Below are 57,671 nucleotides of genomic sequence, written 5' to 3' on the forward strand. Positions count from 1 at the left end.
AGCAGCGGTCGATCACTTCCTGACAGCGGCGCTCCATTTCTGGGTTTTCACGCTGTACTGACGCAAAGTCTAAATCTTCGCTCGATTGACCTGACGCCATAGAAGATGCCGCGCCGCCGCCCAGACCGATGTTCATCGCAGGGCCACCGAGTACGATCAGCTTAGCACCGACGGTGATTTCGCCTTTTTGTACATGCTCTTCGCGAATATTACCTAAACCACCCGCTAACATAATGGGCTTATGATAACCACGGACTTCTACGCCGTTGTGGCTAGAGACTTCTTGCTCATAGGTACGGAAGTAACCTAATAGGGCTGGACGACCAAACTCGTTGTTAAACGCCGCGCCGCCAAGTGGACCTTCGGTCATGATATCCAGCGCACTGACGATACGCTCAGGCTTACCGTAGTTGCCTTCCCATGGTTGTACAAAACCTGGGATTTTTAAATTCGATACGCTAAAGCCAGTTAAACCCGCTTTAGGTTTAGAGCCACGACCGGTTGCACCTTCGTCGCGGATCTCACCACCTGAACCCGTCGCCGCACCTGGGTATGGGCTGATTGCCGTTGGATGGTTGTGGGTTTCCACTTTCATCAGTACGTGCATTGGTTCAGTGTGATAGCTGTATACACCGTTTGGATCGGGGAAGAAACGTCCCGCAACCGAACCTTCCATCACAGCGGCGTTATCTTTATAGGCAGATAACACGTGGTCTGGTGTGGTTTCAAAGGTGTTTTTAATCATCTTGAACAGAGACTTAGGCTGCGCCTCACCATCAATTGTCCAATCTGCGTTAAAAATCTTGTGACGGCAGTGCTCTGAGTTGGCCTGAGCAAACATCATCAGTTCAATATCGTTTGGATTGCGGTTCAAACGCACAAAGTTTTCGACTAAATAATCGATTTCATCTTCGGCGAGCGCCAGACCCATTTCGACGTTGGCCACTTCAAGGGCACGGCGACCTTCAGCCAATACGTTCACACTCTTGAAAGGTGCAGGTTCAGTGCGCTTAAACAGCACATCGGCCTTAGCAAAATCGTCCAGAACCACTTCAACCATACGGTCGTGCAATAACCCTTTGAGGGTTTGTTGCTGCTCGACAGTCAAAGTGTCTGACTCCACATAATAGGCAACACCACGCTCTAAGCGCTTCACTTTACCTAAACCACAATTGTGGGCGATATCAGTGGCTTTAGAAGACCATGGGGAAATTGTGCCGGGGCGGGGAGTAACAAACAGGAGTGAACCTTGGGGGGTATGGGCTTCGATAGCTGGTCCATAGGTGAGAATTTTTTCAAGTTGCTCACGCTCATTGGTCTCAAGCAACTCGCTCAAATCCGCTAAATGAACATACTCAGCATAGATTTGGCGTACCGGAAGCGCAGCGTTTACGCAGGCCTCCATTAGCTTTTGCACTCTAAACGTCGAGAGTGCTGGGGCTCCGCGGATGATCTCCATCACGTCAATTCACCTTATATTTATAATTGCAGGGGTCAGAGATGGCGCTATTATAAGGAAATGTCTGTCACAAATCACCTGTGACCTTACGTAAAACAGTGTTTCCTATTAAGATAAAAAGCGGCCCTTTTCCCCTTCTTCGTATTCCATGCGGTACGATTTTTTTACGTAATTGGCGACAAACGGATATAATCACAGCAATGTCAGCCAGTTTATCCTTGTTACCTCACTGACCTTCTACTGTTCATCATTTTGATTTTATTTAATAAAGTGTGTTTAATGACTCGATTTCTGTTCGCGATTATCTTAGGTTTCTTACTGACGGCGTGTCAGCAAGTGACCGTGGAAGAAACAGAATATGTCCCCCATAAACTCACCGAATTAAGGGTCGGTACCCTTTATGGCCCGCAAATTTATATGACCTCGGGCCAAGGTAACAGCGGCTTCGATTACGATATGGCGGTGCTGTTTGCCGAGTATCTCGATGTGCCCTTAAAAATGGTGCCCTACACCAACCGCGCCGAACTCTATGAAGCATTGAAAAAAAACGAGATTGATATCATTGCCGCGGGGATGACTGAAACTCCTGCACGGCGTGAACAATTCCGTTTAGGCCCGCCGCTGTATCGCGTCAATCAAGTACTGGTTTACCGTGAAGGCATGCCAACACCCAAAGACATTACAGATTTAAAAGGCAAAATTACTGTAATTGCCGACTCTTCTTTTGTGGAAACCTTGACGCAATTACAGAAGCGCCATCCGACGCTGGTATGGGATCAAGTCACAGATAAAGACAGCGAAGAGCTGCTGGCGATGATCGCCAACAAGGAAATCGACTACACCATCGCCGACTCGAGCAGCGTGCAGATTAACCGCCGTTATTTACCAGATCTGCGTTCAGGGCTCGTGCTAGAAGAAAAGCTTGATGTGGTTTGGTTACTGCCACCCACTCATAGTGACGGTTTGATGAGTCAGTTATTGGCGTTTTGGCACCAAGAAAAACTCGCCGGCACACTCGATCACTTAAACGAAAAGTACTTTGGTCATGTTAAGCGTTTCGACTATATCGATACCCGCGCCTTCCTGCGCGCCATCGAAACCGTATTGCCTCGCTATCGTCAGCTTTTCGAAACCCACGCCGGTGACTTAGATTGGCGTAAATTGGCGGCGACCAGTTATCAAGAATCCCATTGGAATCCTAATGCCCGCTCGCCGACAGGGGTGCGCGGCATGATGATGCTCACGCAGCCGACCGCCAAAGAAATTGGTATTACGAACCGCCTCGATGCGGAAGAGAGTATTCGCGGCGGCGCCGCTTATTTACGGGATATGATCAACCGTCTGCCCGAGTCTATCCCCGAGAGTCAACGCATGTGGTTTGCGCTGGCCTCTTACAATATCGGTTATGCCCATGTGGAAGATGCCCGTAAACTCGCCGAGTCCATGGAGCTTAATCCCAACGCCTGGCGCGATCTTAAAAAGGTATTGCCACTGCTGCAAAAACGTAAATATTACCAGAAGACCCGCTATGGCTATGCCCGTGGTAGCGAAGCCGTGCATTACGTCGACAGCATTCGCCGCTATTACGACACCTTAGTCTGGGTCGATAATCAATCTAAACAACAAAATAGCGATGAGGAAGAACCGAGCGACCTCGCCTCGGAAGATGGCCCTGCGCCAGTGCCCGGTACCCTCAGCCCTGATAAGCCGAAATAGCCCTAACCGCTTCCCCCTCAATCACTTGACTTACGCCGCAGCCTTGCTTTTTTGCGGTCATCAAACCACGATTTTAATCTTTGATTAAGCCAATACAGGCTAAAGTGAGCTTGCTTTCGGCTAAAAACGCTGCTTTATAGAGCAGATGCATCGAGGGGGATTGCCGCCTGAGATCTCTGCTGATACTGTCATAGTTACAGGTCAATATAATAAACATTGCGCGTTAGCCCATAGCCGTTAACCAAAGCAAAATAGCCTTAACCTAAACAATAACAAGATTGAAAACGGGGTCTATATGAGAAGAAAAACCATCAATAACAGCGCATCTCGCCGTCGCACCACACTGAAAATTCGCCATCGCCGGGTGCTGAATCGCCACAAACTGTTTTTTACGTTTCTCCAAGCCCAAGACTAACGCTTAAGCGAGTCTCCAAACTCCTTAGGATAGCGTCCCCTGCTGCGCCTTTTGAGCCTGTTTTAAAGCCTTCTTTTCCTCCCTGCGACGTTTAAAAAAGCGGCTCAATTGGTCAGCACAGTCCTGTGCTAACACCCCAGATGTAACTTCAACTTGATGATTAAAGGCTGGATGCTGCAAGAGATTAAGCACTGTTCCTGCGGCGCCCGTCTTCTCATCCTTTGCCCCAAATACTGCGCGGGCAATCCGGCTATGCACCATGGCACCGGCGCACATAGCACAAGGCTCGAGGGTAACGTAAAGGGTGGTATCGAGGAGTCGATAGTTTTCAATCGTCTGTCCCGCTGCTCGCAAACACTGAATTTCAGCATGGGCGCACGGGTCGTGCTCACTGATAGACAAGTTGTATCCAGTGGAGATTTGCTGACCCTCTTTGACTAAAACTGCCCCCACTGGAACTTCACCCGCAGCCTCGGCCTTTTCCGCCATGGCCATCGCGACACGCATCCAATGTTCATCGACTCGAGCTTGTTCAACATCCACTTGATTGAGACTCGCTTGATTGAGACAAGGTTGCTCGCCAATTAGCACATTACCACTAGCTTCATCACAACCAAGTTCATCAGCGCCAAGTTCATCAGCGCTAAGTTCATCGGAGCTGAGCGTCTTCGCATGCAAGGTTTTTGGGTTCAGTTTTGTCTGCTCCACTTAAGGATTCTCTTTAATCAACAATGTGGGCAATTATACCCATAACCAATAAAAAAGGCGCACTTGGCGCCTTTTCGTTAATGCATCATGTCATCAAGACAAAAAATTATTCTCACTCTAAGGTAAACAGTGACTTTTGACCTTATTTGTCAGCCAGTTAGCGGTTGCAGGCTCTCCAATACCATGGGAAATACCACATTCAGTGTGTAGATATGGTCTCAGTGTTTCTTTTGTTATAGGACACACTGCAGCCGACTTTGTAGGGGCAAGTGCTCGCAAAGAGGGCCCTGTACATGATCAGGTGGAGTATCGTCTTTCCCTGGCAACAATCCATTCATTAATAAGTGGCCTAAAATCGTCCCTACTCGACTGGCTGCTGCATTACAACGGGTCAGCGGCAAGTTCCAACGCTTCCATGAAGTCCAACAACTTGGTGTCGTCAGTTGTCGCTGCCATCTGCTGAACTTGGCCACGAAGTTTGTCCATTGCGGCAGAAAACCTTGGGTTGGCACTTTCCGCAAGGGTTCTCTCCGAGGATTTGCTCAGTAGCTCAACACAAAGATGCCGTCCCTGGGGAGTCAAGCCAACGTAGACGCTGATTGATGCACCATTCGTCTCCAAATGAAAATATCTGACATGAGAGTCATAATCATGGAGGCGAGCATGAAAAAAACCGTTGCAGCTCTTTTCATTGATGTACCGCCTACGATTTTGTGGCCAAGTTGACCAATTGGCTTTGCTCTTGACAAGGTTACAGTCGAAGCATGCTACTGCAAGATTACGGTATGTAAAGGTGTACTGCCCGTAGGTGTTCTTGGGCAGGATATGCTCAATGGGCCGCGCATAAGCAATCCCAACAAGGCGACGTCGACAGTAACAACAGCGTTCAGCTTGCAGAGCAGCAAGGTGGGATCGAAGTGCTGATATGATCTTCATACCGGAACCATCTTTTTGGCCCTCCACCGTAAATGTAGCAGCACGTATGGCAGACCAGAGGTTGGCTCTGTTTGATGCAAGTTTTCGCCATTCACGATAGAAAGCTCTAGCCTCGACCGAGGTCAATACGTTCTTCCCGAAATCTTTCTCTGCGGTCACTAGTTGATTCACGATCTGGCCTCCTCAGACTTATCGGAGCTAGTCAGTTCCTCTATCGCGAGAGTAGCTCTTCGAATGAGATCAAGGTGCCGCGCAGGTACCTCGGAGCCAAGCGCTGGGACAGCTCTAGTAACCTTCTCCTCCATCTGTTGCAATTCATCAAAGATGCTTGGCAACATTTCAGTTTGCTCCGTGTTGGCAAACTCTATAGCCCGCGAAACCAACTCAGCACAGCGTTCGTGAACCTCTCGGTTGTTGCCTGTGTAGGTATCGAACCCCTGAAAAAGCACTCGTTCGACACTACTTGCAGCTTGCTCCCCAATTACTTCTAGCACACCACCATCAGCCATAAATCGGTATGTGTCGTCCCCACGCGAGGTAGAAATTAGAATCGGTGAGTGCGTAGCGATAACCATCTGGCAATTGAAGTCTCGGCTGATAGTCTGAAAAACCGATGGCAGTGCTCGCTGCCAAGCGACGTGCAAGCTAGTCTCGGGCTCATCGATCAGGAAGACAACACCGGGCCGGGCGTATTCAACAAGCCTTGCCGTCAGAAGCAGTAGCTGCTGTTCGCCGGTACTAAGATGATCAAAGGGAACTATCGAATTCTCATGGTTTTTTCGAAAGCCGAGCTTCCACCCATTCATGTTACTTGGAGCCCCATCGACACCAAGTTCACGCACAGACTCCAGGACATCGGAGGTAGCGGACTCCGGCAATAGATAATGTTGACCCGCAAAAGACAGTTGTTCGAGAACTCTGCTTACCGCTGCGATCTTGTCGCGGTCGGCATGGATAGCAACCATCAACTCGGCTAACTTACGTCCAAGCCTTCGCGGCTGTGTGGACATATTACTAGTGCGCGCTCCTAGGTAAACGTAGTCGGCTGTTGCCCCCATTTTGGCCTCGAATCTGTCACTGGTTGCAGAAGCGATAGCACGCACAGGCCGCCCAGACGTCACATATGCCTTAGCAAGCTGACGTAAGAGCATGCTTTTTCCCGCACCGTTGTTTCCGATGACGTAAACGCAGCAGGGTCGCTCTCGTTCCTCCAACAGCTTGTAAACAGGGGAACCATCCAGCAGATCGCTAGCGACCATAAGATCACGCTCGGAAATCCACTGAGATGGATCGAGAACCGCGTTCTGGTTGTCCAGAATTTCTTCTAACTGCACATAGCGAAAAAATCCAGGCACCTCGTGTAACTTCGCCCCGAACATCTTCCGAGCACGATTTAATAGCGCATCACCCAGATCGGCCTCATAAGGCAACCGACGCAATGTATACCCCTTCATTGCGTCTAGGAATGGGGCACAGAGAAATCTAGCCAAGCGATCCAGAGGCTCGTCCCGTAATCCATCTACCGCGCGACCGTTCATCAGCAGGACTGATTCATCGTTACTGGACCGCTCCTTCGCCATTATCAGCATCGAAAGTCGTGTACGCCCAGACACTCGAGCAGGTATCTCTACTACACCTAGAACACACCTACGCTGTAGCAGATAATGCCGAATCTCGGTCCCCCGACCTTTGCCTCGTAAATCAGCTGTGGGAAGGACTACAATCGTGATACGTTGGCCATGTCCATGGTCAAGGAACCATTGAGCGAACTCAAGACCATTGAGCTCAAAGGGACGCACCTCATTTGTCCACTCCGAACGATAGCGACTCGGCCAAGCAAATTTGTAGGCTGCCCCCACGCCGCGCCAAGAACTGTCTGCCCTCTGTTCTGCTAATAACTGGAATTGCACGTTATGAGCATGAAGACGAAGACAGACCTCGAAAAGATGGGGCTGAAGCTCAGCCGGCAATACGTAATCGTCACCGGCCTGAACGTCTTTTAGACGAACCCCTAGCTCACCTGTCGTCATCGTGTTCATGTCAACGACTGCCCGATGCCTAACTGACCAGCCCTGTGCAAAATCGGCGACGAAGCTTTCAACTTTACCAGCCCACTTATTTGAAAAATGCTGGGCACCCAATCGTTTTACAAGAAAATCCAATTGATACAATGATTCCGAAAAATTGCCGCTATTGCTAACAAGATCACGTAGCTTATCCAGCACATCTTGTGACAGACCCTCCCACATACTCGCTGTTACATCAGAGACCTTGAGTCCCAACCATTTATTAGCAACCCGCTTGGCGTCTAACAAACCATGAACCGTCGCAGTATCGGCCCATGACCAAGGATATAATATGCTTTCTGAGTGAAGCTTTGTGAATAGCAGAAATATGGCAAGCTTGTGCGCCTCATTCTCTATATCAAGATTTTTTTCTTTCCAGATCTCTACAAAATGCTTTTCGAAGCGAACGGCATCGATATCGCGTTCGTCTATGTTTTCCATTACCCAGCAAACTCCCTTAACTCTAACTTAATAAAAAAGCACCCTCTTCAAAGCAGCATTCTCATGATTTACATATTCATGCGATTTGCAAGCTTCCAGAAGTTGATATAACTCAATCTGTAGTGATACTGCCAAGGGGATCACGCTCATGGTCTATATTGGTCAACCAATTCCGGATAGTATCTTGTTCTGCGTTGGCATCATCCGTCATACATGCTTTCCCTATGTCTAATTTGATCTGTTCGTTTTGAAGCTTGTATGTAGTTCAGGTCAAACTTGGGAACAAAGGACTCTCCGAATCATAAGTGTCAATTCCCACGGCGTGAACAAGTCCATTGAATGTCGCGACACCAAGATAAACTTACTATCTTGCACTGTGTGGGTGTGCTCCTATTGCTAGGCTTGATCCAATCGGGAGAAGTGTCAGGCACCAAGGACAGCAGACTATATACTACCCAAGTGAAGGATTCCTAGACTTGTCACAGAACCAGCCAAGCAAAAAGCCGCCCTAGGGCGGCTTTTTGCTTGGCTGGTTAGGCCGATGTTTGCTGGTGAGGCCACTGTCTGCTAAGTAAAACTGTGTGCATCTTCTATACGTTGCTCATAGTATTCAGCCCAGACTGGACCGTCAACTGTGGCAAACGAAGCAAACATAATCCTAGGCGATTTAGTCGGTATGACCGCTAACCAATCGCAGTGCGCATCTTCTAGACAGTGCTTAGGATAACGTTCAGCATCAGGCCAATCAAGAGCGGTTGATAACTTTATAAAGTTTATCTCTGGGTTTGAGATTGCGAAGCTTGGTATCGGTGAGCATGTCTCGGCCTCTAAGTAGTTCTTTAATACCATGCTGAAAACCTATCAAAAATATGAATTAACCTTTAAAATACATATACATACAACGTTACAATACCATGTACCAACAAAAACATTCAGCATGATATCGGGCATAATCCATGGTATTACCGATAAATCATACCCATCAAAATACCATGGTCAAACCGTGCCAGATATTGCCAAACACTACTAAGTCAAAAACAAAAAAAGTCCGCTATTACACGGACTTAGATATAGCTTACTGCCAGCTAGTGTCAGACATTTCCTAATGGAAGATTATTCCCACTCGATCGTTGCTGGTGGCTTACCTGAAATATCGTAAACCACACGGGAGATACCGTCGATTTCGTTGATGATACGGTTAGACACACGGCCTAAGAAATCGTATGGCAAGTGCGCCCAGTGAGCGGTCATAAAGTCGATGGTTTCAACGGCGCGCAGTGACACCACCCAATCGTATTTACGGCCATCGCCCATCACACCGACAGAGCGAACCGGTAAGAAGACGGTAAATGCTTGGCTGACTTTGTTATAAAGATCAGCTTTGTGCAGCTCTTCGATGAAAATCGCATCGGCGCGGCGCAGCAAATCACAGTATTCTTTCTTCACTTCGCCCAGTACACGCACGCCTAAACCTGGGCCTGGGAACGGGTGGCGGTAAAGCATGTTGTATGGTAGACCTAGCTCAAGGCCAATCTTACGCACTTCGTCTTTAAAGAGTTCGCGCAGTGGCTCAACCAGACCTAACTCCATATCGTCTGGCAGACCGCCAACGTTATGGTGCGACTTAATCACATGGGCTTTACCTGTGGCGCTGCCAGCGGATTCAATCACGTCTGGGTAGATGGTGCCTTGGGCTAACCATTTAGCGTTAACGCATTTCTTGGCTTCTTCGTCGAAGATTTCAACGAATACACGACCGATGATTTTACGTTTCGCTTCTGGATCGGCTTCGCCTTTCAGCGCGTCAAGGAAGCGGTTTTCCGCATCGACGTGAACAATGTTCAGACCGAAATGATCACCAAACATTTCCATGACTTGCTTCGCTTCGTTTAAACGCAGTAAGCCGTTATCAACGAATACGCAGGTCAGTTTTTTGCCAATTGCGCGGTGCAGCAGCATGGCCACTACCGATGAATCCACACCACCTGACAGACCTAAAATTACTTCGTCGTCGCCTACTTGCTTTTTCAAGCGTTCGATAGCGTCTTCGATGATTGAAGAAGGTTTCCAGTTGGCCGCACAGCCACAGATATCTAAGGCGAAGTGCGACAGCATACGCATTCCTTGGCGGGTATGGGTTACTTCAGGGTGGAACTGCACGCCGTAGAAACGTTTTTCCTCACAAGACATGGCCGCAAATGGGCAAGTGTCCGTTTTAGCAACGGCCACGAAACCTTCTGGGATAGCCGAAACTTTATCGCCATGGCTCATCCACACATCGAGCAGAGATTTACCATCGGCACTCACTGCGTCTTCAATATCTTTAAACAGAGCCGATTGCGCTAACATTTCGATTTGAGCGTAGCCGAACTCGCCTTCGCCCACGCCTTGAATTACTTTACCGCCCAGCTGCTCAGACATAGTTTGCATGCCGTAGCAGATCCCTAGAACGGGGACGCCAGCATTGAACACATATTCAGGTGCGCGGGGAGAGTTGTCGGCAGTCACACTTTCTGGGCCGCCAGCGAGGATAATCCCGTTAGGGGCAAACTCACGGATTTGGGCTTCGGTCACATCCCACGCCCATAACTCACAGTAAACACCAATCTCACGGATACGACGGGCAATTAGCTGGGTGTACTGAGATCCAAAGTCGAGGATCAGTATCTTATGCTCATGAATATCGCTCATGGATAACCTTTATCTCATCTATTGTTTTAACTTAGCTCAAGACTGCGAGGTTCAATCTTGAGGGCATACAAATCTTAATAACGGGGCGGCTTATCGCCGCCCCGTTATCACAAACGTTTACGCACCTGAACGGTAGTTTGGCGCTTCTTTAGTGATGGTCACATCGTGAACGTGGGACTCGCCCATGCCCGCAGACGTCACTTTCACAAACTGCGCTTTTTCGTTCAGTTCTTGGATCGTGGCACAGCCTGTTAAGCCCATGCATGAACGCAGACCGCCCATATGCTGATGGATGATTTCCTTAAGCTTGCCTTTGTAAGGTACACGGCCTTCGATGCCTTCTGGCACCAGCTTGTCGGCAGCATTATCAGATTGGAAATAACGGTCAGAAGAACCTTGAGACATGGCGCCTAAAGAACCCATACCGCGGTATGACTTATAGGCACGGCCTTGGTAGAGTTCGGTTTCGCCCGGCGCTTCGTCGGTACCCGCAAACATTGAACCCGCCATGATGCATGATGCACCTGCGGCTAAGGCTTTGGCTAAGTCACCGGAGAAACGTACACCGCCGTCGGCGATAACTGGGATCCCTAAACCTTTTACAGCTTCGGCAGCGTCAGACACTGCGGTAATTTGTGGCACGCCCACACCCGTCACGATACGTGTAGTACAGATAGAACCTGGGCCAATACCAACTTTAACCGCGTTAACGCCAGCTTCAACTAGGGCTAATGCGCCTTCAGCTGTTGCCACGTTACCACCGATGATTTGTAAATCTGGGTATTTAGCGCGGGTTTCACGGATACGTTGCAACACGCCTTCAGAGTGGCCGTGGGAAGAATCGATCAGCAGCACGTCAACACCGGCTTTCACCAGTGCATCGACACGCTCTTCGTTACCGGCACCGGCACCTACGGCGGCGCCCACACGTAAACGACCTAATTCGTCTTTACAGGCATTAGGCTTACGCTCAGCTTTTTCGAAGTCTTTTACTGTGATTAAGCCTTTCAGCTTGAAGTTATCGTCGACAACTAACACTTTTTCGATACGGTTTGAGTGCATTAATTTTTGCACTTCATCTAACTTAGTGCCTTCCGCAACAGTGACTAAACGCGCCTTTGGCGTCATCACTTCTTCTACGGTTTTGCTCCAGTCAGTCACGAAACGTACGTCACGGCCAGTGATGATACCCACCAATTCATTGGCTTCGTTTACCACAGGGTAACCCGCAAAACCATTCTTCGCGGTCAGTACTTTAAGATCCGCCAGCGTAGTTGAAGGCGTTACCGTTACAGGTTGTTGCACCACACCCGCTTCGTAAATTTTTACTTTACGAACTTCTTCGGCCTGCTTTTCTATGCTCATGTTTTTATGAATAAAACCTAAGCCACCTTCCTGTGCCATGGCGATCGCGAGACGCGCTTCGGTCACAGTGTCCATAGCGGCAGACACAAGCGGAATATTCAGTTCAATGGTATTGGTCAGGCGAGTTTTAAGGATGGCGGTGTTTGGGAGTACAGTCGAATGCGCAGGAACAAGTAACACATCGTCAAAGGTTAGCGCTTCTTTAATTAAACGTAGCATAGGCAACATCTCCCCAGTTGAGTAGGATTTTAGAGGTGAAATATTGCGGCGGGATTATACCTTGCATCTGGGGAGCGGTAAATGGAAAATAGTGAAAAAATCCCATTTGCACGAGAAAACACATGCAAGTCCCTAAAAATAATATTTATACCGTCTCACGCCTCAATGGTGAAGTCAGGCAAATTCTCGAGGGACAACTGGGAAAAGTCTGGCTAAACGGTGAAATATCCAACTTTTCAGCCCCCAGTTCGGGACATTGGTATTTAACCCTTAAGGATCATTATTCCCAAATTCGCTGCGCCATGTTCAAGGGGCGCAACCAAAGCGTGAGCTTTAAACCTGTGAATGGTCAGCAGGTGCTCGTGAAAGGCGCCATCAGCGTGTACGAGCCTAGGGGCGACTATCAATTATTGATTGAATCTATGCTCCCCGCAGGGGATGGCTTACTGGCACAGCAATTTGAAGCGCTCAAAATGAAGCTCGCGGCGCAGGGATTATTTGCCGCCGACACTAAACGCCAGTTACCGAAAAATATTCAACGTATTGGGGTCATCACCTCCCCTACTGGCGCGGCTATCCGTGATGTGTTGCATGTGCTTGCCCGCCGTGACCCTTCCATCGAAGTGATTATTTATCCCACTCAAGTACAGGGTGAGAGCGCGGATCTCAATATCTGCCAAGCCATCAATATCGCCAACCAACGGCTCGAGGTCGATGTATTACTGCTCACCCGCGGCGGCGGCTCACTCGAAGATTTATGGTGTTTCAATAGTGAAGCGCTCGCCCATACCATCTACAACAGCGCCCTGCCCGTTGTCAGCGCCGTAGGCCATGAAGTCGACACCACCATTAGTGACTATGTGGCCGACGTTCGCGCCCCGACGCCCTCTGCGGGCGCAGAGCTACTGTCTCAGGATAGCGACAATAAGAGCCAACGCTTAGCCACAGTACTCTCGCGCCTCAAACAGAGCGCGAGCCACTATCAACTCAAGCAAGAAAGACGCTTAAGTTTGCTCGAACACAGACTGCAACGCTTAGATCCTAAGCGCACCTTGCAACAATTTGAGCAGCGTTTTGATGAAATGCAATTAAGACTCGAAGCCGCATTGTCTAACAAACTGCACGGCTTAAGTCGCCGTCAGCAGCAACTGGCAAGCCGCCTCGAGCAGCAGTCCCCAAAGCACAAACTCGCACTCGAAGCCAATCGTTTGAACTATTTAGCGACGCGTTTACAAGACGCTATGCAGGATACCCTCAACCAAAGCGAGCAGCGGATTAAATATGCCGCCCATCAATTGGAAACGGTCAGTCCATTAGCTACCTTGAGCCGGGGTTACAGCATCACCACAGATGCAAATCACCAAGTCATAGACAATGCCGCCCAGCTGAGTGTGGGCGATAAGATAAACACTCGCCTACGCCATGGACAAGTGCAGTCGACCGTGACGCAAATAACCGATGAAAATTAAGTCTAGACAGCCTTGAGGCTCAACGTCTAAGCCCATAGGCATAAAGTATTTTATCTAAGCAAGACTTAAGATTGCGGCCTAAAACGCGCTAGTAAAAAAGGAACCCTAGGGTTCCTTTTTTTATGTTCCGCTTAAGCCAATAGCGCAGATTTACTTTGTCTTGCGATCTTTAATATGGCTCAGGGCGCGCTTACGGCGACGTTCTTGGCTCATGGTCAGCTTTTCAACCTTGTTTTCAAACGGGTTATCACCCTCTTGGAAACGCAGCTGAATTGGCGTACCGACCACTTTCAATGAACGGCGGAAGTAGTTCATCATGTAGCGCTTGTAAGAATCAGGCAGCTTGCTGACTTGGTTACCGTGAATAACCACGATTGGCGGGTTATAACCACCGGCGTGGGCGTATTTCAGTTTCACACGGCGACCGTTCACCAATGGTGGCTGATGGTCATCCTGCGACATTTGCATAATGCGGGTCAGCATAGAGGTGCTCACGCGGCGAGTCGCACTGTCGTAAGCTTCTTCAATCGACTCAAACAGATGGCCAACGCCCGTACCATGTAGCGCCGAAATAAAGTGAATGCGAGCAAAGTCGATAAAGCCTAAGCGGCGGTCGAGTTCACTCTTAACGCGGTCTTTAATGCCCTGATCGATACCGTCCCACTTGTTGACGGCGATAACTAAGGCGCGGCCTGCGTTCAGGGCAAAACCTAATAGACCTAAATCCTGCTCGGCAATCCCTTCACGGGCATCGATGATCAGCAGTACAACGTTGGCATCTTCAACCGCTTTTAGGGTTTTGATCACCGAGAATTTTTCAATCACTTCATGGACTTTACTGCGGCGACGCACACCGGCAGTATCGATAATCACGTATTCGCGGCCATCGCGTTCCATCGGAATGTAAATACTGTCGCGTGTGGTGCCCGGCTCGTCGTAAACCACCACACGCTCTTCACCTAAGATACGGTTAGTCAGCGTCGATTTACCTACGTTAGGCTTACCGATAATCGCAAGCTTAATCGGTAAATCCTGCAGACGCTTCTGCTCGGCTTCGGCTTCTTCTTCGGTGTACTGACGCTCGTCGACTTCTTCCTCTTCTCCTTGGCGTTCAATCCCCATCGCTTCGGCATAAGGCGTTAAGGCGTACTCAATCATGTTGGTCACACCGCGACCTTGGGCGGCAGCCATTTGATAGACTTCACCTAAACCTAACGACCAAAACTCGGCGCAGGCAGAATCGGCATCGATACCGTCAATCTTGTTTGCCACCACGAAAGTGGTTTTTTGACGGCTACGTAAGTGCTGAGCGATAGACAAATCCGCGGCGGTTAAGCCCGCGCGCGCATCGGTCATAAATAAGACAACATCGGCTTCTTCGATAGCGGCAAGGGACTGCTCGGCCATCTTAGTTTCGATCCCCTCTTCGGTGCCGTCGATACCGCCGGTATCCACCACGATAAACTCATAGCCGGATAGGAATGCTCGACCATATTTACGGTCACGTGTTAGGCCAGGAAAGTCAGCAACCAGCGCATCACGCGTACGCGTAAGGCGGTTAAATAAAGTGGATTTACCGACGTTCGGCCGACCAACAAGGGCCACTACAGGGATCATGATTTTGCCTCTAAAAAACTTTTCAATAAAAAGCCCCCGGAACACACTTCCAGGGGCTCTACAAGGATAACACTTTTAACTAAGGAAGTGTTACAACAGCTAACTTTCCGCTGCGACCTTGCACGTAGATTTTATCATCCACCACTAATGGCTGGCTGAATAATCCAGAGCTGTCCACTTGGATACGGCCCACAATACTGCCTGTGCTGCGGTCGATAAAGTGCAGATAACCTTCAAAATCGCCCACGACCAGATAGTCGCGATATACGGCTGGTGACGTGAGTGTACGGTTCGCCAGCTCAGAGTTGCTCCACAATTCTAGGCCATTACGTCTGTCCACAGAATAGATACGGCTGTGATCATCGACTAGGAATAAGCTTAAACCGGCAGACGCTAGCTCATTGAAGCTGGAGTACTTACGGGTCCAAATCACACGTCCGGTACGCAGTTCCATCGACACCAAGTTACCGTTGTAGCTCACCGCATAAAGGTTGTCACCTAGGATCAGCGGCGTCATATCCACATCGGCCATACGAGTAAACTCATTGCCGCCAGTCGGATTATAAATCGCTTGTTCCCATGCGGCTTGACCGTTGTTTTTCACCACAACGGCGACTTTGCCATCGGCAGTACCGATAAAGAAACCACCCGCCTCATAGGCCGCAGAACCTGTGCCACGTAAGGTTAGATTAGGCAACTGCATCTCATAGGCCCACAGCTTAGCGCCCGTATCGACGTTAAAGGCTTCGAGCGCGCCAGAGCTCGTGCTCACCACCACCACATCGTCAGCAACGGTTGGCTTAGAGAGTAACTCGCCCCCAGTCACGACATGCCACAGCACTTGACCATCTTCGGCATTCAACGCGGCCAATAGACCACTCTCACCACCGACAAAGATTTTATTGCGCGCGGCAGTAACACCTGCGGCTAAGCGTGCGCCCTTGTTTTTGGCTAAGGCGTTATCGCGAAACTCTTCACTAAAATCTTTCTTCCAAACCCGCTCACCCGTGGCTTCATCGAAGGCCACGACTTCGCCGTAGCGGTCGGCTGCAAAAATTTTACCGTAACGAACTGCAGGAGTGAGGCGAGAGTAATAATCACCGACACCATCACCTACAGAGGCGCTCCAACTTACTTCAGGAAACACTGTCGCCTGAATCGCAGTTAACTCACTTACCGGTTCTTCTTCCACATCGCTAGAAGAACAGGCGGATAACATGGCTAGGCTTAACCCAGCGGCTAGCAGGTTCTTGCACCAAGACTTCATCAAGGGATCCCTTATGCTTGATTTAGGTTATCAAGTTTGATTTTAAGTGCAGGGCTGGTCACAACACCGCCATTGTCCATTGCCGCTTGGTAAGCAGCTTTCGCTTTATCCGCTTCGCCTTGGCGTACAAAGAAATCGCCTTTGAGTTCTTCGCGTTGTGCTAAGAAGGCTTTATCAGTCACTTGTTCTAAGGTTGCGAGCGCAGTACCAATTTGGCCTTGTTCTGCCTGAATACGCGCTAAACGCAGTGTTGCCACTGTGTCTAATCCGGCGCCTGGCTTAGCCGCAATCACTTTCTTCAGCGCTTCTTCCGCCTTAGTAAAATCTTTCGCTTCAACCGCCGTTTTCGCAACGATCAGGTCTAGCAGTGATTGATAGCCCTTTTGGTCGTAATTTTTCGAAAACTCAGCAACGCCAGCCAGCATGGCCGCTTCGTCACTTGATTTGGTGGTTAAGGTTTGGAAAGCCTGTGATGCTTCTTCTGCCTTCACGATTTTCATGTCGGAGTAATAGTTCCAACCGTACAGGCCGCCTAAACCAACGACCGCCCCGATAACAATCGAGGTTCCATAGTCTTTCCAGAACTGCTTGATAGCATCAACTTGTTGTTCTTCTGTGCTATAAATTTCCACGCGCACGTCCCCTTATTTGGTAAGTTCAGCTAAAAATGCGCTTAATGCATTTCGAGCGACCCGTTGTTGTTCGTTGTCATTGCGTAAATATTTAACGGTAACCACACCTTCGGCGAGTTCTTCTTCACCGATGAGTAAGGCTACTTGTGCACCGCTTTTGTCGGCACGCTTAATTTGCTTCTTGAAGTTACCACCACCGCAGTGACTCATCACTCTCAGTGTGGGCAACGCTGAGCGTAACTCCTGCGCCACTTTAATGGCTTCAACCAAACAGCTATCCCCCATCGCCGCGACATACACATCAACAGCCGCTGGGATATCTTGGGTCAGCTCTAAGGTTTCAAGCAGCAGAACGATGCGCTCTAATCCCATCGCAAAACCGACGGCAGGCGTATCTTTACCGCCCAACTGAGCGACTAAACCATCGTAGCGACCTCCCGCAAGTACAGTGCCTTGAGAGCCTAAGCTATTGGTAACCCATTCAAAAACCGTGCGATTATAGTAATCCAAACCACGGACTAAGCGCGGGTTAACTCGGTATTGGATGCCAACCGCGTCGAGGAGTTCACGCAATTGTGCAAAATGTTGTGAAGATTCTTCACCTAAGTAATCCATCAGCGCAGGTGCATCAGCTAAAATGCTTTGCACTTGGGGATCTTTTGAGTCCAGTACGCGCAGCGGATTGCTGTACATACGGCGCTGGCTATCTTCGTCTAATTTGTCTTTGTGTTGCTCTAAGAAGGCAATCAAGGCTTCACGGTAAGCGGCGCGCTCAGCAGGGTCACCTAAGGTGTTCAGCTCAAGCGTCACATGCTCGCTAATGCCGAGTTTTTCCCATAGACGGGCCGATAACATCAACACTTCGGCGTCGATATCGGCGCTACCAATGCCGTAGACTTCCACACCAAACTGGTGGAATTGGCGATAACGACCTTTTTGCGGACGTTCGTGGCGGAACATTGGACCCATGTACCACAGGCGTTGTTCTTGGTTATAGAGCAGACCATGCTCATTACCGGCACGCACGGTTGAGGCAGTGCCTTCAGGACGTAGGGTTAAACTGTCACCGTTACGGTCCTCGAAGGTATACATTTCTTTTTCAACAATATCAGTCACTTCGCCGATAGAGCGTTTAAAAAGATCGGTATTTTCCACTATTGGAGTGCGGATCTCACTGTAACCATAAGCAGCCACGCTTGCACGTAGTACCGCTTCCACTTTTTGCCATAGAGGACTTTGAGTTGGCAGAATGTCGTTCATTCCGCGAATCGCTTGGATCTGTTTTGCCACTGTATCGACTCGTCCGATTTTCGCTAAATTAATAAAAAATGTCAGGCATTATAGGCTGTTCAACACTAAACGTAAAATGACCCCGTCGGTTTCGGGGTCTAGCTCAAGGCTTGAGTGTTTTTATAGCGCTTAACCTATGGTTTGATTCGGCTGTGTCTGTTACTCAGTCGTGTCTTTCACTTGGATACGGTTAGCCATTTGGCTCGCCTTAGCGCGAATTTTCGCTTCGAGGGAATCGACCGGTTATCATTGTCGAAACGCTCTTTTTGACGCTCGCCTTCATCGTAGTAACCACTCTTACGATGTCCACCCGTTAAGCCGATGTGTGACACTAAGGCTTCGCCAGGGCCATTGACCACACAGCCGATGATAGACACATCCATCGCGGTCGTCACATCTTCGAGGCGGCGCTCTAATTCATTTACCGTGCTGATCACATCGAACTCTTGGCGCGAGCAAGAAGGACACGCAATAAAGTTAATGCCACGGCTACGGATACGCAGTGACTTTAGGATATCAAAGCCAACTTTAATTTCTTCCACCGGATCGGCCGCTAACGAAATACGCAGCGTATCACCAATGCCTTCGGCAAGCAGCATGCCTAAGCCAACGGCTGATTTCACCGCACCGGCACGGGCGCCACCCGCTTCGGTAATACCTAAATGCAATGGCTGGCGAATTTGCTTAGCCAATAAACGATAGGATTCTACCGCCAAGAACACATCGGAGGCTTTTACGCTGACCTTAAATTGGTCGAAGTTCAAACGGTCAAGAATGTCCACATGGCGCATAGCCGATTCGAGCAAGGCTTCCGGCGTAGGCTCTTTGTATTTGTCCATCAGATCTTTTTCTAATGAACCGCCGTTCACCCCAATACGGATAGGAATGTTTTTATCGCGGGCGCACTCCACCACACTGCGGATACGCTCTTCGTTACCGATATTGCCTGGGTTGATACGCAAACAGTCCACACCATATTCGGCCACTTTCAGGGCGATACGGTAATCGAAGTGGATATCGGCAACCAAGGGCACTGACACCGATTGCTTAATCACTTTAAAAGCTTCGGCGGCATCCATCGTTGGCACAGAGACACGCACAATATCGGCACCCACTTTTTCTAGGGCACGGATTTGGGCAACGGTTGCCTCAACATCTGTGGTCTTAGTATTAGTCATCGACTGTACGGCAATCGGCGCACCATCACCAATCGGTACATTGCCCACATAAATGCGGGTTGAAGGACGTCTCTTTATGGGTGTTTCGTTATACATACTCAATACGCTCTTTTCGGTACTCTGCGTAGGCGCCAGACTTAAACCTGTGGGATAGTCAAACGCGCAACACGACCCTTAGGAAATTCAGCAAGGCTGATGGCTTTACCATCGACCGTAAACGTGGACACGACAGTGGGAGCACCTAAGATCACTTTAAACGGAGGCACACCACTGGCTTGAATATTCGCACCAGCACCACGGACGCCGTCAACTATCGCTTTGCCCTTGGCATCGACTATGTTGATCCAGCAATCGCCCGTGAGCTCAATAGTAATGCTCGACTGTCCAGCTGCCACTGGCATAGCTTGCGCTGTAGAAGCAGCATTGGTTACTGCTGTATTGGTTGCAGGCACATTCGATGCAGTTTGGTTCTGCACTGGCGCGGCATTGGTCGCGGCGTTTTGTGTCGTGCTTGGAACCGCAACTACATTGTTCAGTGCAGTGTTAGAAGCATTGTTCGTCAGTGCAGTGTTAGATTCGTTCGTATTCATAGCCGAATTGGCAGCAGGCGTCGGCTCCGCTTCCATCGCTGCCGAATCGTTCATATTAGGATCGATAGTACTCTCGTCGGTATCTTTTACCGGACCATCAGTCGCCATAGAGCCATTGACCGCAATCTCGCTTAAGCGCTGGCTCGCATCGGTTTCCGTCAGCAGCACATCGCCCGGCAAAGTTTGATTCGCCGCCGCTAACTCTTCCGCCGTTGGTTTAGACACATCAACATGGGTCACCAGCGTAGTTCTTTGCATCCACCATAGGACGAACAAGCCCAGTAACACGATGACAATAAAAAAGCTCAGCCACTTTAATTTAGTGTCACGAGCTTGATAGGTCGTCTTGCGGGAAAAGCTTTGCATGGCAGGCTGCGTCACTAACGGTACCTGCCGCGCGAGGCATGCCTCAATCAGGGCGTTATCCACTCCAAGCATGCGCGCATAGTTTTTGACGTATCCGCGAACATAAGTCGAAGAAGAAATATTGGAAAAATCGTCGGCTTCGAGATTTTCAACTATCCCTGGGCGCAGATGTAATTTCACCGCGGTATCCGCAATGCTTAAGCCCATCTGCTCACGAGCCGTTCTAAGTACAGTGCCGAGCGTTACATCAGGCGTCGATTCAGCTTCACTCGCTGCAACTGGTTCTACTGACGCGTTTATTTCGTTATCTTTCATTGATGCAAATTAACTCTGTATTGCTTGGCTTGAGGCGATGCTGGGAATTTGGCGAGCAATAAAATGCCAAATCGCTTCATAGCAGCATCATCATTCAACGCCTGCTCAATTTTTATTCCGAGCGTTAAACTTTCTGGAGTCTGGGCTGCCACTTGGTGATAACGCGCTAATTGGTTTTGCGCATCGACATAATCACCTTTATCCATCCCAAGCTCAGCCAGCTCCAGTAAAGACACCGAGCGTCTCGGGTCATACTTTAACGCCATCTGAAAATACTGTCGTGCCTTTTCTGTTTGTCCCGCGTCTCGGCTGCAAATGCCTAAGTTCTCATAACTGGACGCGGTACGCGTATATTTGGGCATTTCTATCGCGGCCAAAAACATTTTTTCAGCTTTGTCGTATCGCTTTTGTTGGCACAAAAACACCCCAAAGTTATTCATGGAATCGCCAGAGGCGTCCTTAGTATTGATAGCGTCTTGATACGCCTGTTCGGTACGTACTAAATCGCCAACGGTTTGATAGTAATAGGCCATGGCCACATGCACATCTTCGAGCTCTGGTGCATATTCAACTGCTTTATCAAGATTGTACTTGGCTTGTTCCGAGTTACCTCGATTAAGGTAGGTTAAACCGAGCTGCATACGCTCCCGTGCGGCGGCGACTTTATCGAGTTTTCGCTCCGACACGGGAATATCAGTCCCTGAATAGGTACGCTCAGTTACGCATCCTGTCACTAATAATGACAGGGCAATTGCTAATGAAAACCCTGACAATCCATGCTTCATGGGCAAGCCTATAAATCTGTGCAAACAAAGAGTTAATTCATTGTGACCGAAATCTGATTTTCTTGCATGCGTTTTTTTGCTAAACGCTTGGTTCGATCGCGAATATCACCCGCTAACTGGCCACAGGCCGCGTCAATATCATCACCACGGGTTTTGCGTACAATCACAGTTAAGCCATATTCCATCAAAACCTTAGAAAAACGGTCGATGCGCGAGTTCGATGAACGACCATAGGGCGAACCTGGGTATGGATTGAATGGGATCAGGTTAACCTTGCAGGGCGTATCCTTCATTAATTGTGCTAATTCATGGGCTTGTTCAGTGCTGTCGTTGATGTGATCGAGCATCACATACTCTACAGTCACGCGGCCACGGTTAGCGTTAGATTTAGCGATGTAGCGGCGGATCCCCGCAAGAAACTCTTGCAATGGATACTTTTTATTCACGGGAACCAGAATATCGCGCAGTTCATCATTTGGCGCGTGGATACTCACGGCGAGTGCCACATCGAGGGCATCACCGAGTTTATCTAAGGCTGGCACTACGCCCGAAGTTGACAGGGTCACACGGCGTTTTGACAGGCTAAAACCAAAGTCGTCCAGCATGATATCCATCGCTGGGATCACGTTGGCAAGGTTAAGCAGTGGTTCACCCATGCCCATCATCACCACGTTAGTGATTGGGCGCTCGCCGGTTTCTTTGGCGAAGCCTAAGAAATGGGAAACACGCCAAATTTGGCCGACGATTTCAGAAACAGTTAAGTTGCGGTTAAAGCCTTGCTGGGCAGTAGAGCAGAAAGTACATTCGAGGGCGCAGCCCACTTGAGACGACACACACAGAGTGGCGCGGTCATCTTCAGGAATATATACGGTTTCGACTTCTTGGCCTTCGCCGACATGGATGGCGAACTTAATGGTGCCATCAGCAGATTTTTGATAGCTCGAAATCTCAGGCGCCACAATCTCGCAGCGCGCCGCCAGCTTTTGGCGTAACACTTTGTTGATGTTAGTCATTTCTTCGAAGTCACTGACACCGAAATGATAGATCCATTTCATCAGCTGATCGGCACGGAAAGGCTTCTCACCCAGATCCGCAAATAATGCGCGCATCGCCTTACGATCAAGGTCTAATAAATTGATCTTTTTTTCACTCATAGGACTAACCTCAACACCAAAACCTGCAACAGGGCGGCGAATTATACAGACGCAGAAAAATTTTAGCCAGCAACTCCACACTCCTATGCTAGAATCGGCGTGGGTCAATGTTGGCCTAAATTATGGAGTTGTAATACCACCTATATGTTAACCCTCATCATTATAGTGCTTGTCGCTGTCGGAGTTTCTTTTCTGTGCAGTGTATTCGAAGCAGTGTTGCTTTCGGTTACCCCTAGTTATATCGCCTCGCTCGAACAAACTGACAGTGCCGCAGCCGCCCGGTTGCGTAAACTAAAAGAAAACATCGAAGCGCCTCTCGTGTCTATTTTGACCCTAAACACCATTGCCCACACTGTGGGTGCCGCCGTTGCTGGTGCGCAAGCGGCCAAGGTTTTTGGTGATGACATGCTCGGCGTGTTCTCCGGAGTGTTAACTTTTATCATCCTATTCTTCTCAGAGATTATTCCGAAATCTGTGGGAGCCAATCACTGGCGCCGTTTAGCCCCGAGTGTATCAATTGCCATCACTTGGATGAAGCGTGTCACTAAGCCGCTGATTTGGATGTCGCAACAGGTGACTCGCCTGCTAGGTAAAGGGGAAGAAGGTCAGTACATTCGCCAAGAAATGAGCGCCATGGCCAAGATTGGTCACGAATCCGGTGAGTTAGACGAGCAAGAGTCTAAAATTTTGACCCAAATGCTCAAGGTGCGTGACGTGCCAGTGACGGCGATTATGACGCCGCGTACCGTGATGTTCTCGTTACCCGTTTCACTGACGCAAAATGAGTTTGTGCAAGAATATCGCGACAAACCTTTTACCCGTATTCCGGTATACGATCAGGACCACGACGACATTATCGGTTACATCACCCGTACCGATGTTTTGCTGGCTGAACGTTACAGCCCGAACGCACCGATTGGTGAACTCAAGCGCAGCCTATTTGTGGTGCCCGAAACGGCTAAAATCCTGCCGTTATTCGAGCGGATGATTAAACGCAATACACAAATTGCGATGGTGGTTGACGAATACGGCAGTAGCCAAGGTATTGTGACCCAAGAAGACATTATCGAATCACTACTTGGCTTAGAGATTGTCGATGTGAATGACCCAGCAACCGACATGCAGCAATTGGCCCGTAAACTCTGGACCAAGCGCATGAAGCAAAAAGGCATTCGTCTCTCCGATGATGGCGACTTCGAAGCCGCCGCCGAAGATGACGAGGCACGCTCGGGTTAATGACATTATTTAGTCATTGTTAAAGTAAAGGGAGCTTGGCTCCCTTTCTTGTTTTTGGGGAGAAGGTTATAATCTCCCGCCGTAAAAGAGGTAGGTTATGACACAGGGATACACACTCTCACTCGCGCACATCAACGATACCCATTCGAATTTTGAGCCCAGCCGCGTACAATTTTCCCTCAATCTAGGGCTTAAAGCCTTAGATATCACCAGTCACAGCGGTGGCTATGCACGTCTGGGGTATCAGATTAGTCAGGCACGTGACCGAGCCGCACAAAGCCAAATGCCATTTTTATTTTTGCATGGTGGCGACAGTTTCCAAGGCACGCTGTATTTCAGCCATTTTAAGGGTAAGGCCAACGCCCATCTGCTGAATTTACTCGCACCCGATGCCATGGTGATTGGTAATCACGATATTGATGAAGGTAATGCGCGGCTCGCCGAATTTGCCAAGCAAATCGATTTTCCGCTGCTAGCGGGGAATATGGACTTGAGCCAAGAGGATATACGCAAGCCGGGTAACCTGCGTACTGTGGCGAATATTCTCGCCTATGATGAGACTACTCAGCTTGCCAGCTACCTCGAAAAGCCCTTCTACGACAAAAAGCTCGCCGTCATCGGCATTACTCTGGATCAGATGAAAGACATCGCCAGACCCGATCCCGATACCCACTTTGTCGATGCAATTGCGACCACGACGCGCACCGTCGAGCATCTACATGCCAAAGGCATCAAGCACATTATTGTGCTGAGTCACTTAGGTTTAGATCAGGATAGAAGGCTTGCCGAACAAGTCGATGGCATCAGCCTTATCGTCGGCGGCCATACCCATACCTTGCAGGGCGATTTTAACGCCTTGGGGTTAAGCAATATTCCCTATGGCGAAACCATCAATGGCACTCCTATCGTGCATGCGGGGAAATATGCCGAAACCTTAGGCTTGGCCGAGATTGAATTTGATGCAGCTGGCCGCGCGATAAACCTAAAGGGTGGCAACTACTTTATGCTCGATAAACAGTTTATGTTGAGTTCGAGTGAGCAAGTGGATGACACCGACTATCAAGCCGTGCAGCAACGCTTTAATGAGCATCCCTATGTATTGTGGGATGATGCCGATGAAGACATTCACGGCGTGATCCACGATATCTATCGCCCCGCGATTGCCGAGATGGAAAACAAAGTCTTAGCCCTTGTGCCTAAGAATCTAGTGCATACCAGACTGCCATCTAAGGCATTACCCCATGGCAGCGAAATCGCCCCTTGGGTGAGCCGCAGTATGTTCCAAGAGGCCAAGCTTGAAGATCCTCGCATCAACTTTGCCCTGCATAACGCCGGCGGAGTAAGGCAATCGGTCGCCCAAGGCAGGCTCACCCTCGCCGATGTGTTGGGGCAATTGCTGCCCTTCGAGTTGCCATTAGTCAAATACGAAATCCAAGGCCAGTATTTGTACCAAGCGCTGGAGTCGGCAATTAACGCCGCGACAAACAACAGTGTGCGCGGCACGGGGGCGGGCAGCTTCCCCTATACCTATGGATTACGTTATTACTACGATGGTAGACGCCCATTAGGGGAGCGCTTGTTCAAGCTTGAAATGATGCAGCAAGATGGCTTATCACTCTGGTATCCAGTGCAGCCTGATGCGCTCTATGTGGGGGTTTCTACCTCCTATACCGCCGCGGGGAAAGAAGGTTATCACCCACTGTTACAGGCGCGCTGGCAGGAATCGATTGAGACGCTCACCCTACCACAGGCTTTTATTCGCTTCCTCAATCGGGCGCCCAACCCCAATTTAGCGGATTTGCTCTCCCCCCATGTGCATTACACCAGCCATATAAAGCGCTCAGTGTAAGCGCCTAGTGTCAGGGATTTATATCAGCGCTGCCGCAAAGCCCAGCCCTCTTAATTCATCACAGTACTTAGGGCGTGTTGACGTTTCAGGGTTATTTTTGCAGCAGTTTGGCTGGCGTTTATGCAAGGTAAAGTCCGTGCGGTGTAGTTATTCTAAATAAACGGACGATAACGCAGCAGAAACGCCAGCCAAACGTTGCCCGAAGGGTTCGTCTAGCAAGTTCGTTCTCTTTGTCACTCGTCATTTGAGTAGAATAACTACACATCATTCCTCGTTTCGCGAGCACAAGCTTGCCAGAACGAACAAAATTTAATCTCGAAACGTCAACACGCCCTAGCAATGGTTAAGTACTGTGATTCACTCAATCCTGTACCCAAACGCACTATCGACATCTCACTAAAACAACCAGTCGCAATGGGGTAAACGTTCGGCAAACCACGCCTGCGCTTTGCCTTGATTCCCCTTGCGCCATGCGAGAAACACAGGCTGCGCCGGTCTTGGGATCTCAACCTTGCATGCGACTAATGTGCCTGAAGCAAGTTCTTCACGGATCAAATGCTTGGGAAGATAACCTACACCTAGCCCAAGTTGCTGGGCTTTAATCTTGGTCTGCATGTTCGGCACACGAATAACTTGGCGACTATCAAACAATCCACTTGAGCGCTGCGCGAGCGCCGTTGAGCTGTCGGCCACCACCACGGAGGGAAATTGTAACAGGGCTTCGGTCGGGATGGGATGGTCAAACTGTGCTAAGGGGTGATGAGGCGCTAGAGCGAACACGAATTCAAGCATGCCGATTTCGACTAAGTGATATTGCCCCTTAGGTAACTCTCCCGTAACCCCAATGGCAATATCGGCACGGCCCGAATACAGCGCATCCCAACCGCCACCCAGTGACTCCTCAGTGATATTAATAGTCACCTGTTTACCTAACTCGGTAAATTCAGCAATCAGTTTAAGCAGTGGTAAATCGGGCACTACAGTGTCTATAGCTAAGGTTAATGCCGACTCCCAGCCCGTTTCGAGTTGCCGAACCGCCTCTTCAAGCCTGGCGGTAGCGGCTAAAATCTCCCGCCCTTGGCGTAATACCAGTTGGCCAACTAAGGTCAGTTCGGCGCGCTGGCCCTTACGTTCAAATAATTTTACCCCTAAGTCGCTCTCTAATTTCTGTACTGTGTAGGTCAGCGCCGATGGCACCCGGAATAAGGATTCAGCTGCCGCCGAAAAACTGCCTTTTTTATCAATAGCATCGAGCACTATCAAGCCATCGAGACTCATCACAGGTAACATAGCTACCTCTTGTTCAATTTATTTGAAATAGACTTTGAAAATGTTCCGATTTTCTTTCTTAAAGGTCAAGAATAAACTTTAAATCAATGGAGAGATTAACGCTAAATCTCCACCGATTAACCCATTAACGACATAGTTAAAAAATTTGAATTAAGGAACATCCCATGAAAGCACTTATCACAAAATTACTGACCTCTGCCCCAAGTTTCGCCCCATTGGCCCTGCGTATTCCTATCGGGATTATCCTCATGGCCCACGGCTCACAAAAACTCTTCGGCTGGTTTGGCGGCTACGGCCTAGAAGGCACAGGACAATGGATGGCCTCCATTGGCTTAACCCCTGGCTACTTAATGGCGCTGATGGCGGGTTCGAGCGAATTCTTTGGTGGCTTGCTGCTCATTATCGGTTTACTGACTCGCCCTACGGCACTGGTATTGTCCTTTACTATGGTGGTCGCGATTTTCTCGGTCCACATTGGTAACGGTCTGTTTCTCAGCAATAACGGTTATGAGTTTGGTTTAGCCCTGTTAGCTGCTACTGCGTCTCTAGTCGTGTCAGGTGCGGGTAAACTCAGTGCCGACAACCTGTTAGCCGCACGCTTAAAATAAGGAGGAAATGATGATCCGTATACGTAAAGCGCAGGACCGTGGGCAGGCTGATTTGGGCTGGTTAAAGAGCCAACATACCTTCTCGTTTGCCAGCTACTACGATCCGCAGCATATGGGCGTGTCTTCCCTACGAGTGATTAATGATGACAGAGTCGCGCCGGGCGCTGGGTTTGAAACCCATGGCCATAAAGATATGGAAATCATCAGTTATGTGATTTCAGGCACCATAGCCCATAAGGACAGCTTCGGTAATGTTAAGACATTACCAGCGGGTGAGTTTCAGTTAATGTCCGCCGGTAAAGGGATTTATCACAGCGAGTTTAATGCATCAAACACTGAGTCTCTGCACTTTTTGCAGATCTGGATCCAACCAGACACCTTAGGCATTGATGCCGGTTATCAGCAAAAGGCCTTCGAGCAAACCTCTGCGCTGACCGCCGTGGTCACCCCAACGGGTGAAAATGGCACCTTGAAAGTACAGCAGGATGCAACCTTGTATCGCCTAATGCTGGCACCGCAAGAGCAAGTGCATATGCCGCAGCTTAAGCCACCGCGTCAGCTCTATGTGCAACTGGTGGAAGGCACGCTTAAGGTCAATGACCAAGCGCTCACCCCAGGTGATGGCGCACATATCACCGCCGAAGAAGCGGTTCGATTTAGCGCCACAGGCAGCAATGTTACCGCCCTAGTGTTTGACTTAGCCTGATGAATATTGTGACCAATAAAAAACCGCCAAGGAAACGAGGCGGTTTTTTTATTACTGAGCGTACGGTCAGAGGAGAGCAATCTCTCCAAGCACGAACCTATGACAAAGACATAATCAAACTAAAGTTCACTAACACCTGCGCCCTGTCGTTTTGTTTATCTTCGGCGGTGAGATAGCGACGTAGTTCATTACGGCGAATGCAATTAAAACCCTGTTTCTCAAAGAAAGGACGCGCCTGATAGGAGGCCTCAACAGTAAGCCGTTTAAGATTACGGCTTTTGGCCTCTTCGAGCAGGGTTAAATACAAATGCGTCGCCACTCCGGCACGGCTGTATTCTGGGTGGACAAACAGACAATCGACTTCGCCAACCATACAATTGAGCTCTTCATCGGGACAGAGCCTTAAGTTGGTAAAGCCAACCAACTTGCTACCTTCCTGCGCCACCCAAGTGGTGGTGTCTTCTAACTTAGCCAGCCAGTAGGCATCGCTGCGTGCTTCACCTTGATTTTGCGCCCAAGCTAAACGTTCGGTAAGCGAGTAATATTCCTGCGCGCCCTCCATCACACTGGCGTTAAATACCGCCGCCACCTGTGCCACATCCGGAGGTGAAAATAAGCGTATCTGCATTGGAGTCCACTCCTATGGGTTAATCATGACCAATGGGCACATAAGCAGTGTATTCCCATTCAGTTACAGTTTTTTAGTCATATAAAAACTCGGCAATACCTGGCCCAGTTTTTGTTGATAGCTGCGCTGCGGTTGGACGAATCCGAGTTTAATAAACAGCCCGCGGGAAAGATAAGACGCATCGGCACTTAATTGACTATACCCCTGCTCCCTCGCCCACAGTTCTAGCTGTCGATAAGCTCGCTCCCCCAGCCCCTGCCGTTGCCAATCGGGATGAATATAGAGGCTATCTATATATCCTCTATGGTGAAAATCCGTTTCGACATTGATAAAACCTGCACAAATCTTAGATAAGCCCGCGGCATCTGTCACCAAAATAATCCATGCTTGGGAACGACTTAAGCGTAAATGCCAATGTTGACTCGAACGGGGTGCCTGCGACCAAGCCTTAAGCTGCGCGGCGTTATAACGCTCATGTTGTATTTGATGCACGCACTGATGAAAGAGTTCACTCACCGTACGCGCATAACGGCGCTGATAGGGGACGACTTCGACTGGCTTTTCGATTGAATTGGCGGCGGACACGAGTAATCAACCAAGAGTGTAAATAATCGCTATATTCTGCCGCGATTTAGATTCGAGCGATAGCATCAACGCGATAAGAAAAGGTTTGCCGCTGTAAACAAAACCGCCTCGAACAAGGCGAGGCGGTTTAGGAACTCATCGCAACATGAATGTTGCTAAGACATCGATTATTTCTTCTCGATTTGACCAACAAACAACAGCTTGTCGAAGGTGCGGTTTAAGGTTTTGCTGGTGAATTGATTCATCCACATTTGCTCAACCACGGCTACTTTGTCGCCTTTCTTGACTTCAGCTTCTGGGCCAGCGGCCCAAAACGTGTTGTCAGCTTCTTTAATTTGTACATAGGTGTAACCGCCACCATTCATGGTATCAACCACAGTACCTTCATGAACGACGCCCTGTGCCCAAGCACTTGACATACCTAACGCTAAAGTTGCTACAGCCGCTAATTTTACCAATTTTGCCATCATGCCTTTTGTTCCTTGTGTTTTACTAATATGCGGCATTAAAACATGCCATAGGTAATAAATCGCCAATCTCTATCACGAAATACAACACTTATCGCAAAAGTAGGATTTTTATCGCTCAGTAGGGAACTCATTTCAATAGCGGTTTTAACATGCCCTCAAGGCCGTTGAGTTTGACCTCATAAATCAGCGCTAACTGCTCCCCTAATTTTCCCTTCGGAAAACCCTGTTGATGAAACCACACTAGATAGGGTTCGGGCAATTCGAGTAAGCGGCGACCGGCATATTTGCCAAAGGGCATCACCTGATTGACGGCATCGATAAGCTGTTGTTGATCCATTGCATTACCACTTCAAACAAAAAAACACACTCATAGCTGGATGCTACGCTATTGACGGGCAAATGCCTAAAGTTAACGAGTGATTTAATCATGAAGTCATACTGCAAGCTAAGTGATTTGTGATGCAAAACGATATGACTATTATCCTGCAAGTACCCGGCAAGCGTACTCAGGATAAGCCATCCACTTACCCTGAGTCAGGAAATAAAGATTAAGAATAAATTTTACGCATGTTCGGCCCAAGGTTGGCGCAGGGAGAATAGACAAAACCATAATCGCCGCAGAGTCGCTCCTCTTCGCCATGCACATTGATGCTGACACAGGTGCCAGGGGCGGCATGTTCATCAATATAAGTCATCACCCGCTCTAACATGATGCTGGCCAATCCTAAATGACGATACTCAGGTAAAACAATAAAGTCCTCAATCGCCAAATGGTTAGCCTTATCGCCATACACGCAGCTGGTCGCGATGATTGACGGCGAGTTTTTCTCTTGCTCCCCCGTCACCCGAATCGACACCCAATATAAAGGCTGTAACGGATGACCCTCCCCCATTTCCACACCGATAGAGGGATGCCCCGCAGCATCGCGTAGATTCAGCAGCTCATGAAATAAAGGTGCAGATTCAACCAACTCAAATTCAATAGGCATAAGCATTTTAATATCCATTTTGGCATCCCTTCACGAATGGTAGAAAAATCAAGGTGATTAGACGGCATAATAGGAAAATCCTAACTGAATTAGGTGGCAATTTGATGACATACAGAACTGCGACAAGACAACTTTCGACTGAAAATCATAAAGCAAAGAACAGTGTTTCAATAATATTTAAGAATAAATACCTAAAATTATATTCACAAAAGAAATATAAGAATTAAGACTGAGACAATCGTTGCACTCAGCTCAAGCCGTGACGCTGACTTAAATACGCCCAAAAGAATCACAAAAGCATTTTAAATCATACAATTAACCACAGATTAACCTCATTTACCTTTGCTCGATATAAGAGTCAAATAAACGGCACACGCCACTGTAACGTCAAATAATAATCGCGCGACATTTTATAAAAAAACGTCAAAAATCAGCTAATTGACCTCAATTAACATAGGGTTTACATTCATTTATGACAACAAGGTGCGGTAAAAGCTCTACACTGATAACAGCCGCCCAAGTGATACCCTAAGCATTGAGGAATTCGTCATGATAGTGTTAGTCGGCGGCGAAAAAGGCGGCAGCGGTAAGAGTTGCCTCGCACAAAATATCGCAGTATTTCTCACCACTGAATGTGGTGCCTCTGTCATCATGGTGGATTGCGATCCACAACGCACCACATCCGATTGGATCCAAGCCAGAAACAACAATCCAAAACTTGCTAGCATCAACTGTGTGCAACTTTACGGCAAAATCCGTAATGACTTGCTGAGTTTAGAGCAGCACTATGACTTCGTTCTCGTAGATTGTGGTGGACAGGATAACCTCGCATTAAGGGCGACCATGTCGGTGGCTTCGCATATTTTGATGCCACTGCGACCAAAACGCCGCGACTTAAAAACCGTGAGCCATATGGATGATATCGTCGCCACTTGTAAGATGATTAACCCCAAATTACATGCCTCTTTTGTTATCACTCAATGCCCTAACCTGCCGAATCAAGCGAACCGTATTTTAGAGGCAAAAGAGGTCTGTAAAACATACGATATCAATGTATTAGATGCGATCACCTACAGCCGTAACATCTATGATGATAGCGAAGAATCGGGATTATCCGTGATGGAGATTGAGCCCAACGGCAAGGCAGCCAACGAAATCCGCGCCATTGCCTGCGAAATGTTCCAGGTTGACTGCGCCGCCTCATTAACGGCATTACTCAGGCCAAGCACGCCAATGGCCGCATCACGCAGTGCTATCAATCAACCTCAGCCAAATCACCTGAGAGGACAATATGGGACTCAGCGACCTCAAGAAAAACGCTATGCCATCTAGGGGGGGCGCTCAGCCCCTCTCCCTCGATGAGTTTATTGATGCCGCAACCCTTTATGCTATGGGAGAGACCCGCCTTCCGAGCACGGGCTCTGCCGTTGCGGTCGATTTAGTCAAAGAAGCCCAAGTCGAAGTCACGCTGGATTCTTCCAATGTGGTGACGTTACATCGACCACAAACGGCAACCAGACTGCTCGATGCGAGTATTGAAGAGGAGCGCCCACATTACCGAAAAGCGACGTTCTCCCTCAGTGAAGCGGCGATCAGCCATTTAGCCAAGCTCTCTGAAGAAAGTGATATTTCCAAATCGAAATTGATCCGTTTTTTGATTGAACAACATTATGCCTTGCCCACCGCCTTGCGGCAGATGCGCGAGCAGCAAATTAAAAAATCTTAGTATCGCGCCATCTCCCAACCTTTTTCGGTGATCCAAGTTAATTCGATCACCGTTTTTTTCGCCTCAAAACCCTACAAAAATTAAGACATAGTTTTTTATCAAGCCTATCCTTATTGTACAGTCGAGATGATTAATGCTACTTATTAGCATGTTAACACTTGTATCCGAGGGGTTATTCTTGTTAAAACCTTTGTCACTCCTACTTGTCGGACTGGGTTTCACGCTAGCAGCACCTGCCTTAGCGGAATTTTCCTTGGCACAAATTCCCCCCCTCACGAACAAAACGCCCATCACCTTAGTCGCCGAAAAAGGCTTTTGGACTGACTACCTAAGGCAGGAAATGTTACCCAAGTTCACCGAAAAAACCGGCGTTAAAGTCAATGTGGTCAGTACCGAGCTGGAAGGTATGTTCGAACTACAGACCCATGCATTGCTGCAAGGCGAAGGAAAATATGATCTGCTAACCATGGAGGCCGGCTGGGCAAAAGAGTGGGCCGCCAATGGTTATACCGTCCCCCTATTAGAACTCGCAAAACTCTACGATCCCGACGGCGAGAAAGCGATGGAAAGCTATCTCGAACCATATTACCCATCCTTGCTGAATATTTTGTCCTATCACGGCGAGTTACACGCTATTCCCTATAACAACTACGTGATGGGAAGTCATTACCGCGCTGATTTATTTGAGAATAAAACCGAACAAACGCAGTTTCAGCAGCGCTTTGGTTATCCGCTCAAACCCGCGACTAACTTCGACCAATTGCAGGACCAAGCCGCGTTTTTTACCCGAAAAGCGGGTGAGCGACTGGCTGATAATACTTTAAGCCATGACTTTTATGGTCTCGCCTTAATGTCTGGCAATAAGCCCCATATTAACGATGAATTTTCGAGCATCATTTGGAGCTTAGGGGGCGCTTGGATGTGGCCCGTCTATAATCCGCAAAAGCAGATCATCCACTTCGAAGTGCCCGCAGTCAACCAAGAGGCGATAAAGGCAAGCGCTATCTATCGAAAACTGATGCCTTACGCCATTCCGGCGGATGATAAATTTGCCTTCAACGAAGCAGCCAATGCAATGGCAACGGGGCAAGTGGCGATTTGGCCCTTTGCTTACAACAACCTATGGTCCGCCTCCTTTAAAGTCGAAGCGAACATACCAAGCGCTCGACTTGGCGTGGCCCAAGTGCCTGGCGGCATGCCCTATAACGGCGCCTACGCTTTTGCGGTGAGCTACGACAGTAAAAATCCACAAGCCGCCTATTGGTTACTCAAATACATGGGCACCTATGAAGCCCAATATGCCTATGCTCTAGGAGGCGGTAATCCCTGTCGCATGGATGTCGTCACAGCCCCCGAATTTAAACAAGCCTCAAAAAGAGCCATTGCCGGCGCCTTTGAGGCAAGCCACGTAGCAAACTTGTTTTGGTCAACTAAAGTATTGGAAGTAGGACACTTTACCACTACCGCTATGGGGCAGATTTATCCCGAGCTAAGCCATGCTTGCTATGCCGCAAGCCGACACGAAGCAAACAGTACCGATATTTTTATTGAGTTAAGTAACAAAATTAAATACCTGCAGAATACCTATGGGGAAGTGCCTGCAATTGATAAGAAAAACAAATGAACTCGAAGCGGCTCACCAGTCTTAAACATAAAATCACGCTAGCCTTATATTTCATCCTAGGCATGGCGCTGCTTAATGGCATTATCGCCATCCTATTGTCACAACAGTTAAGGACCAAAATAGAGCAATTGGTGAGCAGTGATGTGGTCAAAGTCACCACAGCGCTGCAATTGGCAAAAAACAGCGAAAGACTGCAAATTATCACTACCGAGCTGAATCACTACGATACTGAGCAGCAGCGGCTCAGCTTACTGCAAGAGTTGACCCATCAATGGGAACAATTGCTGCAAGATACTAAAGTGCTGTTAAGTCTTGAAAATACGACCAATATCCATGAGGCATTAAATAGGACTATTGATACTCAGCTGTATTTCCAGCAACAACTGCCCTTGCTAGACACCCTGACCGACAGCGCCTTACAGGCCAAATTACAGGCGCAAAATATTCAGGCGAACCTCGCGGGAATGTCATCGGCCTTTTCCATTGAGATGCAGGCGCAGCTCGACTCAAGCCACGAGCTCAACAGCCAGCTTATCGCCCAAAAAAATCTCACGGGAATAACCCATAACCTCAATGAGCATCAAAAAATCTCTGATTATTTGCATCAGGGTGAACACCTGTTTGTACTGCTGGATGAAGTTAAAAACACCCAAACCACCATAGGACTCAACCGCCTGCAACGGGATGCCATGCGTCTTTTCCTCAAAATGGAGGCCGTTGCCGCCTCGATACCGCAGGATAATACGCTGTATCTCAACTGGTTATCTCAAATAAAGCAAAATATGGTGGGTAATGACAACCTGTTTGAACTATCACGCAACGCCTTAAAAAGCACCCACATCGCTAATGCGCATTTTGGCTATCAAGCCAATGCCGCGCGGGAAATTGCCAGCTTCACCCAAGTGTTAGTCAACCATGTAGAAGATGAAATCCAAGTGGCAAGCACTAACCTCAAGAGCGACAGCACCGCCTTCGTGATCCTAATTTTTTGTGGTGGGATAGTGTATTGCTTCTTTATCTGGCTGATCAGCTGGCACTTTATCGCCAAGGGAATTATCAAACCCGTAATCGCCACACGGGATGCGATGAATGCCATCGCCAATGAAAAACTCGATACCGAAATGCCGATTACCGATAACTTAGAGCTGCAACAAATGGTCAGCTCGCTGGAGACCCTAAAAACCTATGCCGCGCAAGTCAAAGCAATGGCCGAAACCGATGGCTTAACGGGCTGTTATAACCGCCGTTATCTCGACAGCCAAATTAACAAGGAGTTGAATTACGCCAACGATCACAATATGCCACTCAGCATAGTGATGTTTGATATTGATAACTTTAAAGAATTTAATGACAAATATGGCCACGTCGTTGGCGATCAGTGTTTAAAGCAGGTCGTCAATGCTGCCAAATCGATTCTGCAACGCCCAACAGATATCCTTGCCCGCTACGGTGGAGAAGAATTTACCTTGTTACTGCCCTCGAGCCACTGTGAAGACGCTTATAGAATTGCCGAGCGACTGCGCGAAACCATCATGGAATTGGCCATTCCCCACCAAAGCTCATCCCACTCAGGCGTGGTGACCATCAGCTTAGGGGTCGCCTGCTGGCAACCGCCACAATCACTCGATGCCAATAAAATCATCTCCGATGCGGACGAAGCCCTGTATCAGGCAAAACAAGCCGGACGCAATCGCACCGAAGCACTACGACATCCAGAGTTTGGTAATCAATAACTCGCTGTATCGATTTATTTTTAGCCATAGTATTGAGTTCGCCTCACTGAATCCCCATTAGCTAATATACCTAAGGAAAATTTTGCACTGAGGAAGTCATGCTCGCCGTTTTCATTACCCTAATGCTTGGTCTCGGTGCAATCGCTTGGTTAGCGTCGAGCCGCTGGCGCAAGACACTCCACCGTAAGCGTGTGATGGCCAGTGCCTTTCCTAAGGCTTGGCGAACGATTTTGAAAAAGAGATTGCCCTACTTCCACGCCTTACCCGCGGATCTTCAACTACAACTCAAGCGTCACATCCAAGTTTTTTTGGATGAGAAACGATTCGTTGGCTGCGACGGTTTGCAAATAACCGATGAAATTCGCGTCACTATCGCCGCCCAAGCTTGCCTGCTTTTGCTAAATCGCAACACCGATTTTTACCCCAATCTTAGGCAGATATTGGTGTATCCCGATGCCTTTATTGTCGACAGCCAGCGCCAAGACCCCGCGGGTTTGATTTGGGAGCAACGAAATGTGCTCGCGGGGGAATCTTGGGAGCAGGGCCAAGTGATACTGTCGTGGAAGAACACCCTCGAGGGCGCAGCTAATCCCCATGATGGCAACAACGTCGTGATCCACGAGTTTGCCCATCAATTAGATCAAGAAGATGGTCACGCCAATGGCGCGCCGATTTTACAACACCGCCAAGATTACCTGTCGTGGTCGAGCGTATTCAGTCAGGCCTTTAATGAGTTAGTGCAAGCTGCCACCCTTGGCCGCCCGTCACTGTTTAATTACTATGGTGCCACCAATCCTGCGGAGTTTTTTGCCGTAGTCACCGAGGTCTTTTTTGAAAAGCCAGAAGCGCTTAATCTTGAACATCCAGCACTTTATCGAGAGTTGAGCCATTTTTATCAACTCGATCCGATAAACTGGCATTGACCGAATCAACATAGCGATTAGCCTAATAACCATAACGATAAGGAATTTTCGATGACAATCTCCACTCGCGCCGAGCAGCGCGCCCATTCGACACGCACTCGCCAACGTCTTGCCCTGTTCAGCGCCAGCGTATTCATGCTTGGCGCTGATGAATCCCCTAATGATTTTTATCAAAATCATTAAGTTAAGGTAGATACACATCTTGTCATATGATCAAATGGTTTCGCCAAAAATCAATAATCAGACAACAAAATGTGCGAACTCGATATTTTACACGACTCTCTTTACCAATTCTGCCCCGAATTACACTTAAAACGACTCAACAGCTTAACGTTGGCTTGCCACGCCTTACTTGACTGTAAAACTCTCACTCTTACCGAACTTGGCCGTAACCTGCCAACCAAAGCGAGAACAAAACATAACATCAAACGAATCGACCGATTGTTAGGTAATCGTCACCTCCACAAAGAGCGACTCGCTGTATACCGTTGGCATGCTAGCTTTATCTGTTCGGGCAATACGATGCCCATTGTACTTGTTGACTGGTCTGATATCCGTGAGCAAAAACGGCTTATGGTATTGCGAGCTTCAGTCGCACTACACGGTCGTTCTGTTACTCTTTATGAGAAAGCGTTCCCGCTTTCAGAGCAATGTTCAAAGAAAGCTCATGACCAATTTCTAGCCGACCTTGCGAGCATTCTACCGAGTAACACCACACCGCTCATTGTCAGTGATGCTGGCTTTAAAGTGCCATGGTATAAATCCGTTGAGAAGCTGGGTTGGTACTGGTTAAGTCGAGTAAGAGGAAAAGTACAATATGCAGACCTAGGAGCGGAAAACTGGAAACCTATCAGCAACTTACATGATATGTCATCTAGTCACTCAAAGACTTTAGGCTATAAGAGGCTGACTAAAAGCAATCCAATCTCATGCCAAATTCTATTGTATAAATCTCGCTCTAAAGGCCGAAAAAATCAGCGCTCGACACGGACTCATTGTCACCACCCGTCACCTAAAATCTACTCAGCGTCGGCAAAGGAGCCATGGATTCTAGCAACTAACTTACCTGTTGAAATTCGAACACCCAAACAACTTGTTAATATCTATTCGAAGCGAATGCAGATTGAAGAAACCTTCCGAGACTTGAAAAGTCCTGCCTACGGACTAGGCCTACGCCATAGCCGAACGAGCAGCTCAGAGCGTTTTGATATCATGCTGCTAATCGCCCTGATGCTTCAACTAACATGTTGGCTTGCGGGCGTTCATGCTCAGAAACAAGGTTGGGACAAGCACTTCCAGGCTAACACAGTCAGAAATCGAAACGTACTCTCAACAGTTCGCTTAGGCATGGAAGTTTTGCGGCATTCTGGCTACACAATAACAAGGGAAGACTCACTCGTGGCTGCAACCCTGCTTACTCAAAATCTATTCACACATGGTTACGTTTTGGGGAAATTATGAGGGGATCTCTCAGTGCTTGGCGCCCTATACTTTCATCCACAAACGGCCATTGCCAACGAACAAGCCGCAATAACGCTGACCGATGAGCAAGCGGCCGCCGAAGTGCTGAATAAATTGAATCAATATTCGAGCAGTGCCGATTGGGACAAGTATTTTGCCCTCTATCGTCAGGATGGTATTTTTATTGGAACCGATGCGACTGAGCGCTGGGGCATGGCCGAGTTTGAACGCTATTCGCGCCCAACCAAAGGTTGGCGCTACGATTTAACTCGCCGCCATTTAGTGCAGCATGGTGATGTCATTCTGTTCGATGAACTGCTCAACAGCCCAAGTTATGGCGAGAGTCGCGGTACTGGCACCTTAATCAAGACCAATGGGAAATGGAAAATTGCCCAATACCATTTGAGCTTTCCCATCCCCAATGCAATCGCCAAACACATTACCGCTGAAATTAAAAACGCTCAGTAAGTCACTATTTTAGCGACACGGTAAAACACACATTGGCCAGCTGCGAGAAGTGGATAAAGGCTTGAAAATCCACTTCGCTAAAGCTTCGTTGTGAAGGCCCCCTATCGGCATAATAAAAACCGATCACTTTGTTATCGACCAAGAGCGGCGCCATCAAAAAACCCGACTCAGGCAACTGAGTCTTAAGTTCTTTGCATTGTTCTAACCATTTTTTGGCATTGGGGTTATCTACCCACTGGCATTCCTTGTGTTCCATCGCCTGCGGAAATAGCCCCTTCCTATCACTCAGATCGATAATAAACTGCTGCTTCATTTCCTCGGCGTCTCGGCCGAGCATGATCCTAGGTTGCAGCTGTTTACGGCTCGGAGATAAGAGCAAAACTCCGCAGCGGTCCACACCGACCCCTTCTAAAATTCCCTCGAGCACGGTTTGCATGATTTGATTAAAATCAGCTTTGTTGATTGCAAAGGCGGTGAGTTCACGCAGCTTAGCCAATTGCACATTCAAGTTGGCCTCAAACACGGGCAACTCTACCTCAGGGACGCTGGGCTCAAGCTTATTGATGCGTTTAGGATCAGGCAGATAGTCAATCAACACCTTGGCGCCATAGGCTTCGGCTAATTTATGGGTCGCCTTGGTGCAGCGCTGCATTCTCAGGGTTAATTCTTTCTCATCCAGCCCAGTAAAATGCGCGGCTTGGCTGATACGCTTATCCAACTCGATTTTATCTATCACCTCTTGGGAGAGAATTTCGCAAAGCTTATCTGCAAGAAAAATAGAGCGAATTTCAGGGCGTTGATCGTCAGGATAATTCACTGCTTGGATCAATAATTCCCCTAAGCCCCAGTGGCGCGCAATACTCTGCGTCAGCTGTGAAAATGAGGTGCCTAAAGCTTCACGAATGACGCTACGCTCTTCGGCTGGGGTTTCACTGGCACTGAGTTGGCTGTCTAAAATTTCGGTAAACTCGCCGCCGATACTCCAAAATGCACTCTCACCAATGTGGTAAAGCAAAGACGCAATAAAGGCTTCTTCCTGAATATCCTCATCGTAATCACTGAGCATCATCCGCGCTAACATGGCGGCTTGAAATGCCTTCGCCATTAATTTAATGAGGCGTTGATAAACTGCGGGGGCGAGATTCTTGCTCTCTAAAAGGCTCGATAATAACTGGGCCGTGATGCAGATATTACGCACGGCATCAAACCCTAGCACTATCGCGGCTCGGCTCACGGTCGAAATTTGGGTACTGCCCTTATGGTAAATCGCACTATTGGCGACCCGTAAGATGCGGGATGTGAGGGCGTTATCGTGCATAACGCTTCGCCCGAGTAAGGCGAGAGACGACACGTCATCCTTGGCAAGCTTTTCTAACGTTTGGACTGTGGAACAGAGCGCTGGCATTTCCAATTCACTGATCCGTTTTGTCCAATAATCGACCCCTTTATTAGTATTATTGTTAGGTTTCAACCCAGCATGACCTCAATGATGTGAACTTATTGTTTTTAGTATAGATAGGCTTAAAAAAATTCGCCTAGCATCTGGCTCACAATTCGACTTTTGATTTTAAAATCCACGATATAGCAAGCCAGAGGTATAAAAAAGCCCAAGCTTTCGCTTGGGCGTTACGTCGGTTATGCCTGCAAATGCAATTTAAACACTTGCAACACTTTATCAATGTCCTGACGCGAGACATCTTTATGGGTCACAAAGCGCAGAGTACGGCTAGGGCTGATGAGGACCCCCGCCTCACGGCAACGCTTAGCCAGGGCTTTCTCATCGACATGGGGCGCGAGGTTGGCAAACACCATATTGGTTTGTACGGCGGTCAAATCGATTTCAAACTCACTCAACTGACTCAATTGCTGGGCAAGATACGTAGCATTTTCATGATCTTCGCCAAGTCGCTCAACCTGCTCTGTGAGAGCTAATTTACCCGCTGCCGCTAAAATCCCCGCCTGGCGCATACCGCCGCCCAGCATTTTACGCCAGCGCGTGGCCTTTTTAATTAGGCGCTCATCACCTAGGAGCAGTGAGCCAACAGGCGCACACAATCCCTTGGATAAACAGATGGAGACTGAATCAAAATGCCCCGCAATATCGGCAATCCCAATCCCCTGCGCCACGGCGGCATTCGCAACCCGAGCGCCATCTAAGTGAATTTTTAAACCACGCTGAAATGCCAGCGCCTGCGCATTGGCGAGGTAAGTCTGAGGCAATACTTTACCGCCGATAGTGTTTTCTAGGCTCAGTAAGCGCGTGCGCGCAAAGTGAATATCATCGGGTTTAATCGCCGCTTCAATATCAGTCAGGGCGATAGTGCCGTCCAGTTGATTGGTCAGCGGTTGTGGCTGAATGCTGCCGAGTACCGCCGCGCCGCCGCCCTCGAATTTATAGTTATGGGCCTGCTGGCCACACAGGTATTCATCCCCACGCTCACAATGGGCCATCAGTGCAAGCAAATTGGCCTGAGTGCCAGATGCCGTAAACAGCGCACTCTCAAAGCCGAACATCTCGGCGGCCATGTCTTGCAAGCTGTTAACGGTCGGATCATCACCATAAACATCATCACCCACTTCAGCCCTAGACATAGCTAAGCGCATCGCCTCTGTTGGCTGGGTCACGGTATCACTGCGTAAATCTATCATCTTGTCCTCGACTTCTTCTGCCTATCCCCGACGCGGATATTCATCGCGTAAGTGCGACTCTAGCCTCAAAGGAAAAATTTGTATAGTTTGCCTTTATGTCTGCCGATAAAATCAACAAGGTGCCGATGTTATCTATGCTGATGCAATTGATTTGCATCAAATAACGGGCAAAACTTGGCGTTAGGCCGATAAAAAGATAGAATACCCGACTAAGATGCTCATGCTAATGCAATGCAAATCTCTTAGTGGTTTTAACTATCCAAGATAAAATACAAGGTGATTTGTGGTGAATATATCCGTAATGCAATGGATTAAATTAACGTGTTTAGCGCTGAGCTTAAGCCAGATGTTACCCGCGTATGCATGGCAAGATACAGATCAAGACGGTGTTCCCGATATTAAGGATGCCTGTCCTAACACACCAGCAAACACCACAGTGATGGCCAATGGCTGTGTTTACCAAGCCGAAGTAAAATCCAGCAGTATTCAATGTGATCTCAATGACCCCAGTACTTATTCAGCCGCTGATTGTCATAATATTGAGACCGCGATTGTGTATTTTGAGTTTGCAATCGCCGAAGTAGATTTATCGCAATGGAAAGCTTTAGCCTTAGTGAAAGCTTTTTTAGACGCGAATACTGAGACTCGATTAACTTTAGTGGGACATACGGATATTGTCGGTACACCAGAGTTTAATTATCAGTTATCACTACGACGGGCTCAAAATGTGAAACGTATTTTGGTTGAAGACTACGGCTTCAATCCAAATCGCTTTACCGTTGTCGGTAAAGGTATATCTGAACCGGTTGCGGATAATCATTCCAACGAAGGTCGCAGATTAAATCGACGAGTACAATTTATCGTCAATAATAACTAGTTTTGTTAGCGTATTTTTAGGGAGTAATTTAATGGAAAACCTCGAAGGTTTATTAAAGCAGGCGCCAGATTTGGTCATGACCTATGGCTTAAAAATCTTATTTGCCCTCATTATTTTCTTCGTCGGTAAATATTTTTCTGGCGTCGCACAAAAGTTAGTGCGCAAGTTGCTTAACAGCCGCAAGATTGACCCAACTGTGGTGTCTTTTGTGGCTAACTTAGCTTGGGCAGTGGTGTTTGTGTTCACCATTATCGCCACCTTAGGCCAAATTGGCGTACAAACAGCCTCTCTAGTCGCCGTTATCGGTGCCGCGGGTTTAGCTGTAGGCTTAGCACTGCAAGGTTCTCTGTCTAACTTTGCCTCAGGCGTATTAATGGTGCTATTCCGCCCATGCCGCGTAGGTGATTATATTGAAGCAGCAGGTATTGCCGGCACTGTTGATGAAATCACCATTTTCTCAACCAAATTACGCACCCCAGATAATAAAGTAATTGTGGCGCCAAACTCTTCAATCATGAATGGCACCATCACAAACTACTCAGCCTCTGAAAATCGTCGCATCGATTTAGTGATTGGCGTGTCTTATTCTGCTGATATCGCTCAAACCAAAAAAGTATTAACAGAGATTTTAGATAACAACCAATACGTACTGAAAGAGCCAGGTTACACAGTAGGTCTTTCTGAATTGGCGAATTCTTCAATCAACTTTGTGGTTCGTCCTTGGGTTAAAACCGCCGATTACTGGACAGCGCGTTTCCAAATTTTAGAACAAATCAAAAATGCACTCGATGCAGCGAACATTGAAATTCCATTCCCACAAATGGATATTCATGTGAAGCAATTGCCAGAGAGCAAATAATCAGCAAGCATATTAAAAGGCCGGTAATTACCGGCCTTTTTTATGGTGATAGTTTAGGTTTTGTCGTACCTTAAGCCTATGTGCACAACATACCTGAGTAAGGGAGAGAAAATGCAAAAGTATGTTTCGTTTCTAGCCGCTGGCTGTGTTTTTAGTTTAATGGTTCTCAGCTCCACCGCTATCGCCAATGATAAAACCCAAGTGATGATGGGCGACAAGACTGTCACTCTCGCAGGGAAATTACCCAAGCTTGAGCAAATGGCGCCACGATTTAAAGTTGTCGACGAACAATTTACCCCTATTAGTTTAAGTGACTTTAAAGGGAAAACCGTGCTGATCAGCGCCGTGCCCAGTTTAGATACTGGTGTTTGTGCGTTGCAAACAAAGCGCTTTAACAGTGAAGTCAGTCACTTCTCCGATGATGTCGTCATGCTGACCATCAGTACAGATTTACCCTTCGCGCAAAAACGTTTCTGTAAGGTGGAGAATGTCGACAAAATCAAAGTCCTCTCCGACTCAGTGTGGCGTGATTTTGGTGAGAAATATGGCTTATTGATTGAGGATTACGGCTTGCTCGCTCGAGCCATCTTTATTATCGATGCCGAAGGTCAGCTTAAATACCAGGAGCTGGTGCCCAATATTACCGAACACCCCAATTACGACGCCGCGCTTGAAGCGTTAAAAACCATTCAAGCACAGCAATAAGCATAAAAAATGGGGCATTTATTGCCCCATTTTTATTAGTGCGTATGTTGGTCGCCATTGGCTTGATAATCGAAGGTCGGCATAGACCAATGATAACGCAGTGCTAACATTCGTAAGCTAAAGCCCAGCGTTAAACAGATCACTAGGTTTATCCACTCTGCCAATTGATAGGCGTTGAGCGTGATATATAAGCCTGCGGTAAAGAGCGAAATCACCGCGTAGAGTTCTTTCTTAAAAATCAAAGGCACTTGGTTACAGAGAATATCGCGGATCACCCCACCAAAGACCCCTGTGACGAGTCCCATCACCACCGCAATCGTTGGACTAAAGCCTAACATTAGCGTTTTTTGGGCGCCAACAATCGAGAATACGGCTAACCCCAAGGCATCAATGGCCAAAAATAACTTAGACAGGTAACGCATCACAGGCGCAATGGCGACCGTTAATAAAGACGCAAATGCAATCGCCAGCAGGTAATGGACATTCTCGACCCAAATCAAAGGGTAATTTCCGAGCAGCATGTCTCTTAGGGTGCCACCACCAATCGCCGTCGCGCAGCCAATGATAACCACGCCGAATAAGTCCATCTGCTTACGGCCCGCCGCTAATGCCCCTGTCATGGCCTCGGCTAAAATCCCAATCAACCATAATAATCCGATAAATTGCGCTTCTTGCATTTAAACTACTTATTACCCATGCATAAAGAACGGATTTTGCCTGATAATCCACGGACTGGATAATGAGATTATTTAAATTTTGTCATTAGAATATTTAATCTATTGGTAGCATTTGTGCATTAGTCATTTCTACTTTTCAATATCACGCAACGCCACAACCCTTCAATAACAATGCATTAACCAAGAACGAGCTATTCCCCGTTTTCCATTAAGCTTATTTTTTGATAAGTTTTAATAAAGCATAATCAATTAAAATATAGAAATTTGCAGAAAACTCATCTTAACGTCAATCAAGCCTAAATTTTGGCCACAAAAAAGCGGCCAAAGGGCCGCTTTTTTAGACTAAAAGTAAATTATTTGTTTTCAGGCTTTGGCGGGAAATTCGCCATCACGCTGCCGACTGCTTCGTTGATCAGCTGTACTCTTTCCGAAGGAGTATTTTTATCACGGATAGTATCAGCTACTGAGCCACGCCAAATTAACTTAGCTGTTTTATTATCAACTAAATCAATGATCAGGGTGCCAACTTCGTATTCTCTGACTGTGGTCTGGGTTTGCATGTTACCGCCCCAGCCCCAACCTGGGCCATAGTAAGGGTTATAGCCAAAATTGGTATTGAAGGTATCGACATTAATCTTCTTATCAATTTTGGTCAGATAGTTCACTAATACATCGGCATCTTTCGCATCAACCAAGGTCATGCCCTTAGATGAAAGCTGAGAATTCACCGCATCTCGCACGCGCTGATCCATTAAACCATCGAGGTGATAACCCGAAGCATCGGTCTTTTTGCGACCCACGCATAGGTCTTGTACTGAGTAAAATTGGCGCTAGGGTCAAAATCCCAACCCGACTTCAGCGAACTACAGGCACTCAGTGCCAGTACGGCTAAACCTACAATTATATTTTTCATGATGATTTCCTTGGTCGTTCTTATCGAACACAAATAAGCCGAAAATAAATTTAGCTTACAGAGCAATGGACGGTTCTACAACTCAATATGATGAAAAAGCAGAGTGTTATTCAGCTTGACTTCAGTAATCGCTTTAAATGATAATGATTATCACTTAAAGCGATTAAGGGATAAATAACATGTACTGGTTCATTAGCGCATTGATTGTGGCATCGGCGATTTTCTGGTTCGCACCGCAAAAAGTCTCAGCCGATACCCATAACAGTAAGCTCACACCTCATCTCCCCATGATGCTGCTGTTTTTACCTTTAGTCGTATTGAGTTGGCTCGTCTTTGAGACTGTGTCAAACGGGGTGAATTACACTACGGTTGCCGCCTTTGGGTTTGTTGCCACAGCTTGCTTAATCGCCCTGCCTAAATTGCATCGTTTTATCATGCCCTGCGCCCTACTTACGGCATTGGCATTAATCGCTATGGTATTGCAGCATCTCTAAGTCTGCTTTTTAAACATGCTACTTCCCTGCAAAGAGCTAGCATTGACCTTCGGCCACTTTCAGTCTCTGTCAGTGGCCTTTTTTTACCTCCCCGAAAGACGTTGAGTTTGGTAAACTTAAGCGGCATATATTCAGATAAAAGATGACTTATGAGAGTAGATCCCAACGTTTCCTTAGTGTACAGCACAGATAAGGGCCGGATTACTGCCGAGCCAGAAGCCAAAGCTATCCCTTCATCCGATGGGATTGTACGTATCCACAGAGACAGCAAGGGCCGCAAAGGTAAAGGTGTCTCGGTCATTTCAGGCCTAGGGCTTGATGAAGCGGGCTTAAAAGCACTGGCACAAACCCTTAAAAAACAATGTGGTTGTGGTGGCACAGTCAAAGATTTCACTATCGAAGTGCAAACCGACAATCGTGAGCAACTAAAACTACTGCTCGAAAAACAAAACTACAAAGTCAAATTAGCCGGCGGTTGATACGCCACCAGCCTAAGCCGCTGGATTTAATCTATTGGTCAACGCCTGTGGGCTGAACGGAGCATTTAATGGAGAGTTTGCAGAACCATTTTTTAATCGCCATGCCGTCGCTCGATGACACTTTTTTTGAGCGCACCGTCATCTATCTATGTGAGCACGATGAAAAAGGCGCCATGGGGCTAGTGATTAATAAACCGCTGGGCATTGAAGTAAACTCATTGCTCGAGCAGATGGATTTACCGGCTGAGCAAGTGTCGACCGATCTGGCACTGGGCGCGCAGGTGTTAATGGGTGGCCCCGTTTCCCAGGATAGAGGCTTTGTCCTGCATACATCCCAGCCCTATTGGGCCAACAGTACAGAATTAAGCTCTGGCCTCATGCTCACCACCTCAAGGGATGTATTAACGGCGATTGGCAGCGAACGCTCACCAGAAAAATTTATTGTGGCATTAGGTTATGCAGGTTGGAGCAAAAACCAGCTGGAGCAAGAACTGGCCGATAACTCATGGCTGACTATCCCTGCCGATCAGACCTTGCTATTCGATATCAAACACGAGGATCGATGGCAACAAGCGAGCCGCGCGCTCGGATTTGATGCTTGGCAATTGTCATCACAGGCGGGCCACGCCTAGCCGATTTTATTGTGACGAGTGAATATACAGATGAACGCAAAAACCGTTTTAGGTTTTGATTTTGGAACAAAAAGTATTGGTGTCGCCATAGGGCAACAAATCACCGCCAGCGCCACACCACTGCTATCCCTAAAAGCCGTCGACGGTATTCCCAATTGGGATGAAATCGGCAAACTCATTAAAGAGTGGCAACCCGATTTAGTCGTCGTAGGTTTACCGCTCAATATGGATGGCACAGAGCAGGAAATGACCCACAGGGCGAGAAAGTTTGCCAACCGACTGAACGCTAAGTTTGGGGTCAAAATTGTCACTCAGGATGAAAGACTGACCACCACAGATGCAAAAGCTCGGCTATTTGAACTCGGCGGCTTTAAAGCCCTCACCAAAGGTCAAGTCGATGCAGTGTCTGCCGTATTGATTGTCGAAAGCTATTTTGAAAATCATTTCGGTGAATGATAAGTCGTAAAAACAAAAGGATAGCCTGAGCTATCCTTTTATATTTCTGCGCTTATAAAGCTTACAGGTAAGGTTTAACCAAGTTCGCCATCATGCTGATATGGTCATCATTATCATTCAGCGCAGGAATGTAACGGAACTTCTCCCCGCCGGCATTAGCAAAGATATGACCATTTTCACCCACGATCTCTTCTAAGGTCTCTAAGCAATCTGCGCTAAACGCTGGGCACACAATCGCCACGTCACGTACACCTTGGCTTGGCAACGCCTGCATGGTTGCATCCGTATAAGGTTGTAACCATTTAGCCTTACCAAAGCGAGATTGGAAAGTCATCACAAACTCATTCGCTGTAAGCCCTAATTGCTCGGCCACCAGACGGGTGGTCTTCATGCAAAAGCAATAATAAGGATCGCCTAAGTGCAGATTACGCTCCGGCATACCATGGTAAGAAAGCACTAACTTTTGCGGCTTGCCGTGTTGCTCAAAGTCGGTGCGAATCGAATTCACCAATGCGGTAATAAAGTCAGGGTTATCATGATACGTGTGAATAAAATGCAGCGATGGTAGATAGCGCCACTGGGTTAATTCCCTTGCAATAGCATCGAAGGCCGAACCGGTTGTCGGTGCCGCATATTGTGGATAGAGCGGCAGTACAACGAGCTTATCTATCCCCTGTTGATGCATCGTTTGTAAGGTGCTCGCCACAGAAGGATTGCCATAACGCATGGCTAAATGTACAGATGCTTGATGCCCATCGGCCGTTAATTTTTCTGATAATTTAGCGGTTTGGCGCAAGCTGATATCCATCAGCGGTGAGCCCGCGTCAGTCCAGACCTTCTGATAGAGCGCCGCAGACTTGGCTGGGCGTACGCGCAGCACTATGCCATGTAAAATCAGCATCCACAGGAGTTTTGGAATTTCGACCACCCGAGGGTCGGATAAAAACTCCGCAAGGTAACGCCTCACCGCCGATGCCGTTGGCGCATCGGGTGTGCCAAGGTTGAGTAACAACACACCCACTTTGCCACGCTTTGCGTGACCCATCTCTTTTGATAATCCTGAAAACCTAGCCAAAGTAGCCTCTTAACATGAGTAAAATGAATAAATTGGGCATTAAAGCACTGATTCTATTGCCTGCTTAAGCTCAGCACTATCGGGTTTCACCTTAGAATTAAACTGCTGCACAGTATTGCCATCGCCACTGACGACATACTTGTAGAAATTCCACTTAGGCGAGCCAGCTTTATCCCCTAAGTATTTGAATACACTGTTAGCATCGCTGCCTCGCACAGGCGATGTCGCGAGCATAGTGAAGGTGACACCATAGTTGATGTAGCACACCTTAGCCGTGTCTTTTTCATCATTTTCCTCTTGGAAAAAGTCATCGGAAGGGAAACCAATCACCACTAAGCCTTTGTCTTTGTATTCTTTATGAAGCGCTTCGAGGGCCTTAAATTGTGGAGTGTAGCCACAGTTACTCGCGGTGTTAACCAGTAACACTGGCTTGCCCTGAGTCAATTCACACAGATTAATCTTTTCATCCGAGTGCAATTTACGCACTTCAACATCAAGATAACTCGGGCAAGTTGCCGCAAATGCGCTAGTGCTTAACAGGCTGGCAAAGATAACTAAGGGGAGTTTCATCATAATGTCCTTCTCATTGGGCGCGCCAAGATTGGCAAACTCGTTATTCTCTATTACGTCACTCACTAATATAGAGATCATATTGAATAAAAAAATAAAAGCTACAGCGAGTTATCGATTGGCTTAAGCGATAAAAAAAGCAGCTCAAGGGAGCTGCTTTAACATCACCGCAGATAGGATTAATCCATATCCAAGGTCACGCCTTCCATAAAGCTTGAACTGGTAGGCTCTTTATTTTGCAGTTTGATCATTAAACGTAAGTCGTTTGGCGAGTCAGCATGGTGAAGCGCATCGGCATAGCTGATTTCCCCATCGATATAGAGTTGCAGCAAGGCTTGGTCAAAGGTCTGCATACCCTGTTCATTCGATTTGGCCATGGTTTCTTTGAGCAAATGCAGCTCGTTTTTAGCAATCAAGCTCGCGACACGTGGCGTATTGATTAAGACTTCAATCGCCGCCCGTCGTCCTGTACCATCGACTTTGGGCACCAGTTGCTGCGCCACAATGCCGCGCAGGTTGAGTGACAAGTCGAATAACAACTGCTGGTGTTTACTCTCAGGCACTAAGTGCATGATCCGGTCTAACGCTTGGTTAGCGTTGTTCGCGTGCAGTGTCGCCATACAGAGGTGACCCGTTTCGGCGAAAGAAAGCGCAAACTCCATGGTTTCTTGAGTACGGATCTCACCAATCAAAATCACATCGGGCGCCTGACGCAGCGAACTCTTCAGCGCCGCATCAAAGGATTCGGTATCTATACCCACTTCACGTTGAGTGATGATGCTTTTGCGATGGTCGTGCACAAATTCCACAGGGTCTTCGATGGTGAGGATATGACCACGGGCATGGGCATTACGATAACCCACTAACGCCGCCAAGGAGGTCGACTTACCGGTTCCCGTTCCCCCAACCATGATGATAAGACCCCGTTTACTCATCACCAGATCTTTTAAAATCGGTGGCAGTTTTAAGTCTTCTACCTCAGGGATCTTGGTCTCAATCCGGCGCATTACGCATCCAGGAGATTCACGCTGCCAGAATGCGCTGACGCGGAAACGACCTAAATCCTTAACCGCAAAAGCAAAGTTACACTCGCGAGTCGTGTGAAACTCCTTCTTTTGCGCCTCAGTCATCACGGACTCGACAAAATCCAAAGATTGCGCGGGCGTGAAGGCACTCTCGGCTAACGGACGTAACTCACCATCGATTTTGGCGCTAGGCGGAAAACCAGCGGTAATAAACAAGTCCGAGGCTTTACGCTCCACCATGACTTTTAAAAACGGACGGACATCCATCATAAATCCTTAAAACGTCGCTTGTTTGTTTGAGCTCTTCGCCATGGCATCCTCACGGGTGATGAGGCCACGGTTCACTAAGTTTTGCAGACACTGTTCGAGCGTTTGCATGCCATGGGCCATCCCCGTTTGAATGGCTGAGTACATCTGCGCCACTTTATCTTCACGGATAAGGTTACGGATAGCGGGCGTTCCCATCATGATTTCGTGGGCAGCCACACGGCCGCCACCGATTTTCTTAATCAGGGTTTGCGAAATAACCGCCTGTAATGATTCAGATAACATGGTACGCACCATGTCCTTTTCACCGGCAGGGAAAACGTCAACCACACGGTCGATGGTCTTAGCCGCCGAGGTGGTGTGCAAGGTACCAAAGACTAAGTGACCCGTTTCGGCCGCCGTCATCGCCAGACGAATGGTTTCAAGATCGCGCATCTCACCGACGAGGATTACGTCAGGGTCTTCACGCAGTGCGCTACGCAGCGCCGCGTTAAAGCTGTGGGTATGACGATGCACTTCCCGTTGGTTAATCAAACATTGCTTATTCTGGTGAACGAATTCGATAGGATCTTCAATGGTTAAGATATGGTCGTGGCGGTTCTCATTGATGTAATCCACCATGGCCGCAAGTGTGGTACTCTTACCCGAACCGGTAGGTCCAGTAACAAGCACTAAGCCGCGGGGAAAGCTGGAAATTTTCTTAAAAATCTCTGGCGCCCCTAACTGTTCGAGCGACAAAATTTCGCTGGGAATGGTACGAAACACCGCCGCAGCGCCGCGGGATTGGTTAAAGGCGTTCACACGGAAACGCGCTAAATTAGGGACTTCGAACGAAAAGTCGATTTCTAAATGCTCTTCAAAGTCCTTACGCTGTTTATCATTCATAATGTCGTACACAAGGCTGTGTACACCCTGATGATCGAGCGCGGGCAGGTTAATTTTTCTCACTTCACCGTCGACACGGATCATGGGAGATATCCCTGCAGAGAGGTGTAGATCCGAGGCTTTGTGTTTTACACTAAAGGCTAATAACTCAGTGATTTCCATAGTTTGGGATATCCTTGCAACCAGATAATTACATCATGACAACAATAGCAGACAGACTCGCAGTCGCCCAGAGCAGGATCGCGCAAGCGGCGCAAAAATGCGCACGCCTACCTCACAGTATTCGCTTACTTGCCGTCAGTAAGACTAAACCCATCGAAGATATTATAGCAGCCTATGACGCGGGCCAGCGTTGCTTTGGCGAGAACTATGTTCAAGAAGGTGTGACAAAAATTGAGTCGCTAAAGGGCACACACCCTGATATTGAATGGCATTTTATTGGACCACTGCAATCCAATAAAACCGCCTTAGTCGCCCAGCACTTCGACTGGATGCACACCCTCTCGCGGGAGAAAATTGCCCAACGGCTCAATGAGCAGCGCCCAGCACACCTTGCGCCGCTCAATGTGTGTATTCAAATCAATATCAGTGATGAAGACACTAAATCCGGCATCGATGCCGAGCAAATGTTGCCTCTGGCCGATAGCATCAGCCAATTAGCTCATTTACAACTGCGGGGCTTAATGGCGATTCCCAGCGCCACCAATGACGCTGCGCAGCAAAGCCTCGAACTCAGCGAGCTTAAGCAGTTATTCGATACGCTAAAGCAGCATTATCCCGCTGTCGATACGCTTTCTATGGGTATGAGTAATGATTTAGACGTGGCTATTGAGTGCGGCTCAACCATGGTGCGTATCGGCAGCGCAATCTTTGGTGAACGGGATTATGGCGCAAAAGAAACGACCCGCAATTAGTCGTTACGGGTTAATCCATCTGTACGATTGATGCTAAGGGAAATCACAGAGATAGCCAAAGGCGAGTCAGCAATATCGGCTTTAGCCTTGTTTTTAGCGGTTAAAGCCCAAATACTGTTAGAGAACATTAAATAGAAATTTTTATCCGGCCTAATAACGCTAATTCAATGATATTAATGCTGAATGTTATCCACTCAGCCTAGGCCAGACATTATGGGGTACACATGAGTCAACAAAAAATCTGCTTTATCGGTGCGGGCAATATGACCCGCAGTATTATCAGCGGCTTAATTCGTAGCGGCTATCCTGCTGCGCTAGTGCAAGCCACCAACCCTAGCCAAGGTAAACTCGATGCCCTCGCCGCCGACTTTGGTGTGCGCGTATCCCAAGACAATGTTAGCGCCGCCCAAGATGCCGATGTCATCGTATTATCCGTTAAGCCACAGTTGATGGAACAAGTCTGCCAAGCACTGCAAGGCATTGATATGTCTAACAAGCTGGTCATTACCATTGCAGCGGGGATTAAAGCAGAGCGCTACAGCCAGTATTTAGCACAGCCCATCACCCTAGTTCGCACTATGCCAAACACGCCAATGCAAATCGGTGTCGGTATGACGGGACTCTACGCCCCGCAGCACCTCTCTGATGTCCAACAAGCCATTACCGAACGTTTGATGTCTAGCGGTGGTGAAATTGTGTGGGTGAATGAGGAATCTGAGATTAATCAAGTCATTGCCCTTGCGGGTAGTTCTCCGGCCTATTTCTTCCTGCTGATGGAATCTATGATTGATGCCGGCAAGCAAATGGGCATGGATGAAGCCAAAGCCAGAAGCTTAGTGCAGCAAGCGGCCCTCGGTGCTGCTATGATGGCAAAGCAAAATCCCGAGCTTACGCTGGGTAATTTACGGGAGAATGTCACCTCGAAGGGCGGCACAACGGCGCAAGCCATCGCCACATTCGAAGCGGCGGATCTTCGTGGTGTGGTCAAAAATGCGATGGAAAACTGCATCAAACGTGCAGAGGAAATGGCTAACACTTTTTGATCTAGCTATTGCTGGGTGACTCACTTTTAACGCGGGCGTTTTTAATCGGACTCATATAGGCAGAAATCTCGATGAATGCATTAACCTTTTTAATCAGCACACTCTTCGATTTGTATTTGATGGTGGTGATATTACGGATCTGGCTCCCCTTGGCCCGTGCCGATTTTTATAATCCCTTCAGTCAGTTTGTGGTCAAAGCCACTCACCCGTTGATCGCGCCTATGCGTCGATTAATTCCTTCAATGGGAAGATTCGATACTTCTTCATTTGTACTCGCCCTATTAGTCGTGATGGCCAAAGTACTGCTGTTAAGCCTTATCGCCGGTGGTGGCATTGATATAGTGCTGTTCTTTGTGTTTGCGCTTGTCACTGTAATCAAACAGGCGGGCGTTTTGCTCTTCTGGATGCTGATCATCCGCGCCATCTTAAGCTGGTTCAATCAAGGCTATAACCCCATTGTGATGATTATGGGTCAGCTAACTGAGCCCATTTTGGCCCCAGTGCGCCGCATCATTCCGCCCATTGGAGGTTTAGATTTGTCGGTGATGTTAGTGATTATCGGCATGAACTTTATCAACATGCTATTGGCGCAATACGTACCATTTTGGGCCGTGATTTAATGAGCGCAGTCATTATGCAGCAAGGTGACTTGCTGCTTAATTTGTATATTCAACCTAAAGCGAGTCGCGATCAGATAGTCGGGCTACACGGTGATGAGTTAAAAGTCGCCATTACCGCCCCGCCTATCGATGGCAAGGCCAATGCCCATTTAAGCAAGTATTTAGCCAAGACCTTTAAAGTCCCTAAAAGTGATGTTCACATCCTTAAGGGCGAATTAGGACGTCATAAGCAGGTACGGATTAGCGCGCCCAAAAACGTTCCGGCAGAAATCGCGACATTGCTCGAATAAACGCACCGTTGGAAGTCTCCTTCCCGCGACCTATACTCAAGTAATCCCTCATATGAAGGTACAACATCATGTTACGTAATCTCCTTATTATGCTCGCCTTGACCGCAAGCCTGTGTGGCGTCGCTAATGCCGAGCAAAAAGAAACCGTCGGTAATTTCGACATTCATTACATGGCGCTGGGCAGCACCTTTTTAACCCCGAGCATTGCGAAATCCTATGGCATCGAACGCAGTAGCTACAGAGGCATCATTAACATTGCCGTATTAGATATGAGTGAAGAAGGCTCGCCCGCAGTGCCCGTTGAAATCACTGGCGTGGCCAATAACCTACTCGATGCGCGTATCGATTTGAAATTTAGAGAGATCCGTGAAGGTAAGGCGATTTATTACATCGCCGAAGTCCCTTACCGCGACGATCAAGAGATCAATTTCAACATCGCCATCAAACACGGCAACCAACTCAACACCAACCTGCAGTTTAAGCAAAAGTTCTACGTCGAATAATCTCAACCTCATAAGGCAGGACGATACCAAGTATCGTCCTGCCTTTTTCTGTCCTTTACCGCTCAGCTTGGGTATCATTGCCGCATACAGTCCAATGACATCGCTCAATGTTCACACTCAGTGACACACAGACAAGAGCACCCAATCCAATAGGTATTCCATGCAACAAATCGTCCTCGCCAGTGGCAATAAAGGTAAACTTGCCGAATTCGATCAAATGCTCGCCGCCTACGGCGTAAAAGTGCTGCCACAAAGCCAATTTAACGTTAGCGAAGTGGCCGAAACGGGCACCACCTTTGTCGAAAACGCCATTATCAAAGCCAGACATGCGGCGCAAATTACTGGACTTGCCGCCATTGCCGATGACTCGGGATTAGAAGTCGATTTACTCCAAGGCGCACCGGGCATCTACTCTGCGCGCTATGCGGGGGAAAATGCCAAGGATCAAGACAATGTGTTAAAACTCTTAGACACATTAAAGGATAATCCTGCGCCGCGTACGGCCAGATTCCAATGTGTTTTAGTCTATATGCGCCATGCCAAGGACCCAACGCCCATCATTTGCCAAGCCTCGTGGGAAGGCCAAATCGATTTCGTGCAACGGGGTGACAACGGCCATGGTTACGATCCGATTTTTATTCCAGAACACCATGATTGCAGCGCAGCCCAAATGAGCAGTGACGAGAAAAATGCCTTGAGTCACCGTGGTAAAGCTTTAGTGCAACTGATTGCTGCCATGCAAGAAAAAGGCGTATTTACCGACGGGAACGCCCAATAATGTCAGTAAATGTGTCACCTCAGTTAACCCTGCCGCCGTTGAGCTTGTACATCCATATCCCTTGGTGTGTGCAAAAATGCCCTTACTGCGACTTTAACTCCCATGGGCAAAATGGTGAATTACCCCAAAAGGCCTATGTGGATGCGCTGCTAGCAGACTTACGCCAAGACTTGCACTTAGTCCAAGGCCGTAAGCTGCACACCATTTTTATTGGTGGTGGAACGCCGTCTCTGTTTGATGCCAATCAAATCAAACGGATATTAGATGGCGCCAATGCGCTGGTCCCCTTTAGTGACGATATTGAAATCACCATGGAGGCCAATCCTGGCACCCTAGAGCACGATGACTTTAGTGCCTACCGCGCCGCAGGGGTCACCCGGTTATCCATTGGAGTACAGAGTTTCTCTAAGGATAAGCTCAATCTGCTGGGGCGGATCCACGATCAAAACGAAGCCCAAACCGCCGCCCAAAAAGCCAGCCAAGCGGGTTATTTAAGTTTTAACTTGGATTTGATGCACGGACTTCCGAATCAAAGTTTTGCTGAGGCCATGGCGGATATAGATACCGCTGCGGCGCTCAATCCGCCGCATTTGTCTTGGTATCAACTGACGATTGAGCCTAACACCCTGTTTCATTCAAAACCACCGCAACTACCCGACGATGAAGATCTCTGGCAGATCTACGAACAAGGGCAACAAAAGTTAGCGGCACTCGGTTATGAGCAGTATGAAATCTCGGCCTATGCCAAACCCGGCTATCAATGCAGGCATAACCTTAACTATTGGCAGTTTGGCGATTATTTAGGCATAGGCTGCGGTGCCCATGGCAAAGTGACCTTGCCCGAAGAGAACCGCATTATTCGCACGGTTAAAATCAAACACCCTAAGGGTTATTTAGCTGCCGACAACTATCACTTCGAGCGGACTGAGGTCGCCGAAGAAGATCGCGCCCTCGAATACTTGATGAATCGTCTGCGCTTAATGACGCCTATCCCTAAGCAAGAGTTTGAAGACAGAACTGGTTTACACCGAGATACCTTGAAAGAGGGAATGGAAAAGGCCAAACAACGGGGTTTACTCACCGAATCGGCTGGACATTGGCAATTAACCAGTAAAGGTCACATGTTTGTGAACGATTTACTGACGCAATTTTGTTAATTCACTAGGGCGTGTTGACGTTTCGAGATTAGATTTTGTTCGTTCTGGCAAGCACGTGCTCGCGAAACGAGGAATGATGTGTAGTTATTCTACTCAAATGACGAGCTGCTCTTATGACAGAAAGTAAGAGAACGAGCTTGCTAGACGAACCCTTCGGGCAGCGTTTGGCTGGCGTTTCTGCAGCGTTATCGTCCGTTTATGTAGAATAACTACACTGCACGGACTTTGCCTTGCATAAAAGCCAGCCAAACTGCTGCAAAAATACCCCTGAAACGTCAACACGCCCTAATTAAATTCCCCATATAAATAATGTGTTAGCCTAGGTTTCTCGATGAAGCATCTTTTATGGCTAACACATTTTCTAACATTTATATTCATACATTTTTCCCCTGCTTCTTTAGAATTGCCTGAACATTGTTAAGGAAGCCTGATCATGCCAATAAAAACGAACATCAGCTTAGTCGCATTTACTCTCTCCACCCTGCTTGCACTGCCTTCTCATGCGGTGCCCACCTTAAGTGACTCACATCATGTGGCCAGTGCAAGTGTTGCCGCCCAAAGCGAGTCAGAAAAAGCCAATGCCTTGTTTGAAACCATCTTCATGGAAAACATCATGGCAAGCCCCATTGCGCAAACCTATATGGGCATTAAGCAGGACTATGATAAGTGGGATGACATTGGCGATGAAGCGGATGCCCGTGAGTTGGCACGAACCAAGAAACAGCTAGCCGAAGTGAATCAACTGGATGCGAGTAAGCTTGATCCACAAACTCGCCTAAGCCTGACGTTACTCATTCAAAACCTGAATAACGATATCAAAGACTATCA

56 protein-coding genes and 2 pseudogenes (2 of these 58 only partly in view) are annotated in these 57,671 nt (G+C 48.0%); 29 read left to right on the forward strand and 29 right to left on the reverse strand.

Annotated features, from left to right (window positions below; translation table 11 throughout):
• A protein-coding gene (gene purL, locus ACUZ8J_RS14705; RefSeq protein ID WP_446694944.1) for a phosphoribosylformylglycinamidine synthase crosses the window boundary here: on the reverse strand, positions 1 to 1,459 show its 5' portion. 2,423 nt of this gene lie to the left of the window's left edge; the window shows 1,459 of its 3,882 coding nt (coding positions 1-1,459); it begins with the start codon at positions 1,457 to 1,459; its stop codon lies off the left edge, out of view.
• A gap of 279 nt (positions 1,460 to 1,738) precedes the next feature.
• On the opposite strand from purL, the gene mltF reads away from it, so the two are divergent.
• Positions 1,739 to 3,175, forward strand: coding sequence for a membrane-bound lytic murein transglycosylase MltF (gene mltF / locus ACUZ8J_RS14710; protein WP_011622025.1), 1,437 nt, complete (start codon positions 1,739 to 1,741; stop codon positions 3,173 to 3,175).
• A gap of 439 nt (positions 3,176 to 3,614) precedes the next feature.
• On the opposite strand, the gene tadA is transcribed toward mltF, so the two are convergent.
• The 5 genes from tadA to guaB all read right to left on the reverse strand — a co-directional run bounded on the left by tadA (position 3,615) and on the right by guaB (position 12,016).
• On the reverse strand, positions 3,615 to 4,133 hold the full coding sequence (tadA, locus tag ACUZ8J_RS14715; protein WP_446694945.1) for a tRNA adenosine(34) deaminase TadA: 519 nt from the start codon (positions 4,131 to 4,133) through the stop codon (positions 3,615 to 3,617).
• Positions 4,134 to 4,679: 546 nt separating this feature from the next.
• On the reverse strand, positions 4,680 to 5,405 hold the full coding sequence (locus ACUZ8J_RS14720; protein ID WP_446694236.1) for an HNH endonuclease: 726 nt from the start codon (positions 5,403 to 5,405) through the stop codon (positions 4,680 to 4,682).
• Positions 5,402 to 7,741 (reverse strand): AAA family ATPase, encoded by a 2,340-nt coding sequence (locus ACUZ8J_RS14725; RefSeq protein ID WP_446694237.1) that lies wholly within the window; start codon positions 7,739 to 7,741, stop codon positions 5,402 to 5,404. The genes ACUZ8J_RS14720 and ACUZ8J_RS14725 overlap by 4 nt, the downstream gene beginning before the upstream one ends.
• A 1,113-nt stretch (positions 7,742 to 8,854) precedes the next feature.
• Positions 8,855 to 10,432, reverse strand: coding sequence for a glutamine-hydrolyzing GMP synthase (guaA, locus tag ACUZ8J_RS14730; protein WP_011622023.1), 1,578 nt, complete (start codon positions 10,430 to 10,432; stop codon positions 8,855 to 8,857).
• A gap of 117 nt (positions 10,433 to 10,549) precedes the next feature.
• Positions 10,550 to 12,016 (reverse strand): IMP dehydrogenase, encoded by a 1,467-nt coding sequence (guaB, locus tag ACUZ8J_RS14735; RefSeq protein WP_011622022.1) that lies wholly within the window; start codon positions 12,014 to 12,016, stop codon positions 10,550 to 10,552.
• 122 nt (positions 12,017 to 12,138) lie between these two features.
• Here guaB and xseA point away from each other — a divergent pair, with 122 nt between their 5' ends.
• Positions 12,139 to 13,485, forward strand: coding sequence for an exodeoxyribonuclease VII large subunit (gene xseA / locus ACUZ8J_RS14740; RefSeq protein ID WP_446694238.1), 1,347 nt, complete (start codon positions 12,139 to 12,141; stop codon positions 13,483 to 13,485).
• A 150-nt stretch (positions 13,486 to 13,635) separates the two neighbouring features.
• On the opposite strand, the gene der is transcribed toward xseA, so the two are convergent.
• The 8 genes and pseudogenes from der to ACUZ8J_RS14780 all read right to left on the reverse strand — a co-directional run bounded on the left by der (position 13,636) and on the right by ACUZ8J_RS14780 (position 22,679).
• Positions 13,636 to 15,102, reverse strand: coding sequence for a ribosome biogenesis GTPase Der (der, locus tag ACUZ8J_RS14745; protein WP_011622020.1), 1,467 nt, complete (start codon positions 15,100 to 15,102; stop codon positions 13,636 to 13,638).
• A 79-nt stretch (positions 15,103 to 15,181) separates the two neighbouring features.
• A complete protein-coding gene (gene bamB, locus ACUZ8J_RS14750) occupies positions 15,182 to 16,369 on the reverse strand; it encodes an outer membrane protein assembly factor BamB (RefSeq protein ID WP_011716315.1) in 1,188 nt (395 codons plus the stop codon).
• Positions 16,370 to 16,380: 11 nt separating this feature from the next.
• Positions 16,381 to 17,001, reverse strand: coding sequence for a tetratricopeptide repeat protein (locus tag ACUZ8J_RS14755; protein WP_446694239.1), 621 nt, complete (start codon positions 16,999 to 17,001; stop codon positions 16,381 to 16,383).
• Positions 17,002 to 17,013: 12 nt separating this feature from the next.
• Positions 17,014 to 18,291: a histidine--tRNA ligase gene (gene hisS, locus ACUZ8J_RS14760; RefSeq protein ID WP_446694240.1), complete on the reverse strand. Its 1,278-nt coding sequence runs from the start codon at positions 18,289 to 18,291 to the stop codon at positions 17,014 to 17,016.
• Between the two features lie 159 nt (positions 18,292 to 18,450).
• Positions 18,451 to 19,565: pseudogene (gene ispG, locus ACUZ8J_RS14765) on the reverse strand (flavodoxin-dependent (E)-4-hydroxy-3-methylbut-2-enyl-diphosphate synthase).
• A 41-nt stretch (positions 19,566 to 19,606) separates the two neighbouring features.
• Positions 19,607 to 20,740: a RodZ domain-containing protein gene (locus tag ACUZ8J_RS14770; RefSeq protein WP_446694241.1), complete on the reverse strand. Its 1,134-nt coding sequence runs from the start codon at positions 20,738 to 20,740 to the stop codon at positions 19,607 to 19,609.
• Positions 20,737 to 21,525, reverse strand: a complete 789-nt coding sequence (gene pilW, locus ACUZ8J_RS14775) for a type IV pilus biogenesis/stability protein PilW (protein ID WP_126512764.1) — start codon at positions 21,523 to 21,525, stop codon at positions 20,737 to 20,739. Before pilW ends, ACUZ8J_RS14770 begins: the two co-directional genes overlap by 4 nt.
• 32 nt (positions 21,526 to 21,557) lie before the next feature.
• Positions 21,558 to 22,679: a bifunctional tRNA (adenosine(37)-C2)-methyltransferase TrmG/ribosomal RNA large subunit methyltransferase RlmN gene (locus tag ACUZ8J_RS14780; protein ID WP_023266487.1), complete on the reverse strand. Its 1,122-nt coding sequence runs from the start codon at positions 22,677 to 22,679 to the stop codon at positions 21,558 to 21,560.
• Between the two features lie 144 nt (positions 22,680 to 22,823).
• Between ACUZ8J_RS14780 and ACUZ8J_RS14785 the strand changes: the two genes are divergently transcribed.
• Together ACUZ8J_RS14785 and ACUZ8J_RS14790 are read left to right on the forward strand one after the other, a co-directional pair.
• On the forward strand, positions 22,824 to 23,915 hold the full coding sequence (locus tag ACUZ8J_RS14785; protein ID WP_011622012.1) for a CNNM domain-containing protein: 1,092 nt from the start codon (positions 22,824 to 22,826) through the stop codon (positions 23,913 to 23,915).
• Between the two features lie 97 nt (positions 23,916 to 24,012).
• Positions 24,013 to 25,764, forward strand: a complete 1,752-nt coding sequence (locus ACUZ8J_RS14790; RefSeq protein WP_446694242.1) for a bifunctional metallophosphatase/5'-nucleotidase — start codon at positions 24,013 to 24,015, stop codon at positions 25,762 to 25,764.
• Positions 25,765 to 26,160: 396 nt separating this feature from the next.
• Here the strand turns inward: ACUZ8J_RS14790 and ACUZ8J_RS14795 are convergent, their stop codons facing one another.
• The gene (locus ACUZ8J_RS14795) at positions 26,161 to 27,054 is read right to left on the reverse strand and encodes a LysR substrate-binding domain-containing protein (protein ID WP_446694243.1); all 894 of its coding nucleotides are present in this window, start codon (positions 27,052 to 27,054) and stop codon (positions 26,161 to 26,163) included.
• Between the two features lie 164 nt (positions 27,055 to 27,218).
• Here ACUZ8J_RS14795 and ACUZ8J_RS14800 point away from each other — a divergent pair, with 164 nt between their 5' ends.
• Both ACUZ8J_RS14800 and ACUZ8J_RS14805 read left to right on the forward strand, forming a co-directional pair.
• The gene (locus ACUZ8J_RS14800; protein ID WP_446694244.1) at positions 27,219 to 27,662 is read left to right on the forward strand and encodes a DoxX family protein; all 444 of its coding nucleotides are present in this window, start codon (positions 27,219 to 27,221) and stop codon (positions 27,660 to 27,662) included.
• 10 nt (positions 27,663 to 27,672) lie between these two features.
• A complete protein-coding gene (locus ACUZ8J_RS14805) occupies positions 27,673 to 28,368 on the forward strand; it encodes a pirin family protein (protein WP_446694245.1) in 696 nt (231 codons plus the stop codon).
• 97 nt (positions 28,369 to 28,465) lie between these two features.
• On the opposite strand, the gene ACUZ8J_RS14810 is transcribed toward ACUZ8J_RS14805, so the two are convergent.
• The 5 genes from ACUZ8J_RS14810 to ACUZ8J_RS14830 form a co-directional block, all read right to left on the reverse strand.
• Positions 28,466 to 28,996 carry a GNAT family N-acetyltransferase gene (locus tag ACUZ8J_RS14810; RefSeq protein ID WP_446694246.1) on the reverse strand — a complete coding sequence of 177 codons (531 nt, stop codon included), beginning with the start codon at positions 28,994 to 28,996 and terminating at the stop codon, positions 28,466 to 28,468.
• 63 nt (positions 28,997 to 29,059) lie between these two features.
• Positions 29,060 to 29,581, reverse strand: a complete 522-nt coding sequence (locus tag ACUZ8J_RS14815) for a GNAT family N-acetyltransferase (protein WP_446694247.1) — start codon at positions 29,579 to 29,581, stop codon at positions 29,060 to 29,062.
• Positions 29,582 to 29,748: 167 nt separating this feature from the next.
• Positions 29,749 to 30,051 carry a hypothetical protein gene (locus ACUZ8J_RS14820; RefSeq protein WP_011622005.1) on the reverse strand — a complete coding sequence of 101 codons (303 nt, stop codon included), beginning with the start codon at positions 30,049 to 30,051 and terminating at the stop codon, positions 29,749 to 29,751.
• A 127-nt stretch (positions 30,052 to 30,178) separates the two neighbouring features.
• On the reverse strand, positions 30,179 to 30,388 hold the full coding sequence (locus ACUZ8J_RS14825) for a DUF3820 family protein (RefSeq protein ID WP_011622004.1): 210 nt from the start codon (positions 30,386 to 30,388) through the stop codon (positions 30,179 to 30,181).
• A 211-nt stretch (positions 30,389 to 30,599) separates the two neighbouring features.
• On the reverse strand, positions 30,600 to 31,058 hold the full coding sequence (locus ACUZ8J_RS14830) for a GNAT family N-acetyltransferase (RefSeq protein ID WP_011716301.1): 459 nt from the start codon (positions 31,056 to 31,058) through the stop codon (positions 30,600 to 30,602).
• Between the two features lie 531 nt (positions 31,059 to 31,589).
• Here ACUZ8J_RS14830 and ACUZ8J_RS14835 point away from each other — a divergent pair.
• From ACUZ8J_RS14835 to ACUZ8J_RS14870, 8 genes are all read left to right on the forward strand, one after another.
• Complete coding sequence (locus tag ACUZ8J_RS14835) at positions 31,590 to 32,372, forward strand: AAA family ATPase (protein WP_011622002.1); 783 nt, start codon at positions 31,590 to 31,592, stop codon at positions 32,370 to 32,372.
• Positions 32,332 to 32,766 carry a hypothetical protein gene (locus tag ACUZ8J_RS14840; protein ID WP_011622001.1) on the forward strand — a complete coding sequence of 145 codons (435 nt, stop codon included), beginning with the start codon at positions 32,332 to 32,334 and terminating at the stop codon, positions 32,764 to 32,766. Before ACUZ8J_RS14835 ends, ACUZ8J_RS14840 begins: the two co-directional genes overlap by 41 nt.
• 133 nt (positions 32,767 to 32,899) lie before the next feature.
• Positions 32,900 to 34,390, forward strand: a complete 1,491-nt coding sequence (locus ACUZ8J_RS14845; protein WP_446694248.1) for an ABC transporter substrate-binding protein — start codon at positions 32,900 to 32,902, stop codon at positions 34,388 to 34,390.
• Positions 34,387 to 36,123 carry a diguanylate cyclase gene (locus tag ACUZ8J_RS14850; protein WP_126512754.1) on the forward strand — a complete coding sequence of 579 codons (1,737 nt, stop codon included), beginning with the start codon at positions 34,387 to 34,389 and terminating at the stop codon, positions 36,121 to 36,123. Before ACUZ8J_RS14845 ends, ACUZ8J_RS14850 begins: the two co-directional genes overlap by 4 nt.
• Positions 36,124 to 36,221: 98 nt before the next feature.
• On the forward strand, positions 36,222 to 37,046 hold the full coding sequence (locus ACUZ8J_RS14855; protein WP_446694249.1) for a M90 family metallopeptidase: 825 nt from the start codon (positions 36,222 to 36,224) through the stop codon (positions 37,044 to 37,046).
• Positions 37,047 to 37,097: 51 nt separating this feature from the next.
• Positions 37,098 to 37,229 carry a hypothetical protein gene (locus ACUZ8J_RS14860; RefSeq protein WP_446694250.1) on the forward strand — a complete coding sequence of 44 codons (132 nt, stop codon included), beginning with the start codon at positions 37,098 to 37,100 and terminating at the stop codon, positions 37,227 to 37,229.
• 69 nt (positions 37,230 to 37,298) lie between these two features.
• Complete coding sequence (locus tag ACUZ8J_RS14865) at positions 37,299 to 38,507, forward strand: IS4-like element ISVsa5 family transposase (protein WP_001352368.1); 1,209 nt, start codon at positions 37,299 to 37,301, stop codon at positions 38,505 to 38,507.
• A 12-nt stretch (positions 38,508 to 38,519) separates the two neighbouring features.
• Positions 38,520 to 38,975: a nuclear transport factor 2 family protein gene (locus ACUZ8J_RS14870; RefSeq protein ID WP_446694251.1), complete on the forward strand. Its 456-nt coding sequence runs from the start codon at positions 38,520 to 38,522 to the stop codon at positions 38,973 to 38,975.
• A 4-nt stretch (positions 38,976 to 38,979) separates the two neighbouring features.
• Here ACUZ8J_RS14870 and ACUZ8J_RS14875 read toward each other — a convergent pair whose 3' ends face one another.
• Together ACUZ8J_RS14875 and ltaE are read right to left on the reverse strand one after the other, a co-directional pair.
• On the reverse strand, positions 38,980 to 40,446 hold the full coding sequence (locus ACUZ8J_RS14875; protein WP_086904767.1) for an HDOD domain-containing protein: 1,467 nt from the start codon (positions 40,444 to 40,446) through the stop codon (positions 38,980 to 38,982).
• Between the two features lie 164 nt (positions 40,447 to 40,610).
• Positions 40,611 to 41,624, reverse strand: coding sequence for a low-specificity L-threonine aldolase (gene ltaE, locus ACUZ8J_RS14880; RefSeq protein WP_126512750.1), 1,014 nt, complete (start codon positions 41,622 to 41,624; stop codon positions 40,611 to 40,613).
• Positions 41,625 to 41,925: 301 nt separating this feature from the next.
• Between ltaE and ACUZ8J_RS14885 the strand changes: the two genes are divergently transcribed.
• The 3 genes from ACUZ8J_RS14885 to tpx all read left to right on the forward strand — a co-directional run bounded on the left by ACUZ8J_RS14885 (position 41,926) and on the right by tpx (position 44,065).
• Positions 41,926 to 42,501, forward strand: coding sequence for an OmpA family protein (locus tag ACUZ8J_RS14885; protein ID WP_446694946.1), 576 nt, complete (start codon positions 41,926 to 41,928; stop codon positions 42,499 to 42,501).
• A 31-nt stretch (positions 42,502 to 42,532) separates the two neighbouring features.
• A complete protein-coding gene (locus ACUZ8J_RS14890; protein ID WP_133178774.1) occupies positions 42,533 to 43,360 on the forward strand; it encodes a mechanosensitive ion channel family protein in 828 nt (275 codons plus the stop codon).
• Between the two features lie 111 nt (positions 43,361 to 43,471).
• The gene (gene tpx / locus ACUZ8J_RS14895; RefSeq protein ID WP_446694252.1) at positions 43,472 to 44,065 is read left to right on the forward strand and encodes a thiol peroxidase; all 594 of its coding nucleotides are present in this window, start codon (positions 43,472 to 43,474) and stop codon (positions 44,063 to 44,065) included.
• A 35-nt stretch (positions 44,066 to 44,100) separates the two neighbouring features.
• On the opposite strand, the gene ACUZ8J_RS14900 is transcribed toward tpx, so the two are convergent.
• Both ACUZ8J_RS14900 and ACUZ8J_RS14905 read right to left on the reverse strand, forming a co-directional pair.
• Complete coding sequence (locus tag ACUZ8J_RS14900; RefSeq protein WP_086904762.1) at positions 44,101 to 44,742, reverse strand: trimeric intracellular cation channel family protein; 642 nt, start codon at positions 44,740 to 44,742, stop codon at positions 44,101 to 44,103.
• A 353-nt stretch (positions 44,743 to 45,095) separates the two neighbouring features.
• Positions 45,096 to 45,655 (reverse strand): annotated as a pseudogene (locus tag ACUZ8J_RS14905) (DUF4136 domain-containing protein).
• Positions 45,656 to 45,834: 179 nt separating this feature from the next.
• Here ACUZ8J_RS14905 and ACUZ8J_RS14910 point away from each other — a divergent pair.
• The 4 genes from ACUZ8J_RS14910 (at position 45,835) to ruvX (ending at position 47,716) form a co-directional block, all read left to right on the forward strand.
• Positions 45,835 to 46,149, forward strand: coding sequence for a hypothetical protein (locus ACUZ8J_RS14910; protein WP_011716287.1), 315 nt, complete (start codon positions 45,835 to 45,837; stop codon positions 46,147 to 46,149).
• Positions 46,150 to 46,298: 149 nt separating this feature from the next.
• Complete coding sequence (gene yciH / locus ACUZ8J_RS14915; protein WP_446694253.1) at positions 46,299 to 46,628, forward strand: stress response translation initiation inhibitor YciH; 330 nt, start codon at positions 46,299 to 46,301, stop codon at positions 46,626 to 46,628.
• A 68-nt stretch (positions 46,629 to 46,696) separates the two neighbouring features.
• Entirely contained in the window at positions 46,697 to 47,260 is a 564-nt protein-coding gene (locus ACUZ8J_RS14920) for a YqgE/AlgH family protein (protein ID WP_446694254.1), read from the forward strand.
• Between the two features lie 30 nt (positions 47,261 to 47,290).
• Complete coding sequence (ruvX, locus tag ACUZ8J_RS14925) at positions 47,291 to 47,716, forward strand: Holliday junction resolvase RuvX (RefSeq protein WP_011621986.1); 426 nt, start codon at positions 47,291 to 47,293, stop codon at positions 47,714 to 47,716.
• A 61-nt stretch (positions 47,717 to 47,777) separates the two neighbouring features.
• On the opposite strand, the gene hemH is transcribed toward ruvX, so the two are convergent.
• From hemH to ACUZ8J_RS14945, 4 genes are all read right to left on the reverse strand, one after another.
• Positions 47,778 to 48,761, reverse strand: a complete 984-nt coding sequence (gene hemH, locus ACUZ8J_RS14930) for a ferrochelatase (protein ID WP_446694255.1) — start codon at positions 48,759 to 48,761, stop codon at positions 47,778 to 47,780.
• A 69-nt stretch (positions 48,762 to 48,830) separates the two neighbouring features.
• The gene (locus ACUZ8J_RS14935) at positions 48,831 to 49,364 is read right to left on the reverse strand and encodes a glutathione peroxidase (RefSeq protein ID WP_086904528.1); all 534 of its coding nucleotides are present in this window, start codon (positions 49,362 to 49,364) and stop codon (positions 48,831 to 48,833) included.
• Between the two features lie 176 nt (positions 49,365 to 49,540).
• A complete protein-coding gene (locus ACUZ8J_RS14940; RefSeq protein WP_011621983.1) occupies positions 49,541 to 50,653 on the reverse strand; it encodes a PilT/PilU family type 4a pilus ATPase in 1,113 nt (370 codons plus the stop codon).
• A gap of 9 nt (positions 50,654 to 50,662) precedes the next feature.
• Positions 50,663 to 51,700 carry a type IV pilus twitching motility protein PilT gene (locus ACUZ8J_RS14945; protein WP_011621982.1) on the reverse strand — a complete coding sequence of 346 codons (1,038 nt, stop codon included), beginning with the start codon at positions 51,698 to 51,700 and terminating at the stop codon, positions 50,663 to 50,665.
• Between the two features lie 35 nt (positions 51,701 to 51,735).
• Between ACUZ8J_RS14945 and ACUZ8J_RS14950 the strand changes: the two genes are divergently transcribed.
• The gene (locus ACUZ8J_RS14950) at positions 51,736 to 52,452 is read left to right on the forward strand and encodes a YggS family pyridoxal phosphate-dependent enzyme (protein ID WP_446694256.1); all 717 of its coding nucleotides are present in this window, start codon (positions 51,736 to 51,738) and stop codon (positions 52,450 to 52,452) included.
• Here the strand turns inward: ACUZ8J_RS14950 and ACUZ8J_RS14955 are convergent.
• Positions 52,449 to 52,580 carry a hypothetical protein gene (locus ACUZ8J_RS14955; RefSeq protein ID WP_374915910.1) on the reverse strand — a complete coding sequence of 44 codons (132 nt, stop codon included), beginning with the start codon at positions 52,578 to 52,580 and terminating at the stop codon, positions 52,449 to 52,451. The two genes, ACUZ8J_RS14950 and ACUZ8J_RS14955, sit on opposite strands and share 4 nt — an antisense overlap.
• Before the next feature lie 96 nt (positions 52,581 to 52,676).
• Here ACUZ8J_RS14955 and proC point away from each other — a divergent pair, with 96 nt between their 5' ends.
• The 7 genes from proC to ACUZ8J_RS14990 form a co-directional block, all read left to right on the forward strand.
• A complete protein-coding gene (gene proC, locus ACUZ8J_RS14960) occupies positions 52,677 to 53,495 on the forward strand; it encodes a pyrroline-5-carboxylate reductase (RefSeq protein ID WP_446694257.1) in 819 nt (272 codons plus the stop codon).
• A 71-nt stretch (positions 53,496 to 53,566) separates the two neighbouring features.
• Entirely contained in the window at positions 53,567 to 54,115 is a 549-nt protein-coding gene (locus tag ACUZ8J_RS14965) for a YggT family protein (RefSeq protein WP_374915908.1), read from the forward strand.
• Positions 54,115 to 54,405: a DUF167 family protein YggU gene (gene yggU / locus ACUZ8J_RS14970; protein WP_374901946.1), complete on the forward strand. Its 291-nt coding sequence runs from the start codon at positions 54,115 to 54,117 to the stop codon at positions 54,403 to 54,405. The genes ACUZ8J_RS14965 and yggU overlap by 1 nt, the downstream gene beginning before the upstream one ends.
• 68 nt (positions 54,406 to 54,473) lie before the next feature.
• Positions 54,474 to 54,908: a DUF4426 domain-containing protein gene (locus ACUZ8J_RS14975; protein WP_011621977.1), complete on the forward strand. Its 435-nt coding sequence runs from the start codon at positions 54,474 to 54,476 to the stop codon at positions 54,906 to 54,908.
• A 160-nt stretch (positions 54,909 to 55,068) separates the two neighbouring features.
• A complete protein-coding gene (rdgB, locus tag ACUZ8J_RS14980) occupies positions 55,069 to 55,686 on the forward strand; it encodes an RdgB/HAM1 family non-canonical purine NTP pyrophosphatase (RefSeq protein ID WP_011625625.1) in 618 nt (205 codons plus the stop codon).
• Complete coding sequence (hemW, locus tag ACUZ8J_RS14985) at positions 55,686 to 56,843, forward strand: radical SAM family heme chaperone HemW (protein ID WP_446694258.1); 1,158 nt, start codon at positions 55,686 to 55,688, stop codon at positions 56,841 to 56,843. The genes rdgB and hemW overlap by 1 nt, the downstream gene beginning before the upstream one ends.
• A gap of 433 nt (positions 56,844 to 57,276) precedes the next feature.
• Positions 57,277 to 57,671, forward strand: the beginning of a protein-coding gene (locus ACUZ8J_RS14990; RefSeq protein WP_446694259.1) for a DUF885 domain-containing protein. Its footprint extends 1,453 nt past the window's final position; only the first 395 of its 1,848 coding nucleotides appear in the window; the start codon lies at positions 57,277 to 57,279; its stop codon lies off the right edge, out of view.

The organism is Shewanella sp. Koi 1 (genome assembly GCF_052907445.1).

Coding starts and splice junctions, on each gene's coding strand:
- guaA (WP_011622023.1), bottom strand. CDS start 10,432: ATGAGCGATATTCATGAGCATAAGATACTGATCCTCGACTTTGGATCT.
- ACUZ8J_RS14940 (WP_011621983.1), bottom strand. CDS start 50,653: ATGGATGTCCGTCCGTTTTTAAAAGTCATGGTGGAGCGTAAAGCCTCG.
- ACUZ8J_RS14850 (WP_126512754.1), top strand. CDS start 34,387: ATGAACTCGAAGCGGCTCACCAGTCTTAAACATAAAATCACGCTAGCC.
- yggU (WP_374901946.1), top strand. CDS start 54,115: ATGAGCGCAGTCATTATGCAGCAAGGTGACTTGCTGCTTAATTTGTAT.
- ACUZ8J_RS14920 (WP_446694254.1), top strand. CDS start 46,697: ATGGAGAGTTTGCAGAACCATTTTTTAATCGCCATGCCGTCGCTCGAT.
- ACUZ8J_RS14840 (WP_011622001.1), top strand. CDS start 32,332: ATGGGACTCAGCGACCTCAAGAAAAACGCTATGCCATCTAGGGGGGGC.
- pilW (WP_126512764.1), bottom strand. CDS start 21,525: ATGAAGCATGGATTGTCAGGGTTTTCATTAGCAATTGCCCTGTCATTA.
- ACUZ8J_RS14950 (WP_446694256.1), top strand. CDS start 51,736: ATGACAACAATAGCAGACAGACTCGCAGTCGCCCAGAGCAGGATCGCG.
- ACUZ8J_RS14725 (WP_446694237.1), bottom strand. CDS start 7,741: ATGGAAAACATAGACGAACGCGATATCGATGCCGTTCGCTTCGAAAAG.
- ACUZ8J_RS14890 (WP_133178774.1), top strand. CDS start 42,533: ATGGAAAACCTCGAAGGTTTATTAAAGCAGGCGCCAGATTTGGTCATG.
- ACUZ8J_RS14965 (WP_374915908.1), top strand. CDS start 53,567: ATGAATGCATTAACCTTTTTAATCAGCACACTCTTCGATTTGTATTTG.
- ACUZ8J_RS14805 (WP_446694245.1), top strand. CDS start 27,673: ATGATCCGTATACGTAAAGCGCAGGACCGTGGGCAGGCTGATTTGGGC.
- mltF (WP_011622025.1), top strand. CDS start 1,739: ATGACTCGATTTCTGTTCGCGATTATCTTAGGTTTCTTACTGACGGCG.
- ltaE (WP_126512750.1), bottom strand. CDS start 41,624: ATGATAGATTTACGCAGTGATACCGTGACCCAGCCAACAGAGGCGATG.
- guaB (WP_011622022.1), bottom strand. CDS start 12,016: ATGCTACGTTTAATTAAAGAAGCGCTAACCTTTGACGATGTGTTACTT.
- ACUZ8J_RS14955 (WP_374915910.1), bottom strand. CDS start 52,580: ATGTTCTCTAACAGTATTTGGGCTTTAACCGCTAAAAACAAGGCTAAA.
- ACUZ8J_RS14820 (WP_011622005.1), bottom strand. CDS start 30,051: ATGATGGCAAAATTGGTAAAATTAGCGGCTGTAGCAACTTTAGCGTTA.
- hemH (WP_446694255.1), bottom strand. CDS start 48,761: ATGGGTCACGCAAAGCGTGGCAAAGTGGGTGTGTTGTTACTCAACCTT.
- ACUZ8J_RS14860 (WP_446694250.1), top strand. CDS start 37,098: ATGACAATCTCCACTCGCGCCGAGCAGCGCGCCCATTCGACACGCACT.
- der (WP_011622020.1), bottom strand. CDS start 15,102: ATGATCCCTGTAGTGGCCCTTGTTGGTCGGCCGAACGTCGGTAAATCC.
- ACUZ8J_RS14910 (WP_011716287.1), top strand. CDS start 45,835: ATGTACTGGTTCATTAGCGCATTGATTGTGGCATCGGCGATTTTCTGG.
- ACUZ8J_RS14770 (WP_446694241.1), bottom strand. CDS start 20,740: ATGAAAGATAACGAAATAAACGCGTCAGTAGAACCAGTTGCAGCGAGT.
- ACUZ8J_RS14900 (WP_086904762.1), bottom strand. CDS start 44,742: ATGCAAGAAGCGCAATTTATCGGATTATTATGGTTGATTGGGATTTTA.
- ACUZ8J_RS14800 (WP_446694244.1), top strand. CDS start 27,219: ATGAAAGCACTTATCACAAAATTACTGACCTCTGCCCCAAGTTTCGCC.
- ACUZ8J_RS14830 (WP_011716301.1), bottom strand. CDS start 31,058: ATGGATATTAAAATGCTTATGCCTATTGAATTTGAGTTGGTTGAATCT.
- yciH (WP_446694253.1), top strand. CDS start 46,299: ATGAGAGTAGATCCCAACGTTTCCTTAGTGTACAGCACAGATAAGGGC.
- ACUZ8J_RS14845 (WP_446694248.1), top strand. CDS start 32,900: ATGCTACTTATTAGCATGTTAACACTTGTATCCGAGGGGTTATTCTTG.
- ACUZ8J_RS14810 (WP_446694246.1), bottom strand. CDS start 28,996: ATGCAGATACGCTTATTTTCACCTCCGGATGTGGCACAGGTGGCGGCG.
- ACUZ8J_RS14865 (WP_001352368.1), top strand. CDS start 37,299: ATGTGCGAACTCGATATTTTACACGACTCTCTTTACCAATTCTGCCCC.
- hemW (WP_446694258.1), top strand. CDS start 55,686: ATGTCAGTAAATGTGTCACCTCAGTTAACCCTGCCGCCGTTGAGCTTG.
- ACUZ8J_RS14790 (WP_446694242.1), top strand. CDS start 24,013: ATGACACAGGGATACACACTCTCACTCGCGCACATCAACGATACCCAT.
- rdgB (WP_011625625.1), top strand. CDS start 55,069: ATGCAACAAATCGTCCTCGCCAGTGGCAATAAAGGTAAACTTGCCGAA.
- bamB (WP_011716315.1), bottom strand. CDS start 16,369: ATGAAGTCTTGGTGCAAGAACCTGCTAGCCGCTGGGTTAAGCCTAGCC.
- xseA (WP_446694238.1), top strand. CDS start 12,139: ATGCAAGTCCCTAAAAATAATATTTATACCGTCTCACGCCTCAATGGT.
- ruvX (WP_011621986.1), top strand. CDS start 47,291: ATGAACGCAAAAACCGTTTTAGGTTTTGATTTTGGAACAAAAAGTATT.
- ACUZ8J_RS14835 (WP_011622002.1), top strand. CDS start 31,590: ATGATAGTGTTAGTCGGCGGCGAAAAAGGCGGCAGCGGTAAGAGTTGC.
- ACUZ8J_RS14945 (WP_011621982.1), bottom strand. CDS start 51,700: ATGGAAATCACTGAGTTATTAGCCTTTAGTGTAAAACACAAAGCCTCG.
- ACUZ8J_RS14975 (WP_011621977.1), top strand. CDS start 54,474: ATGTTACGTAATCTCCTTATTATGCTCGCCTTGACCGCAAGCCTGTGT.
- ACUZ8J_RS14885 (WP_446694946.1), top strand. CDS start 41,926: ATGCAATGGATTAAATTAACGTGTTTAGCGCTGAGCTTAAGCCAGATG.
- ACUZ8J_RS14785 (WP_011622012.1), top strand. CDS start 22,824: ATGTTAACCCTCATCATTATAGTGCTTGTCGCTGTCGGAGTTTCTTTT.
- ACUZ8J_RS14795 (WP_446694243.1), bottom strand. CDS start 27,054: ATGTTACCTGTGATGAGTCTCGATGGCTTGATAGTGCTCGATGCTATT.
- proC (WP_446694257.1), top strand. CDS start 52,677: ATGAGTCAACAAAAAATCTGCTTTATCGGTGCGGGCAATATGACCCGC.
- ACUZ8J_RS14935 (WP_086904528.1), bottom strand. CDS start 49,364: ATGATGAAACTCCCCTTAGTTATCTTTGCCAGCCTGTTAAGCACTAGC.
- tpx (WP_446694252.1), top strand. CDS start 43,472: ATGCAAAAGTATGTTTCGTTTCTAGCCGCTGGCTGTGTTTTTAGTTTA.
- ACUZ8J_RS14855 (WP_446694249.1), top strand. CDS start 36,222: ATGCTCGCCGTTTTCATTACCCTAATGCTTGGTCTCGGTGCAATCGCT.
- ACUZ8J_RS14780 (WP_023266487.1), bottom strand. CDS start 22,679: ATGAGTGAAAAAAAGATCAATTTATTAGACCTTGATCGTAAGGCGATG.
- ACUZ8J_RS14825 (WP_011622004.1), bottom strand. CDS start 30,388: ATGGATCAACAACAGCTTATCGATGCCGTCAATCAGGTGATGCCCTTT.